The organism is Anaerolineae bacterium (genome assembly GCA_011176535.1).
Lineage (GTDB): Bacteria > Chloroflexota > Anaerolineae > Anaerolineales > DRMV01 > DUEP01.
On sequence record DUEP01000001.1, the window covers coordinates 1 to 57671 of the forward strand.

Below are 57671 nucleotides of genomic sequence, written 5' to 3' on the forward strand. Positions count from 1 at the left end.
CGCGCGCTTTACGCCCAGTAAATCCGGGTAACGCTCGCCTCCTACGTGTTACCGCGGCTGCTGGCACGTAGTTAGCCGAGACTTATTCCGGGGGTACTGTCCTTCCTCATCCCCCCGAAAAGCGGTTTACGACCCGAAGGCCTTCATCCCGCACGCGGTGTCGCTGGGTCAGGCTTTCGCCCATTGCCCAAGATTCCCCACTGCTGCCACCCGTAGGTGTCTGGCCCGTGTCTCAGTGCCAGTGCGGGGGGCCACCCTCTCAGGCCCCCTACCCGTCATCGGCTTGGTAGGCCGTTACCCTACCAACCACCTGATGGGACGCGGACCCCTCCCGAAGCGGCGCCGACCCCTTTCGGGAACCGGAACCCTTTACTCAGGAGGCCTCTAACCCTCCTGAGCACATGGGGTATTAGCAGGCCTTTCGGCCTGTTATCCCCCTCTTCGGGGCAGGTCATCCACGCGTTACTCGCCCGTTCGCCGCTAGGAGCCCAGCAAGTATTGCTACTCGCTGTCCTCCTCGCTCGACTTGCATGTGTTAGGCGCACCGCTAGCGTTCACCCTGAGCCAGGATCAAACTCTCCGCAAGAGGCTTAGGCGCCTTTCGGCGTTTAGGCTCTCTGAGAGTCTTCCTGGTTAAACTCTTTCCGGAACTGGCTTTCGCACTTCCTACCACTCTTCAGTTGTCAAGGTGCTCGACTCACTTGGCAAGACCTATTCTACTCGCCGAGCCTCACCCTGTCAAGGGTTTAGAGGACACAAATCCACCGATGCCTCTTTTTCCGACATCGGCCGCCAGACCGAGCAGGCCCGCAGACCCTGGTCTCTGGCGCTCAGCGCCTCTTCAGTTGTTAGGGAACTTCCCGCTCTCGCGGGCGAGTTCGTCCGTCATAGTGACGCGCCGAATTATACGCCCTTTTGCCTGGATGTCAAGGATTTTCGCCGAAATTGGCCTGCTTCGCCTTCACGCCATCTCCTGCCGACCGGCCAGCGCGCCTCGCAAGGTGTTCTGGTCCGCGTATTCCACATCTCCGCCGCTGGGCAGCCCCCGCGCCAGGCGCGTCACCCGCACCCCATAAGGCTTCAGCCGGTCCCGAATGTACAGCGCCGTGGCATCCCCCTCCAGGCTGGGATTGGTGGCCAGGATGACCTCCTGCACCCCTCCACGGGCCACCCGCTCCACCAACTCGGCGATGCGCAATTCCTCCGGGCCCACGCCCTCGATGGGGGAAAGCACGCCGTGCAGCACATGGTAGCGCCCCTGGTACACCCCGGCCCGTTCGATGGCCAGCACATCCAGCGGCTCTTCGACCACACAAATCAACCCCGCATCGCGGCTCTCATCCCGGCAAATCGGGCATCGGGTTTCCCCCGGCTCGGTGATGTTGAAGCACTCCTGGCAGTACGCCACCCCCTGCTGCAAACCTTCCAGCGCTTCAAGCAGCGCCTGCCGCACCTCGGCCGAGGATTCGCGCAACAGGAAAAAGGTCAGCCGCGAAGCCGTCTTGGGGCCAATGCCCGGCAGGCGGGCAAAGGCATCCATCAAGCGTTGAATGGGCTCGGGTAACAACATGGGCACCTCAGCAGCGTATCGGGTTCAAGCCTTCCCCTCTCAAGGGGCACGGTGGGGCCATCTTCCTACCTGCCACCACCGACGACCGGGTGGTGGACAAAGCGGGCGTTTACCCTGCGCCGCCCGCCGCCTCAAAAGGGCAACAAGCCGCTCAGCCCCTGGGTCAGCCCACCCAACCGTTCTTCGCTCAACTTGTTGGCCGCTTCCAGGGCGTTGTTGAAGGCGCTGACCAGCATATCCTGCAGCATCTCAGCGTCGCCTTCGCTCAATAATTCAGGGTCGATTTCCACGGCCACGCAACGATGGTCGCCTTTGAGCGTCACCCGCACCGCGCCGCCGCCCGCCGTGCCGGTCACCTCCTCCTCGGCCAGTTTGGCCTGCGCCTCTTCCAACTGCTGTTGCAACTGCTGCAGCATGGCCAGGGGGTTCTGCCTTCCCCCCCGCGGGGGACGATATTTCGCCATCATTTCCTCCTTTTCAGGGATTGGTGTTGCACCACCTTGCCGCCTAATTCTACCGCGAAGCGGGCCAGGCTCCCTTCGAGCAAGGCGTCGTAATCATGGCCCGCGCCCCCCAGAACCTTGAACCGCACCTGCAAGGCGCGGCCCACCACCGCCGCCAGGCCTTGCTCCACCATCGTCTTGCGCTGCGGCTCGCTCAATTTCTGCTTACGAAACCCACCCTGCACGCCGATGGTCACCAGACCGCCCTGAACGGCCAACACCCGCGCCTCGGCCAGCAGGCCGGCCACCTCGGGGGACTGCTGCCGAATCCGTTGCAGGACCTGCGGCCAGACCTGCCGCACCTGAGGGGCTTCCTCTTTCGAAGGGGACATGGCCGCCGACGCCGGGAGTGGGGCCTCATCTCCCGGGACGGCACGCCCTCCCCGGGGTTCAGATCCCCCCTGAGAGGTCCCGCCCGCCCCCTCAGCGGCGGGCGGGGGAGCGCCTTTTGGGGAGGCGACCTCCTCCGGGGGGAGTACCGCCTCGGCGGTGACCACTTCCAAAGGCAAGGCCGGGTCCCAGGACGCGCGCATCTCGCTGACCGCGCGGTTGTACAGGCGAATCAGGCACAACAAAGCGTGGCCGGGCAGGGCCCGGGCGTGCTCGGCCATTTTGGCCCTCGTTTCGGCCGGCGCGTCCACCTGATCGGCATTGCCCACCTGCACCTGCAGCACCTGGCGCAGGTACCCCACCACCTGGCGGGCAAACTGCCGGGGGTCGGCGCCGCCGTCCAGCACCTGGCGCAACTGGGCCATGGCCTGGGCCGCGTCTCGCGCCACCACCGCATCCACCAACCGCAACACGGCTTCGTGGGTGCTCACCCCCAACACCTCCTGCGCACGAGCCAGGGTCACCAACCCCTCGCCGGAGGCCAACTGGTCGAGCAGCGAGATGGCATCGCGCAGGCTGCCCGTAGCCTGACGGGCGATCAGGGTCAGCGCGCCATTCTCGACTTCGATTTCCTCAGCTTCCACAATGCGTTGCAAATAAGCCACAATGTCAGCCACCGGCAGGCGACGAAACTCGTACCTCTGACAACGCGAGAGCACCGTGGCCGGGATTTTGTGCACTTCGGTGGTGGCCAGAACGAAGATGGCATGTTCAGGCGGCTCTTCCAGGGTCTTCAGCAGGGCGTTGAAGGCCGCGGTGGAGAGCATGTGTACCTCGTCGATGATGTACACCTTGTAGCGACCCTGCGAAGGGGCGAAGTGGATTTTGTCGCGTAGGTCGCGAACATCGTCCACGCTGGTGTTGGAGGCGGCGTCGATTTCGACCAAGTCCATGAAGCGACCTTCGTTGACCGCCTGACAGTGGTCGCAGGCATCGCAGGGGCGGCCTGCCGGGTCGGGGTGCAGGCAATTGACCGCCTTGGCCAGCAGGCGGGCGGTGGTCGTCTTGCCCGTGCCCCGCGGCCCGGCAAAAAGGTAGGCATGGGCCACCTTGCTATGGGCCACAGCATTGCGCAGTGTGCGAATCACATGCTCCTGGCCCACCACCTGATCCCAGGTGCGCGGGCGCCACTTGCGGTAGAGGGCTTGGGTCATGGGAACCTCGGTCGGGGAGTGGTCAGGTGTCAGATGGGTCGGGATGCCCGGATGCCCTGTGCCGGGATGCCCTGAGGCCCATGCGAGGGCTTGAGGTCAGGGCCAGCGCAGGGGCAACAGTTGCCAGACGGGATGAGGCGCTTCCAAATTATAGTCGCGGATGCGGCGGTTGAGGGCCTCCATCTCGCGGCGCAGGCGGGGCAGGTCCTGCCCGGTCGCGCGGTTTAGCGCCTCACGCCAGGCCGCGACATCCGCCTGCAAGGCCCGGCGCTTGGCGAGCCAGGAGGGCACCAGGTCGTTGTTGCGCAGCACTTTCCACGCCAGGCGCCACTCGTCGGGTAGGCCGGGAGGAAAATCGTCCTCGGGCAAAGGCACGCCCACGGGCAGGTCGTCAAAAGCCCCTTCGGCCTGCGCCTGCCGGATGCGCTCTTCGGCCAACCGTTGCCACCACGACATCGGACCACCTGCCTTCGCGCTTCGTTGGGGACGCCCTTGAACGGTTCACAGCGCGTTTATAGTTTACCGCACTTCGCCTGGGCATGGGGCTGGCGGGGAGAAAGGGCGCCAGGCGCACGACACCGTATAGGTCAGACCACCCGGCCCGTGGCGTCGCGCAAAGTGAGTTACGTCCCCGGAGGCCACACCGCCTGAGAGAGCCCCAAAACAACTCCACGGCCGTGTCCGGCCCGCCCGATTTGGTCCACACCCACACCGTGCCGCCAGACTGCAACCGCAACGCAGGGAAGACGAACACATGCCCCCGGCCATCGCCCATCCGCCAGCCGTCGAGTGCCAACACGTCCGGGCCACGACAACGCAGAAGCACCCGTTCCTCCTCCAGGTAACCGGCGCCCTGCACATCGGCCACTTTCAGCGCCTGGGGATTGCCCGCCGCAATGTTTTGGGGAGGCGGCGCGATCGGCGGGCCAACCACTGCGCCTTCGGTCTCCGATGGCACGGGCGACAAGACCCCCAGGCCGTTCGTCGCCTTCGGCGCGTAGGGACTGGGATGCGTGCGCGCCCACAGGCTCAACGCCGCCCAGGTTGCCCCGGCCGACACCAGGCATTGAACAGGAGGTAAAACCCCACCCGTCTCCAGTGGCGCATGTTCCCTCCCCTGCTCTCAAACACGCCGCACGAGCCAAAGGAATCCATACGGGGGCAAGGTCACGCTTTGCCCCACGGGCTGCGAAGGCCTCGCAAGTTCAGGCGCAATCGGGTGATACACCCCTTTGGGCAACGACACCCTCTGTGGGGCGCGGCTCAGATTGTTGAGCACCAGTATTGGCGCCTCCTGAGGATGGTGCGGGTCCTCACGAAAATACGCCGCCACCTGAGGGGCGTCCAGGTCCACCCAGCGCAGCCGACCATAGCCCAAAACCGGGTGGGCTTTGCGCATCTGGATCATCCGACGCACGCTCTGCAGCAACGAACCCGGATCCCGCCGCTGGGCCCGCACATTCACCTTTCGATACCCGTACTGCGGGTCGTCGATCACCGGGAGGTAGGGCCGCACATCCGGGGCGGTGAACCCCGCGTTGGGCGATTCGTCGGTCCATTGCATGGGCGTGCGCACGCCGTTGCGGTCGGGCAGCCAGATATTGTCCCCCATGCCAATCTCGTCGCCATAGTAGAGGAACGGCGTCCCCGGCAGGGTGAAGAGCAAAGAGTAAGCCAGCCGAATTTTGCGTTCGTCGCCGTCCAGCAGAGGCGCCAGCCGCCGGCGGATGCCCAGATTGAGCCGCATCCGGGGATGAGGCGCATACTGCTCCCACATCCACGCCCGCTCCGCTTCGGTGACCATCTCCAACGACAACTCGTCGTGATTGCGGAGGAAGGTGCACCACTGGCAATCCTCTGGGATGGGCGGTGTGGCTTCCAGGATGCGCACCAGGGCATCGCGCCGCTCCTGCTTCAGCGCCATGAAGATGCGCGGCATCACCGGGAAGTGAAAGGCCATGTGGAACTCATCGCCGGGCACCGAGGGATCGTGCGGATCACCGCCGAAATACGCCCGCACATCCTGGGGCCACTGGTTCGCCTCGCACAGCAACACCCGCCCGGGAAAATGCTCATCCACATAACGCCGCAAGCGCTTGAGGAAAGCGTGCGTTTCGGGGAGATTCTCGCAATTGGTCCCCTCGCGCTCAAACAGATAAGGTACGGCGTCCACGCGAAAGCCGTCCACCCCCATGGCCAGCCAGTAATGCACCACGCGCAGCATTTCCTCCTGCACCGCCGGATTGTCGTAGTTCAAGTCGGGCTGCCAGCGATAAAACCGGTGCCAGTAGTACTTCTTCGCCACCGGGTCCCAGGTCCAGTTGGAGGTCTCCGAATCCAGAAAGATGATCCGCGCCTGTGAGTATTTCTGGCCCGTGTCGCTCCACACGTAATAATCATGGTAAGGGGAATGGGGATTGCGCCGCGCCTCCTGGAACCAGGGGTGCTGATCCGAGGTGTGATTCAACACCAAATCCACGATGATGCGCAGATTCCGGGCGTGGGCCTCGGCCAGCAGTTCACGGAAGTCCTCCAAGGTCCCGTAATCGGGGTGAATCCCATAGTAGTCCGCCACATCATACCCATCGTCCCGAAGCGGCGAAGGGTAAATGGGCAACAACCAGATACAATCCACCCCCAACCACTGCAAATAATCCAGTTTAGCGGTCAGGCCGCGCAAATCCCCATGACCATCCCGATTGCTGTCGAAAAACGCCCGCACATAGAGTTCGTAGCACACGGCGTTCTTGTACCAGGGGTGTTCTCGAGGGGGCGTTGAGCTCATGCTTTTCTCCCTGCAAGGTCTGCGTGCGTGAAATCAGCCTTTGACCGACCCCGCAAGGATACCACGCACAAAATAGCGCTGCAAGGAGAGGAAAACCACCAGGGGCAGGGCCATGGTGACAAAGGCCGCCGCGGTCAACAGGTGCCAGTTCTGCCCCAGCGAGTTAATGAGGCTGCTCAACTTCAGCGTCAACGGGGCGACCTCCTCGGTACCTCCCAGATAGATGAGGGCCACCAGCAGGTCGTTCCACACCCACAGAAATTGAAAGATGGCCAGCGAGGCCAGGGCGGGCACCGAGAGGGGCAAAACCAGGCGCACGAAAGCCGTGAACTCCGAAGCCCCGTCCAGATAAGCCGATTCCAACAAGTCCCTGGGGAGCGCTCCGAAAAAATTGCGCAAAAGATAGATGGCGAAAGGCAGGCCATAGCCGGTGTGGGCCAGCCAGATGCCCAGATAGGTCCCGGACAGGCCCAACCGGTTGTACACCCGCAGCAGAGGGATTAGGGTCATCTGGAGAGGCACCACCATCAACCCCACCACGATGGCAAACAGGGCCTGCCGACCACGGAACTCCATCCAGGCGAAGGCGTAAGCCGCAAAGGCGGCAACCGCAATGGGCAGCAGCGTAGAAGGCACCGTGATGATCAGGCTGTTGAGAAACGCCCGGCCCATGCCCTGGGCGGTGAGAATCTCCCGATAGTTTTGCAGGGTGTATTGGGTGAACTCCAACGGATGCACGAAGACAGTCCACCAGCCAGTGCGCATGACCGCGTCGGCTGGGCGCAAGGAACTGATCAGCAGGCCTATCGTGGGCGTCATCCACACCAGGCCCGCCAGCACCAGCACAAGGTGCAACGGCACCCGGGAAAGTCGTGCCCTGACCTGGCTCATCGGATGGCCTCCTGTTCCTGGAACCGTCGGATGTTGACCAGCATCACCGGCACGATAGCCAGAAGAAGCACTACGGCGATGGCGCTGGCCCGTCCGAAGTGGCGGAAATGGAACATCTCCTTGTACATCCGGTTAGCGATCACCTCGGTGCCGTAGTTGCCGTTGGTCATCACATACACGATGTCGAACACTTTGAGCACATTGATGATCATCGTGGTGGCGACTACGGCCAGCGTGGGTTTCATCAGGGGAAGGATGATCTTCCAGAAGATGTGCCACTCCGTAGCCCCGTCTACCCGGGCGGCCTCCAGCAGCTCCTTAGGGATACTCTTGTAAGCCGCCGACAGGATGACCATGTTGAACCCCGTCCAAATCCACACCCCGACGGCGATGAGGGCAAAGTTGTTGATCGGCCGGGTGGTCAGCCAGCCGACGGGCGGCTGATGGAACCAGGCCACCCGAATGGCGTTCAACACACCGATTTGAGGCGCGTCGGCCGGGCGATAGGCATAGACGAACAGCCAGATGACCCCCGCCCCCACAAAGGAAATGGCCATGGGCAGGAAAATGGCCGATTTGACGACGGCCTCATAACGCACCCGATCCGCCATCACCGCCAGAATCAGCCCCAGAAAGACGGTCAGACTGGTGAAAACCACAATCCACAACAGGTTGTTGCGGAATGCGGTGTGCATGGCCTTGGAAGTGAAAATCCACTGGTAGTTCTTCAGCCCTACGAAATGTTCTACCCGCGCGTCGAAAAAACTGTAGTACAGCGTGGCCAAGGTGGGATAGACCAGATAGGCGGCCAGGATGAGCAAAGCCGGGCTGAGATACAACCAGGGCGTCCATGGGCGACTGGAGCGCATGGCTTTCCTCCCGCGAAAAAGAGGGCGGCCTTGAACAGGCCGCCCTCCTCACCCGTCGGCGCGACTATTTGCCGTAGGCGTCCTGAGCCGAGGCTTCGATGTCTGCCAGCACGGTGTCCAGGTCCGTGCCGCTCACATAGTCCAGCACCCCGGTCCAGAAGGAACCGGCCCCCACCGCCGCCGGCATCAGGTCCGAACCGTCGAAACGGGCCACCTGCGCGCTGACGATGGCCTGCGCCATCTTGCGCGTCAGATCGTCCGGATAGACATCCAGGTTGACCTGTTTGTTGGCCGAGATGAAGCCGCCACTGGCCGCCCAGATTTCCTGCGGCTTGGCGCTGGCCAGGTGCTGCACGAACTGGCGCACTTCCGGCGTATCGTTGAACATCACGATGACATCCCCCGCGATAAGCGCCGGGGTGCCCCACTGCTCATCGATGGGCGGGAAGGTGAAGAAATCGTAGTCCTCACCCGCTTTGAGGCCCTTGGGGAAGAAGCCGGTGATGAACGAAGCCTGGCGGTGCATGTAGCAGCCCGGGGGATCGTCGAACAAGGGTTGCGGCGAATCGCCAAAGTTGGTGTTGAGCACGCCCTGCACGCCGCCCCACACATACTTGTCGTTGCGGGCAATCTGGCCAAAGAATTCCCAGGCCTGCTTCACCGCCGGGTCGGTCCAGGGGATTTCATGACGCACCCACTGGTCGTAAACTTCAGGCCCGGCGGTGCGCAGCATGATGTCCTCGATCCAATCCGTGCCCGGCCAGCCGCTGGCCGGACCGCTCTCCAAACCGATGCACCAGGGCGTACCGCCATCGGCCACGATCTGATCCGTCAGGGCCATCATCTCGTCCCAGGTCTTGGGTACCTGATACCCTTTGGCCGCGAAGGCCTTGGGGTTGTACCAGACCAGGCTCTTGATGGCCACCTTGTAGAAAATACCGTACAAATGGCCGTCGTAACTGGCCAGGTCCACCCAGGACTGGCCGTAATCGGCCTTGATCTTCTCCACATCCATGAAGGAATCCAGCGGAACCAGATGGCCGGCCTTGGCCAATTCGTACAACTGACCGGGGTTGGGCAGAATGGCAATGTCGGGTGGGTTGCCGGCCTCGACCCGGGTGGTCAGCACGGCGGCCAGGTCGCGGGTGCCCTCAAAGGCCACGCCAATCCCCGTCTCCTTGGTGAAGGGCGCGACAGCATCCTGAAAGGCCACCCGCTCGTCACCGCCCCACACCCCCATGACAGTGATGGCGCCCTTGGGGGCCGGCACTTCTACGGTGACCTCCACGGTCTCCTTGACAGGCACGGTGACTTTCACCTCCACCGTCTTTTCCACCGGCACCATGACGGTCTTCGGCGCACAGGCCGTGAGAAGCAGGCTCAAGGTCAACAACACAACAAACACGCCGAACAACAGGCGATTGCGGGACATGGTACACCTCCTGACACATGCGAACTACGGCTCAAACAGGGTTCTCATCGGACAAAGCCTCTCCGAGAGACATCGTGCCTTTTCTTTAGCGGCTCTCACCTCCTTCCCTAATCAGACTAAGCCCCACAAGAGGCCCGGACCACCAGCGTGGTCTGCAACAGCGTCTGCGGTTGACTCGTGAAGCCAAATTCGATGACATCCAGCAAAACGCGCCCCACCTCCTCGCCCAGGCGCAACGCAGGGACATGCACCGTGGTCAATGGAGGCGTGGTAAAACGCGATGTGGTGATGTCGTCAAAACCCACCAGGGCGATGTCGTGGGGCACGCGCAACCCCCGGTCCCAGATCGCCTTTAGAGCGCCCAGGGCCACCATGTCGCTGGCCACGAAAACCGCGGTAGGAGGTTCTTCCAGTGCCAACAACGACCGCATCGCCTCTTCACCGCTTTGTTCGTCGAAGTTGCCATAGCGCACCAGTGTCTCGTCATAAGCCACGCCCGCCGCGGCCAGCGCCTGGCGGTAGCCCTCCAGGCGCTGCTGGCTGGCCACATACGCCAGGGGCGCGTTGGTGATCAGAGCAATCCGGCGATGGCCCAAACCAAGCAGATGCTCGACCGCCAGACGCGCCCCCTGAATGTTGTCCACATCCACCCAGGGGATCTCCGTGCCGGGGATCTGCCCGTGAAGGACCAGGGGGTATCCCTGCTGGTGCAACTCTTCTAGGTAGGGCATCTCCGCCCGTGGTCCAGAGAGAATCAAGCCGTCGGCGTAGCGGCCGCGCGCCAGTTCGAGGAACACCTCATCCGGTTCGTCCGGCTCCAGCGGGCGGAAAATCAGGTGGTAGTCGTGCTGCTTGAGCACCCGGGTCAGCCCTTGCAGCAACGCCGGCAGAAAGGCGTCTCGATAGTTCACATCCGGGCCGCGATGCCAGACCAGCGCCACGGTCGCCGTGCGCCCTTGAGCCAACCGTCTGGCCGAGGCGTGGGGGAAATAGTGAAGTTTGCGCGCCGCCTCCAGGACCTTGCGGCGCGTCTCGGGACTGATGTGCACCGTCTGGACATTGTTCAACACCAGCGAGACGGTGGTGCGCGAAACGCCTGCCAGGCGGGCAACATCGTAAGAAGTGGGGCGCTTGGTCGAAGGGGTCATCTCTCACCTGGGCACGAGGCCGGGTACTAACGCGCGTTAGTGACAATTTCAGTATACAGATTTCTCTCCCCTATGTCAACATGAATTCCCAAGGCACAGCGGTTCGTCCCACCCCCTCCTTGCCGCAGTTCCGGGCTCCTCAACACGACAGAGGCAAAGGCAAGCGCAAAGCCCCCTATCAAGCGCGCTGCGCCACCTGCCCCAAAGGCACCAGGGTCACCTGGTCGCCCAAGGCGCGTCGCAGGTCGGCGCTGCGCAGGATGACCGCCACTCCCGGCTCCCCCGAGCCTACCGACATCTCCTCGGGGGCGAAGGCTCGGGGATCGGCCAGAATGGGCACCGCTTGCCGCAACCCCAGCGGCCCCACGGCCCCCACCGGGTAACCCGTGACCGCCAACACCTCCTCCGGCGTGGCCGTGGTCACCCGCGAGACGCCCAGGTGACGCCGCAACACTGGCCAATCCACGCGCAGACCGCCGGGCATCAACACCAGCACGAAATGGCCATCGCCCACCCGAAAAAGCAGCGAACGCACCACCTGTTCCAAACGCTGGCCGCGCTCCCTGGCCGCCTGCTCCAACGAGCGGATGGGGTGTGCATGATGATACACCCGGAACGGGATATCCTGCGCCTGCAACACGCGGGCCACCGGCGGCAAAGAAGTCTGCTCGGTCACGGTCACCTCCTTCGACCTCCGACAGAGTGGAGGGCGCCGGTTCGTTCTTGACATATCTCGCTAAAGACTTGCACATTCCCCCGGCGCGTGCTATAATGCGGCATCGCTGGGGGCCTCTGGCAACCGGCACCTTTAGGATTGTACTCCACTCCCATCCCCCATCATACGGAAGCGAACCAAATATGCGCATAGCCGAGTTAGAAAAGGCTTCATTGGCGGAACTACGCCAAATCGCGCGGGACTTCAAAATTCCCCGCGCCAACCGGCTGAAGAAAGAAGACCTCATCATCAAAATCCGTGAGGCCGAAGCAGCCGCCGAAGGGTTGGAGGTCCGGGGTGGCATTCTGGAAATCATGAACGAAGGCGTAGGCTTTCTCCGCGCCGAGAACTACCGCCCTGGTCCCAACGATGTCTACGTCTCCCCCACGCAAATCCGGCGTTTTGGCCTGCGACCGGGGGATCTGGTCATCGGGGTCGTTCGTCCACCCAGGGACACCGAGCGTCACTATGGGCTGCTGAAAGTCGAGAGCATCAACGGCCTGCCCCCGGAAGAGGCTCTGAAACGCCCACGCTTTGAAGACCTGGTGCCCATCTTTCCCGAAGAGCGCTTTGACCTGGAAACGGACCGCTGGACATTAGCCACCCGATTGATCAACCTGGTGGCCCCCATCGGGCGGGGTCAACGCGGGCTCATCGTCTCGCCCCCCAAAGCGGGCAAGACCACCATTTTGAAGCAAATCGCCAACGCCATCTCCACCAAGTATCCCGATGTGCATCTGATGATCGCCCTGATCGGCGAACGGCCCGAAGAAGTGACCGACATGGACCGCTCCGTGGACGCCGAGGTGATTTCTTCTACTTTCGACGAGCCGGTCACTTCGCATGTGCAGGTGGCCGAAATCGTGTTGGAGCGGGCCAAACGCCTGGTGGAAGTGGGCCGGGATGTGGTCATCATGCTGGATTCCATCACTCGCCTCTCCCGGGCCTACAACCTGGTAGTCACCCCCTCAGGGCGCACCCTCTCCGGCGGTATTGATCCCGCAGCGCTTTACCCGCCCAAACGCTTCTTCGGCGCGGCCCGCAACATCGAGGATGGCGGCTCGCTGACCATCATCGCCACCTGCCTGATCGATACCGGTTCCCGGATGGACGATGTGGTGTACGAAGAGTTCAAAGGCACGGGGAACATGGAGTTGCACCTCTCGCGCAAGTTGCAGGAACGCCGCATCTTCCCCGCCATTGACATCGAGCGCTCCGGCACCCGCCGCGAGGAACTCCTTCTGGGACCGGACATCACCCAGCGCGTGTGGCTGATGCGCCGGATGTATCAGCAAATGATCACCCCACCCCCCAACGGCGCGGGGATGGATATGGCCACGGCCACCGAGGCCATTCTCAATCGCCTGATAAAGACCCGCAACAACATGGAATTTCTGGAGACGCTCACGGAGGACCTATGAAACGCCACACCCTTTTTGGTTGGTTGATGGCCTGGGTGCTGCTGAGCGCGGCTTTCCTTCCCGTGATGGGGCCGAAACCTGTGGCTGCCTCAGGCCAATCGAGCTCCAATCAGGAACCCACGGTGGTCCTTCCGCCCCTGCCTTACCTGACCGACCTCCCGATCACCGGCATCCATCGCACCCTCACCTGGTACACCATCATTCCCCCACGCCCGCGCCTGGAAGTGGTGGAATATACCGTGCAGGAAGGCGATGCCCTGTTTGGCATCGCCAAGCGCTTCGGCATCAAGCCGGAGACCATCCTTTGGGCTAATCCCAAACTGGAAAACAACCCCGATATCCTCCGACCGGGGATGGTGCTGAAAATCCCCCCGGTGGACGGGGTGCTCTACAAATGGAAAGAGGGCGACACCTTCGAAAAGGTGGCCCAGGAGTTCGACGCCAAGCCTGAGGACATCATCAACTTCCTGGGCAATCGCATCGACCTCACCGACCCCCAGGTCAAGCCAGGGCAATGGGTCATGGTGCCCGGCGGGCACAAAGCCTTCCGCCAGTGGGTGATCCCGGTCATTCCGGACGGGAACGCCGGCGTGGCCCTGAGCCACCTGGGCCCGGCTTACTGTCCCGAGTGGTACAGCAAACAGGGCGGCACGGGCACCTTCATCTGGCCGGTTTCCATCCATCGCGTGGTGGGCAACCCCTACGCGCCCTGGCACCTGGCGCTGGATTTGGCCACCTGGGTGGGCGAACCCATCCGCGCGGCGGATTCGGGCGTGGTCGCCTACGCCGGCTGGTCCACGGTGGGCTATGGGTACATGGTGCTCATCGACCACCGCAACGGGTACCAGACCCTGTACGCTCACATGAGCCGCGTGTTCGCCCGCTGCGGTCAAGGGGTAGTGCAAGGGCAAACCATCGGCCTGGGCGGCAGCACGGGCAACTCCTCCGGCCCCCACCTGCACTTCGAGGTGCGCTACATGGGCGGCTTCATCAATCCGTGGAGCGTGTTGCCCCCACCCTGAGATGGTGGAGCGCTCTCAACGAAACAAAACGCGGCAAGGCTTCGAGGCCTTGCCGCGTTGTTCTTTCCGCCCCCGCTTCAGATCAGGGCGCGACCTTTTCGACATAGTTCACCACGCTTTCACACCCCTGTGGGAAGCGCTGGCTCACATGCGCCCAGTCCAGAGGCTCCTTAGCGCCCCAGGTGCGGAGCAGGGCCTCGTAGGTGCAATCAGGGCCGTTGTAGTTGGCCAGGGTGAAACGCCACAAGTCGGTGTACCCGCTGACATAGGACGGCGTCCGGCGGGTAATGTTACGCACCGTTTGGCCGATCTGGCGGCAATAGGCGCGCACCAGGTGGGCGAACAACAACACCGCCTCTTCACTGCGCTCCAGGTCAATGCCGTAGGGGCAATCGTAACAGGACAAATTCGCCTGCGCCCACACGGATTCGTACAGCAGACGCCGTTGATAGGGATTGAGATGGGCGTAACCGTAAACACAACGCCACTCGCCCAGCACTTCATCGCACAACGGTTGAGCGATGTCCGTCTCCCAAAGCAACAAAGTGTCCATCCCGTGGGGGGAAAGTTGCCCAAACCCCGCCTCCACCCGCTGGGGGAACTCGGCGGGCCAAAACTGGCTTTCCTGGGCGAACATGCGCTTGAGCAGCGTGGCCGGCACCCCCACCTCACGGGACGCCTGCCAGATGCTCTCATCGAAGCGATTCTGCCAGGCCAGCACCTCTTCCTGGGCCAGCGCAATACCGCAGGGGCTGGCCGTGCCATTGGGCAACAGGCCCCCGTCGGGGCACGACGAAGCATCGACGATGCCATGGGCGATCAGCCGCCCGCCCAGGTACAGGTAAGGCACATCGGTCGCCAGATCGGCGGGGTCAGGCGGCGTATCCAGCCATTCGGGCAAAGGCTCCGTTGGGGGCAGAAGGGCCCAGGCCTGGGCACACCAATCCACACCAGCGTCGCGCCAGCGGTCGCTCAGGATATCCACCAGCACCTCCCCATTCTCCTGGGGGATCAGGCGCACGGTGGCCACATTCTGCGAGGAGTCATCGCCCAACGACGAAACGGCCGAAAAGCGCACCGTGTAGCGGGTTTCACCGGCGGCCTGCTTTGGGGAAAGCAAAACGAAACACTCCGCTCCCTGACAATGGGTGGTGGATTGCCCGGAAACGGCCACAATGACTTCGGTGATCTCGGCATCGGGGAACGGCTCTACCCCCTCGAAGCGCAGCACCACCGGGTCCAGACAGCGAAAATGGGGGAAGTCCGAGGTGCAGTTCTCCAGATAAAGGTCCACCCAAGGGGGTGGGTAAGTGCGCGTGACCTGATGGGTGACCTCAGACTGCCCAACAAAGAATAGGTAATACCCCTCGCAAGTGGTCACATCACCCCCGCTGAGAGCCGCCTCACAAGGCAGCGTGTCCACCCAGGTGTCGTAGGCCTCCTGCCCGCAGAAACGCAACACATCCAACCCGGTAGGCCGGTCGGGGTGATTGATATAAAGCCGACAAAGGATTTTGTCGGGCTCGGACCAGGCTAGCAACCACCATTCGTACAGCGTCTCGGTGACGGTTTCGGTGCGCTGACGCGGACCAGGTTCTTTGGCCAGCGCCACCTGCCGGCCCCACCCCAACACGCTTATCAGGATCAGCAAGATAATCAGCCCTCCCTGAGCAGGCGTCAGGCAGAGGGAACGCTTGCGGCAGCACCGCCATCCCTGAAGGTTACTTGGTCGCCCCTCGCGACAAAGAAGCATCGCGACGCCCTCTTTCCTCGGCAAAGGATTTCAGGCTCCAGGCGATGAACACCAATCCCAGGGCCACCAAGGTTAACACCCGAAAGGCACTCTGATAACCCGAGACGCCGCCACCCAAACTGGCGGCCAACGCGCCCACCAGCGCGCCGGTCACCAGTTGCCCGATTTTGGTCATCAAGGAGATCACTCCCTGGGCAGCGGAACGCTCCGTAGCCGGGACCTCGTTCAGCATGATATACCGCAACGGCGCGCCAAGCAAAGCCGAAAGACCCAGGCCAAAGAGCACGCTGGCGGTCAAGAAGGTGGGCCACGAGAGCGAGGGCCCGCTGAGCACGGCCAACCCCACCGTGGTGAGCGAGGTACCCACGATCACCACCAGGCGCGAGCCTCGAGCATCAAGCAAACGCCCAAACAGCGGAGCGCCCACGGCCATCGCCGCCACGGCGGGCAACAGCGCGAAACTGGACTGGGAAGGCGTCAGCCCCAACGCGGCCACCAGCAATGAGGGGACGAAGACCATGGCCCCTTCAATCACCCCGGCGCCGAAGGCCAACCCATTGACCCGGCGCAACTGCCCGGTGCCGAAAAGGGCCGGGCGCACCAGCGGGTCGGCCGCGCGGGTCTCCACCCAGATCAGCAAACCCAGCAGAATCAGAGCCGCCACCAGCCAGCCGCCCGTGGCTGCCTGATACAGGCTTGCTGCCAGGTGCTCCACCTCCAGGTGATTGAGGCCGAGGGTGAGCGCCGCCAGAAAGCCGCTCAGCGCCAACAGCCCACCCCAATCCAAACCGTGAATCTCGGCCGCGCGGGTGGTGGGCAGTTCCCGCCACGCCCAGGGGATGAGCACCAAAGCGAAAGGCAACGGCCCCCAGAAGAGCATCTGCCAGCCAAAACGCAGCAACACGCCACCGAAAATCGGGCCGATGATGAAGGCAATGCCGAACACCGAGCCGATGAGTCCCAGCGCCCGCCCTCGCCGCTCGGGGGGGAAGGTGTCGCCGATGACCGCCGAAGCCACGGGGAAAATGCCCCCCGCGCCAAAGCCCTGCAATGCCCGCCCGACCACCACCACGGCCAGCGAAGGCGCCAGGGCCACCACCACCGACCCCACGGCAAACAACACCACATCGGCCACATACACCGAGCGCCGCCCCAAACGGTCGGCCAACTTGGCCATCAGGGGCGTGCCGATCAGGTTAAAGAGCAGATAGGCCGTAAAGACCCAGGAAACCTCCCGGTCACTGACGCCAAAGGCGTCCCGAATGGCCGGCAGGGCCGGGCCGACGATGGCGATATCCATGGCGGCCATGAGCACGCCGAAGAACAACAAAGCCAGTAAACGGTTGCGTTGACGCCCGTTCATAAGGGCACAAGACCTCCGTCAAGAATGCCGTGCAGTGAAGAAGCCGTCAAAGCCCCTTCGCCGCGCCTCCTTACTCCGGGAAAATGGCCGGACGGGCGGCAGGGGCAAAGGTGTCCACCATCTCCGCGTCCAGGGCGTTCTCACGGCAAAGGGCCGCGTACAAATCGGCGCTGGGGCGTTTGGTGCGCACCTGGGTTTCCGGGTCCAGGGCCCAGAGGCCAAAGCGCCGCGTCCAACCGTGATGCCATTCAAAGTTGTCCACCAGGGTCCAGTGAAAATAGCCCTTGATGGGCACATTGTTGTTGATGACCCGCCACATCTGGTGCACATGCTCGGCCAGATAACGGGGGCGCAGGGTATCGTGACTGTCCTCCACCCCGTTCTCGGTGACGATGATGGGCAGGCCGTAGCGGGCCACCCGGCGCAGCGTGTGCGCAAAGGCCAGCGGCTCGTGGGCGATGTCCCCGTGCTCGCTCAACGGGGCCTCCGGGCGGTAAAAGCGGCGGCTGAACAACGCCTGCGGCGCCCAGGTGAAGGCCACTTGCTCGGCCGTGTAGTAATTCACCCCGAGGAAGTCCTGCTTTCCCCGGAGTTCCGGGGCTTTGCGTCGTCCCCAGGGGGTCAACAACACCCCCTCGCCCAAGGCCCGCAAGAAGAAGGCGTTGAACAGCCGATCCTGCCAGCGGGCCAGCACCCCGTCAGGGGGGAACCAGGGGCGGGCGGCCTGCATGGGCCGCAAATGATGCACCAGGCCCACCCTCGCCTCCGGGTGCACGCGATGGATGACCTCGTAAGCTGCAGCGTGGGCGCGGGCCATGTGTTCCATCACCTGCAGCGCCTTCGGCACATCATCCTGACGCCCCGGCGGGAACTCGCCGGTCACATAGCCCAGCACGGCATACACATTGGGCTCGTTGATGGTACACCACAGGGGCACATACTCCTTGAGCGCCTCGACCACCTTTTCCACATAGCGGGCAAAGGCCGCCACCACTTCGGGCCGTTCCCAGCCCCCTTGCTCACTCAGCCACAAAGGGTCGGTGAAGTGATGCAGGGTGACCACGGGGGTCAGGTTGCGCTCCACCAGCCCCCGCACCATCTGGCGGTAATGGTCGAGGGCCTCCTCATCCCAGCGGTCAGGGGCCGGCTGGATGCGGCTCCACTCCACCGACAGGCGATGGGCGTTCTGCCCGGCCTCGGCGGCGCGGTCGAAATCCTCCCGCCAGCGACCGCCCCACCAGTTGCAGGCCAGGGCCGCGCTGTGCCCCTGGGCGATGTGCCCCTCCTGCTCCCAGGCCCACCAGTTGTTGTTCGTGTTCTGCCCCTCGACCTGGTGTGACGAAGTGGCCGTACCCCAGAGAAAACCGCGGGGGAACACAAACCGAGCCTTGATGGTCATTGCGGAACCTCCACCGAGGGCAGGCGTCTTCTTGGGGGCGTCACCCCACCCTCAATATTCGATAACGCTGATTTGGCGCAACTTGGGTAGGCGATGAAAGGCAAAAATTTCGCGCACCGTGCCCGTCAACCCCCGCACCACCAGACTGTGGGTGCGAGCGCCTTCAGCTTCGTACTTCACGCCCTGCAACAACGAGCCTCTGGTAATGCCCGTGGCGGCGAAGAACACATCGTCGGAGGCCACGAGGTCGTCCATGGTGAGCACCTTGTCGAAATCGTAGCCCATCTCCTCGCCGCGACGGCGCTCCTCCTCGTTGCGGGCGTAGAGTTTGCCCTGAATCTCCCCGCCCATGGCGCGCAACGCGCAGGCGGCCAGCACGCCTTCGGGCGTCCCGCCGATGCCCAGGAGCACATCCACGCCCACCTCGGGCATGGCAGTCATCAACGCGCCAGCCACATCGCCATCGGGGATCAGGCTGATGCGCGCGCCCAGGCGGCGCACCTCGGCGATGAGTTCGGTGTGGCGCGGGCGGTCGAGAATGACCACCATCAGGTCGCGCGCCTCTTTGCCTTTGGCCCTGGCGATATTGCGCAGGTTGACCTCCACCGGGGCCTCAATATCCACCACGCCCCTGGCCTCCGGGCCGACGGCGATTTTGTTCATGTACACGAAGGGGCCAGGGTCGAACATGGTGCCCCGCGGAGCCACGGCTACCGTAGCGATGGCATTGGGCAACCCCATAGCCGTGGGGCGGGTACCGTCGATGGGGTCCACGGCGATGTCCACCTCAGGCGGCTCGCCGGTGCCTACCCGTTCGCCGTTGTAGAGCATGGGGGCTTCATCCTTTTCGCCCTCGCCGATGACGATGACGGCGTCCATCTCAATGGTATTAAGCATCAGGCGCATGGCATCGACCGCCGCCTGATCGGCAGAAATCTTGTCGCCGCGGCCCACCCAGCGCCCGGCCGCCAGAGCGGCCGCCTCGGTCACCCGCGCCAGTTCCATGGCCAGGTTGCGGGTGGGCGAACGGCCTTGCAGGGTCTTGCTCATAGGGTACCTCCCAGGGAAGAACTCGCGCTACCCCTTCGGTAGAGACGCCCCCAGGGCACCCCTACCGAAGGGGCAGGCTTAAACCAACTGCCACAACACCAACAGGCCGTAGGCCAGCGGCGCGGCCCACAGCCAGGAATCGATCCGATCAAAAGCGCCTCCGTGGCCAGGAAACAGCCGTCCCGAATCCTTCTGCCCGGCCTGCCGCTTGAACATGCTTTCGGCCAGGTCGCCCAAGGGGGCCAAAACAGCGATGACCAGCCCCATCAGGGCGGCATGGGCGGCGCTCATCCCGGGGATGGGCCCGGCCAGGGCGTTCCAGGCCGCCGCCAGCACCACCGCACCCAGCACGCCGGTGACCACGCCGGCCAGATACCCTTCCCAGGTCTTCTTGGGGCTCAGGCGCGGCGCCAAAGGGTGGCGTCCCATCGTCCGGCCCACGAAATACGCCCCGGAATCGGCGATCCAAATTGTGGGCAGGGCCAGCAACAGCCACCACATACCCTGGGGCGCCTGGCGCAAGGTGACGAAATAGGCACCCAGGTAGCCGATGTAGACCCCTCCGCTCAGGGTAAGGGCAAAGTCTGTACCACTCTCCGTCGCGCCGCGCTCGTAATCCACCAGATGCCAGGCCACGGCGAGCAGGGTGAAAAAAGTCAGCAGGGCCGAGTCCAGGGTGGTGCCCCATTCCAGGCGTGCCAGGGGAAAGCCCACCGCAGCCAACACCAGCAAGGGCCGCGCCGGCCCGCGACCCAGGGCCGCGCTCAGGTTCGCATATTCCCACGCTGCCACACCCAGCAAAAAGGCGACCAGGGCCACAAAGGCCAGGCCGCCCAGATAAATCAATCCCAACCCCAGGGGGAGAAGAACCACCACCACCAATACGCGCTCACGGAGCATGCTCATCCTTTCCTGTCGCGGTGGGCTCCGTGCTCACCTCGACCGCTCACGAAGATGGGCCGTCGGAGGCCGTTCCGCCGTCGTCCAAGGGGGCTGTCTCATCCTCCGAGACGCGGCCAAAGCGGCGCTCGCGGCGGCTGTAGTCTTCCAAGGCCTTGCGCAACTCCTCTTTGTCAAAATCGGGCCAGTACACCGGCGTGAAGTACCACTCGGCGTAGGCCGACTGCCAGAGCAGAAAATTGCTGATGCGCACCTCGCCCGAGGTGCGGATGACCAGATCCGGGTCCGGACAGTCTGCCGTGTAGAGATAACGGCTGACCAGCGCCTCGTCCACTTCGTCCGGGCGCACGCCGTCGCAGATCATCTTGCGGATGGCCTGCACAATCTCATCCCGTCCGCCGTAGTTGAAGGCCACATTGAGCACCAGACGCCGGTTGTGCTTCGTGCGCTCCACCGCAGCGCGAATCTTCGCCTGCAGGTCGGGCCGCACGCCTTCCATTTTGCCCACATGGCGGATCTGCACGCCCTCGGCATCCAGTTCGTCCAACTGCTGATCGATGACCTCCTCCATGATGTTCATCAACCCGTCCACCTCTTCCTTGGGACGGGCCCAGTTTTCGGTGGAAAAGGCGAAAATGGTGAGATACTGGATGCCGAACTCCACGCAGGCACGAATGATGCGCCGGAGGTTGTCCACCCCAGCGCGATGACCAGCCAGTCGAGGCAACCCCCGCGCCCGCGCCCAGCGACCGTTGCCATCCATGATGATCGCCACATGGGTGGGGATTTTCAGTTCGGCGTCCGGCAGGCGTCCCTCAGGGTCGCTCATTCCTCTAAAATCTCCCGTTCCTTGATTTCACTCAACTGATTGGCCTCTTCGATGTACTTGTCCGTCAAATCCTGCACCTTCTGTTCCGCCCGTTTGCGCTCGTCCTCGGAAATCATCTTCTCGCCTTCCAATTCCCGCAGGTCCTTGATGGCGTCCCGGCGCACATTGCGGATGGCCACCCGCGCCTCCTCCACCCGGCGATGGACCACCTTGACCAACTCCCGCCGGCGCTCCTCGGTGAGCGGGGGCAGAATCAGCCGAATGCTGTGGCCGTCGTTGTTGGGGGTCAACCCCAAATCCGAGTTGCGGATGGCTTTCTCAATGGCCTTCAGGCTGGAAGGGTCAAACGGTTTGATGAGCAACTGGCGGGGCTCCGGCACGGTGATGGTGGCAATCTGCATCAAAGGTGTCGGTACGCCATAGTACTCCACCTCCAGGCGTTCCACCAGAGCCGGGTTTGCCCGTCCGGTGCGAATGCCGCGCAACTCATCTTCCAAAACCCGCACCGCGCCCTGCATGCGATGTTCCGCATCCTGCAACACTTCCTTGATCATCGCGCTCCTCCTTGCACATGGGACGAGGCAAGATGAAATGACGCTCCAATTTTATCACAGCCACGACGAGTGAAGGTGATGGTAGAATTATCCTGCCTGCACCAGAGCAGTGCACATTCCTGCGAGGGAGGACAGCCCGATGAACCCCAAAAAACTGACGGTGGTGGTGCCCATGGCCGGCTTGGGCACCCGTTTGCGCCCCCACACCTGGAGCAAACCCAAACCGCTGGTGCGGGTGGCGGGCAACACCGTGCTGGGGCATGTGCTGGATATGTTCCAGGCGCTCCCCGCGGAGCAACTGGAACTGGTGTTCATCGTGGGTTACCTGGGCGAGCAAGTGCCCGCCTATCTGCAAAAGCACTATCCTCATCTCAAGGCCCACTTCGTGGAGCAAACGGAGCGGTGGGGACAATCCCACGCCCTGTACCTGGCCCGCGACTTTTTAGAGGGCCCAGTGTTGATGATTTTCGTGGACACCATTATGGAAGCCGACTTCGCCTTTCTGGCGAACCCACCCGACGAAGGCATCGCCTGGGTGAAGCCGGTAGAAGACCCCCGGCGGTTCGGTGTGGCCGTGCCCGACGAGCAGGGCTATGTGCAACGTATCATCGAAAAACCCGATACTACCGAGCACCACCTGGCCGTGGTCGGGTGTTACTACTTCCCCGAGGGCCGCGACCTGGCCGCCGCCGTGGAAGAGCAAATCAGCCAAGACATCAAGACCAAAGGCGAGTACTACCTGGCCGACGCCATCAACCTAATGCTGCAACGCGGGCTGCGGATGCGTACCCAATCCGTGAACATCTGGCTGGACGCCGGGACGCCTGAGGCCCTGTTGGAGACCAACCGCTATCTGCTGGCCAACGGGCGGGACAACACCTGGGAAACGCCGCGCCCCGGGGTGACCATCATCCCCCCGGTGTACATCCACCCCACGGCCCAGGTGGAGGAGGCCGTCATCGGCCCCCATGTATCCATCGGCGCCCAGGCCAGGGTGTTCCGGGCCGTGCTCCGCGACACCATTCTGGACGACCACGCCGAGGTCAGCCAATGCGTGCTCGATGGCAGCCTGGTGGGCCAATACGCCCGCATCCAGGGCCATCCCCAAAGGCTGAACATCGGCGATCATTCCCACATCGAGTTTTAGCCATGCGTCGCCCCAACCCATGGGATCGGCTCACCCAGCCCTGGCAGCCCATCGAGGTGCGCTGTCGCTCCGAGTACCGTTACGCTCAGGAGCCTCAAGCGCTGCGCTGGGAAAGTCAATGGGTGACCGTGCAGCGCATCGTGGCCCGCTGGCAGACTCCCGAAGGGCCGGCCTTTCGCCTGCTGACGGCGGATGGCCGGCTTTATGACATCCGCCATCGGGAAGATGCCGCCCAATGGGAGGGGCGACAACTTTAGGAAGCGCCCCCGCTTCCCTGTTCCCGGCATACCCCTAGGGCGTCCTGTCCCCACTTCCGGGAGCAGGATGTCGCCTGGGGTTCCTCAACCTTTCCTCATTCCAGGAGGCCATTCATGATCATCGGTGTCCCCAAGGAAATCAAAGACAACGAATACCGGGTCGCGGTGACGCCCGGCGGTGTGGAAATGTTGCGCCAGCACGGGCATCGGGTGCTGGTGCAGGCCAGTGCGGGCGAAGGGAGCGGCTTCTCCGACGAGGAATACGCCCGCTCCGGCGCCGAAATCCTACCCACGGCGGCCGAGGTGTGGAACAACGCAGAAATGATCATGAAGGTCAAGGAGCCTCGGCCCGAGGAGTACGGCTTTTTACGGGAGGGCCTGCTCCTGTTCACCTACCTCCATCTGGCCGCGGAGGAGGAGTTGACCCACGAACTGCTGCGGCGCAAGGTGGCCGCCGTGGCCTACGAAACGGTGGAGTTGACCGACGGGCGGCTGCCGCTGCTGACCCCGATGAGCGAAGTGGCCGGACGGATGGCCGTCCAGGTGGGAGCCCATTACCTCGAAAAGGCCCACGGCGGGCGCGGCAAGTTGTTGGGCGGCGTCCCCGGTGTGCGACCGGCCCAGGTCACCATCATCGGCGGCGGCGTGGTGGGCACCAACGCGGCCAAGATCGCCCTGGGCATGGGCGCCCATGTGGTCATCATTGACAAAAACATCGACCGCCTGCGCTACCTGGAAGACGTACTGCACGGCAACCTGACCACCTTAGCCTCGAACCCGCTCAACATTGCCAACGCGGTCCAGCGCGCCGACCTGCTCATCGGGGCTGTGCTCATCCACGGCGCCCGGGCGCCCAAACTGGTCACCCGCGAGATGGTGAGCACCATGAAGCCCGGTAGCGTGATCGTGGATGTGGCCATCGATCAGGGCGGCTGCGTGGAAACCAGCAAACCCACCACCCACAGCCACCCCACCTACGAAGTTGACGGCGTCACCCACTACGGCGTGACCAACATGCCCGGGGCGGTGCCGCGCACTTCCACCTACGCCCTCTCCAACGCCACCCTGCCTTATGCGCTGCTCCTGGCCAACCACGGGTTAGAAGAAGCCGTGAAGAACAACCGGGCGCTGGCCAAAGGGGTGAACACCTATCAGGGCGCCGTGACCTATCCCGCCGTGGCCGAAGCCTTTGGCCTGGAATACACCCCCCTGGAGAAGTTACTGGCATGAGTGTGGCCTTTTCTCCCAAAATTGCCCGGAGGGTGCATGCCATCAAACCCTCCGGGTTGCGCAAGTTTTTCGACATCATAGCGTCCCGGCCGGAGATCATCTCCTTAGGCATCGGGCAGCCCGACTTCGCCACCCCCGAGGTCATCCGTCAGGCCGGCATCGAGGCCATCGCCACCGGGGACATCGGCTACACAGCCAACCCCGGGCTGCTGGAACTGCGCGAGGCCATCGCCATCCACCTGGCGCGCCGTTATGGGGTGCACTACGACCCGCAACAGGAAATCGTGCTCACCGTGGGGGTGTCTGAGGGGCTTTTCCTGGCCCTGGCCGCTTTGCTGGACCCCGGCGACGAGGTCCTGCTGCCCACCCCCTGCTTCGTGGCCTACCCCGCCATGATCACCCTGGCCGGGGGCGTGCCGGTGGAGGTGCCCCTGCGGGCCGAGGATGACTTCCAGCCCAACATCGAGGCGCTGGCCCAACACCTCAGCCCGCGCACCAAGGCCATCCTCATCAATTACCCCCACAACCCCACCGGGGCCGCGGCGCGGCGCGAGGCCATGGAAGCCCTGACGCGCTTTGCAGAAGAACACGACCTGGTGGTCATCTCCGACGAGATCTACGACCAACTGGTCTACGATACAGAGCATATCTGCTTCCCGGCGCTGGGAGGGGCCTGGCCGCGCACGGTGCTGTTGGGTGGGTTTTCCAAAGACTATGCCATGACCGGCTGGCGGTTGGGCTACGCTGCCGCCCCGGCTCCCATCCTCCAGGCCCTGCTGCGCATTCACCAGCACCTCATCATGGCCGCGCCCGCCATAGCCCAGTACGCGGCCTTAGAAGCCCTGCAAAACCCCCGGGCCGCCGATGCCGTGGCGGCCATGCGCGCCGAGTACGACCGCCGACGGCGGCTTATCGTGGACGGGCTGAACGCCATGGGGTTGACCACCCGCGAGCCGCAAGGGGCCTTTTACGCTTTCGCCGAGGTGCGCGGCACTGGCCTGGACGACGAGGCCTTTGCCTGGCGCCTGCTGGAGGAGGAAGAGGTGGCCGTGGTGCCCGGCTCGGCCTTCGGCCCGGGCGGGGAAGGCTTCATCCGCTGCTCCTACGCCACGGCCTACGAGAAAATCGAGGCGGCGTTAGAGCGGATGGCCCGCTTCGTGCAGCGGCTGCGGGTTCATTAAAAAAAGCGTCTTCCTTTTCCAAGACCTGGCAGCCTCTGCCGTCTGTCAGGTCTTGAAATTTTAAGGTACACTTAGGGGCACACGGTCCTTTGTTTCTTCCGTAGGTGCAAGAGTGATCTTATGCGCAACGTGGTCATCGGTTGCGGCACGATTGCGGTGCTTGTAGTCTGCTTAGGGGCTTTGGTCCTGGGCGGATTGCTGGTGCTGGGAAGCACGCTGGAAGCCACCCCTCAACCCTCACTCATCCCCGCCCTGCCCACCGCAACCACCGTGTCGACTCCCACCTCCGTCTCCCTGCCGCAGGCCACCGCCACCCCGACCGCCCAGGTCCTTCAAAGGCAGCAACTCTACCGCGCCGTGGTGGAAATCATCACCTGGGCAGACCTGGGCAACGGCCTGGAGCCGGTGTGGAGCGGTTCGGGCACCATCATCGGCCCCCGCGGATACATCCTGACCAACGCCCATGTGGTGCTGCCCACCAAGCCCGGCGAGCGGGTGGATCAACTTCAGGTGCTCATCACCGAGGCCGAGGATCGGCCTCCCACCCCCCGCTATCTGGCCGAAGTGGTGCAGGCCGATGAGCGTCTGGACCTGGCCGTCATCCGCATCACCGCCGACATCCACGGCAACCCGGTGGACCCGAAAACCCTGCATCTCCCGGTGGGGGACTCGGACACCCTGCATCTGGGCGACAGCCTGATCATCCTGGGTTACCCGGGCATCGGCGGCTCCACCATCACCCTGACCAAGGGGGAGGTCAGCGGTTTCACCGCCGAAGCGGGCTACGGCGAGCGCGCCTGGATCAAGACCAGCGCCACCATCGCCAGCGGGAACAGCGGCGGGTTGGCCGCCAACGCGCAAGGGGAACTGGTGGGCGTGCCCACCCAGTTGGGCGTCGGAGACAACGGCAACGAAATCGTGGACTGCCGTCAGTTGGCCGACACCAACAACGACGGCGTCATCGACGAGAACGACACTTGTATCCCGCTGGGCGGGTTCATCAACGCCCTGCGCCCCATCAACCTGGCCAGGCCCCTCATCCAGGCCGCGCTGGAAGGCAAGCCTTTGGTGCAAACGCCCGCGCCCAGCGCCTCCTTGCCCCAGGGCCGCATCATCTACGAGGACGACTTCTCCGACCCCACTACCGGTTGGCCCGTGGGGCAGGACGCCGACGGCGAGACCGCCTATCGGGACGGGGCGTACCTGATGCAGGTAAACACCGCCCAACTGCTCTTATGGGTCAAGGCCGGCTACCAACTGCGCAATGTCATTATCGGCGTCACCGCCCGGGTGGAGACTTCGGTGGGCGACGGCGACTTCGGGCTGATCTGTCGCTATCAGGATGCCGACAACTTTTATAGGTTGGAAATCTCTGAAGACGGCTTCGCCAGCATCTGGAAACGTAGCCATGGGGAACATGTTCCCCTGGTACAATGGAAAAGACTTCCGCCCGCGCTCCGCGGGCTGGATGCTTACACCATCGAAGCCGCTTGCTTAGGCAGCAGCCTGAAACTGGTGGTCAACGGCAAAGTGGTCGCCGAAGCCCACGACCAGGAGTTCAGCACCGGCGATGTGGGCATGATCGTGGGCACCTGGGATACGCCCGGCTTCGGCGTGCTGTTCGATGACTTCGTCCTGCGCCAACCTTAGCTTTACCCTGCACCAAGGAGCGTTGTACACCCCATGAGCATCCAAGAATACCAACCGGTCATCGGCCTGGAAGTCCACGCCGAACTACAAACCCGCTCCAAAATGTTCTGCGCCTGCCCGGTGGTGGACGCCACCACAGCGGAGCCCAACACCGCCGTATGCCCGGTGTGCGCCGGGATGCCCGGCACGCTGCCGGTGGTCAACGAAAAAGCCGTGGAATACGCCCTGCGGGTAGCGCTGGCCCTGGAATGCACCATCAACCAGACCAGCATCTTCGCCCGGAAGAACTACTTTTACCCCGACCTGCCCAAAGGCTACCAGATTTCGCAGTACGAACTTCCCCTGGCGCGCAATGGACGCCTGGTGATGATCACCTCTCAAGGAGAACGCACCATCCGCGTGCGCCGCGTCCATCTGGAAGAAGACACCGGGAAACTCACCCACCTCCAGACGCCCGATGGCCGCACTTACTCTTTGGTTGACCTCAACCGCGCCGGGGTGCCGTTGCTGGAAATCGTCTCCGAGCCGGACATGCACTCCGTAGAAGAGGCGGTGGCCTACGCCACCACCCTGCGCCAGATCCTGCGCTACTTAGGCGTGAACTCGGGCGACATGGAGAAGGGTGTCATCCGCTTCGAGGCCAATGTCTCGGTGCGCCCCAAAGGTAACCAGCGGCTGGGCACCCGCACCGAAATCAAGAACCTGAACAGTTTCCGCGCCCTGGAGCGCGCTGTGGCCCAGGAAATCGAGCGCCAGATCGCCCTGCTGGAACGGGGCGAAACGGTGCAGCAGCAGACCCTGGGCTGGAACGAAGCCGAGCAGCGCCTCTTCGCCCAGCGCAGCAAGGAGGAAGCGCACGACTATCGCTACTTCCCGGAGCCGGACCTGCCGCCGTTGGTCGTGGAGGAGGCGTGGCTGGAGACCGTGCGGGCCTCCCTACCCGAACTGCCACGGGCCAAACGCCAGCGCTTCATGGCGCAATACGGCCTCCCGGCCTACGACGCCCAGGTGCTCACACAAGAGCGCAGCGTGGCCGACTTCTTCGAGCAGACGGTCGCCGCAGCGGGGGAGGCTGTGCCGCCTAAGATGGTGGCCAACTGGATCACCGGCGAGATGTTCGCCCTGTGGAACGCCAGTGGGCGCTCGGCCGAGGATTCGCCGGTCGCCCCGGAGGCCCTGGCCGAACTACTGGGCTTTGTGGGCCGCGGCCAGATCAACCAAAACACGGCCAAGCAGGTGCTGGCCGAGATGGCGCAGAGCGGTCGGTCGGCCCAGGCCATCATCGAGGCCCGCGGGCTGCGGCAGGTGTCCGACGAAGCGCAAATCGCCCGCTGGGTGGACGAAGTGCTGGCTGAGTTCCCCAAAGAAGTGGAAACCTACCTCAACGGCAAGGAGGGGGTGGCCAACTTCCTCTTTGGTCAGGTGATGCGCAAAGCGCGGGGCAAAGCTAACCCCCAGGTGGTGCGGCAAGTGTTGCTGGCCCGGCTGGCGCAACGCAAGAGACTTGACGAGGCCCCGAAATTAGGGTAAAAAGAAATTGGACGGTGTAGGGATGTCGCTCCAAGCAGGATCAAGAGCATGAGTACGCTTTGGTGCCGGCTAAACCCAAGGAGGTCGTGGACAAGCGGGTGACCCACCCAGAGGGCCCCGCTTTATCTTTTTGTTGGCGAGGACAATAATGAGGAAACGCACTGTCAACACCTTTGAAATGGCGCAGCAACAGTTCGACTATGTGGCGGAGTTGTTGGGCCTGGACGAAACGGTTCGCCAGATGCTGCGCTGGCCTTTACGGGAGTATCGCTTTCAGGTTCCCGTGCGGATGGACGATGGGTCCGTCCGGGTATTTTTCGGCTATCGGGTGCAACACAACGACGCCCGCGGCCCGGCCAAGGGCGGCATTCGCTTCCACCCCGCCGAGACCATCGACACCATCCGCGCGCTGGCGATGTGGATGACCTGGAAGACCGCCGTGGCCAACATCCCGCTGGGCGGCGGCAAAGGCGGCGTGGCGGTGGACCCCGCCTCGCTCTCAAAGACCGAACTGGAACGGCTCTGCCGGGGTTGGATCGACCACATCTGGCGGAATATCGGCCCCCGCATTGATGTCCCCGCGCCCGATGTGGGCACCACCCCCCAGATGATGGGTTGGATGATGGACGAGTACTCCAAACTGGTGGGAGAGTACACCCCCGGAGTGATCACTGGCAAACCCGTGAATGGCGGTGGCTCGTTAGGGCGCACCGAAGCCACCGGGTACGGGGTGATCTACCAAATCCGGGAAGCCATGAAACTTCTCAAGATAGACCCCTCTCAGAGCGTGGCGGCCATCCAGGGGTTCGGCAATGTAGCCCAACATACGGCCATCGGTTTCACCGAGATCCTGGGCGGCAAAGTGGCCTGCGTCTCCTATTGGGACCGGACGGATCGCACCGCCTACACCGTAAGCCATCCCGACGGCATCGACCCCCACTTCCTCATCTCCATCACCGACACTTACGGCACCATCGACAAGGACAAGGCCCGCGAAGCCGGTTACCTCATCGAAGAGGGCATGGCCTGGCTGAAGAAAGATGTGGATGTGCTCATCCCGGCCGCCCTGGAAGGGCAGATCACCGGCGAGACGGTGCACTGGATCAGCGATCGGGTCAAGATTTTGGCCGAAGGCGCCAACGGCCCCACCACCCCCGAAGCCGACGAGGTGCTGCGGAAAGACCGCAAGGACATCTTCGTCATCCCGGATTTCCTGTGCAACGCCGGTGGAGTCACGGTGTCCTACTTCGAGAGCGTCCAGAACGACATGAACTACTACTGGCCCCGCGAGGAAGTGCTGGAACGGCTGGACGCCAAGATGACCGAAGCCTTCCACGGAGTGTATCGCCTCTCCGCCGAAGAAAGGGTCTACATGCGCGACGCGGCCTACATGGTGGCCATCGACAGGGTGGTCAAGGCCATGGAGGTGCGCGGCTGGATTTAGTCGGCCCAAAACACGCTGCCGTCAGGCAGCGTGTTTTTGTTGGGTTGCCGTTCTTCACTACCAAGTTATCAAGTTATAAGGAGGAACCCATGAGTTACCGCAATCCCTTCGAAATCGCGCAGCAGCAGTTGGACCAAGCCGCGGAGAAGTTGGGCCTCGATGAGGCCACCCATCAACTGCTCCGTTGGCCCAAGCGAGAGATTCATGTTACCTTCCCCGTGCGCATGGACGATGGCAGCGTGAAGGTCTTCCACGGCTTTCGCGTCCAGTACAACGACGCCCGTGGGCCGACGAAGGGCGGCATTCGCTTCCACCCCGATGAGACCATCGACACGGTGCGCGCCCTGGCCGCCTGGATGACCTGGAAGACCGCCGTGGTGGACATCCCCCTGGGCGGGGCCAAAGGCGGCGTGATCTGCGACCCCCGTCAAATGTCCCAGGGCGAACTGGAGCGGCTCTCCCGCGCATACATCCGTGCCATCGGCACGGCCATGCTGGGGCTGGAAAAGGACGTCCCCGCGCCCGATGTGTACACCAACCCGCAAATCATGGCCTGGATGATGGACGAGTTCTCGGTGATGCAGGGCTACAACGAGTTCGGCATGATCACCGGGAAGCCGCTACCCCTGGGCGGGTCCGTTGGCCGCATAGACGCCACCGCCCGCGGCGGGATGTACACCCTGCGCGAGGCAGCCAAGGCGCTTGGGATCAACCTGAACAGCGCCACCACGGCCATCCAGGGCTACGGCAACGCCGGCACCTTTGCCCACAAACTGGGCGTGGAGATGTTCAACCTCAAAGTGGTGGCCGTGTCGGACTCCAAAGGCGGTATCTACAACCCTCAGGGGTTGGAATACGCCGCGGTGCTCGAGCACAAGAAAAAGACCGGCTCGGTGATCAACTTCCCCGGTGCCGAAAACATCACCAACGAAGAACTGCTGGAGTTGGATGTGGCTGTGCTCATCCCGGCGGCTCTGGAAGAAGTGATCACCGAGGCCAATGCTGCTCGGGTCAAGGGGAAGATCATCGTTGAACTGGCCAACGGCCCCACCACCCCCGAGGCCGACCTCATCCTGCACGACAAGGGGCAGTATGTCATCCCCGACTTCCTGTGCAACGCCGGCGGGGTGACCGTCTCCTACTTCGAGATGGTGCAAAACGCCTACGACTTCTACTGGGACGAGGAGACGGTGTACCAGCGGCTGGATGCCAAGATCACGAAAGCCTTTCATGCCGTGCACACCATGGCCCAAGAGGCCAAGGTGCACAACCGGCTGGCCGCCTACATGGTAGCCGTGGAGCGCGTGGCCGAGACCATGAAGTTGCGCGGTTGGGTCTGATGGCCCTCGAAGTCCTGCCGCCCCCGGAAGCCCATGGCCTCCGGGGGCTGTTTTTCTCTTCCCCCCTTCTGGCACATTTCCTGCTCTGCTGGTGGCGCTGCCGGGAAACTCCGTGCCACTGAAGTCAGGATAGGAGTTGGGACACCCTTAGGAAGGTGCGGCAACCCACAAAGAGCCACACATCTTATGTCGTGTCAAGGGCCTCGTAGAGGTGCAGCGGTGCTGCGCCGTGAGGCCCGAGGCCATGCCAGGACGGCCGGCTCTTGTATCTTGTCCGAACCTCAACACGCTACCCTTGCGTGTTCGCCCGCCTTCATGTAAGATGGAGGCATCCGCGCCGGTCTTCCTTTCAGGAGCCCTGCCATGACCTCTTCACCTCCGCGCCCTTCAACAGCGCCCGACCCGCCGCCGCGGCCCCAGGCGAACCCCTCCCCTGCCGCCGCGGGCCAGGAGCAGGAAAGTGTGCTCAGCCTGTTCCTGCGCGGGGTGTTCTGGTCGTTGCTGGCCGGTCTGCTCCTGATCACCTTTTCGCCCTACCAGGCGGCCCAACTGCGCGTCCGCCTACCTTGGGAGGCTTCGCCTTATGGAACCTCGGGAGGGCTGGTGTACCTTCCCACCCCTACCGGCACCAACGCCGCCCATGTGGGCATCGTGGCCGGCCATTGGGGGCTGGACAGCGGAGCCACCTGCCCCAATGGCGTCACCGAGCAACAGGTGAACTACGAAATCGCCCGCCGGGTTCAGCAGAAGCTGGAAAAAGCCGGGGTGAAGGTGGACCTGCTCCAGGAGAAGGACCCCCGCCTGCAAAATTACCGGGCGGATGTGCTTCTGTCCATCCATGCCGATGTCTGCGTGTGGCCGCCGGAATACGGCGAGAAGGTGAGCGGCTTCAAGCTGGCCTTTGCTTCGGCCGTGCCGCAAAAGGTCGCCATCCAGGCCGCCCAATTCAAGCGCTGCCTGGAATACCGCTACAGCGCCATCACCGGGCTGACCTTTCACCCCTCCACCATCACCAGGGACATGACCGAATACCACGCCTTCGACGAAATCGACCCCAATACCCCGGCGGTGATCATCGAGACTGGCTTTCTGGCGCACGAAAAGGACTACAACCTGCTGGTCAACCATCCTGACCAGGTGGCCCAAGGCATCGCCGCGAGCATCCTTTGCTATTTGCGCAACGAACCGCTGGTGCTGCCCACCGGCACCGCACCGGCCGCGTCGAGCACGGGGGAACCGTGAACCCGTCCAGGCCGTCTGCCCAACAAGCCTTCAGCCGGGCCTGGCGCGCGTTTCGCCAGGGCGACCAACGCGCCGCCCGTCGCTGGGCCGCCCTGGCTGCCCGGCTGGACCCCACCTGGGCCGAGCCGTGGCTGCTCCTGACCGCCGTGGCTACGCCGCGGGCGGCGGTGGCTTACGCCACCCGCGCCGTGGAACTGGCTCCCCAGGACCCGCGCGCCCGTCAGGCGTTGCGTTGGGCTTTACAACGCTGGCGCCGTCAGAAGAAACGCCCCCCTGTGCTGCCGCCCTCCCCCGAGCAGTTGGTGCGCCCCACCTCCCCCCTCTTCCGCTGGTTGGGGTTCGCCCTGGCGGCTTTGCTCCTGGCCGTGCTCTGGGTCGGCATGCGGCAGGTACCCGGGATCGCGGCCATGTTGCCCGCCCAGGAAGCCCCGCCACGCCTCGTGGTGCGTGGTCTCGCCAAGGCGACCTTCACCCCTACGCCAACCCCCACCTTTACCCCCACGCCCACAGCCACGCCCACGCCCACCTTCACCCCTACGCCCACCGCGACGAACACGCCCACCATCACCCCCACGCCCACGAAGACCTCCACGCCGCCCCCGCCCCCGACCCCACGGCCCATCGTAGCCAGCGGCGTGCCCCTGCCCTGGGGCGTCGGCCCCAACGAACGCTGGATCGACATTGACCTCTCCCAACAACGCCTCTACGCCTATCAGGGCACCCGCCTGGTGCGCTCCTTCGTGGTTTCCACAGGGGTTCCGGCCTACCCCACGGTCACGGGGACCTACCGCATCTATGTCAAATACCGCTACACCGACATGTCCGGGCCGGGCTACTACCTGCCCAATGTCCCCTACACCATGTATTTTTACCTAGGCTACGGCATCCACGGCACCTACTGGCACAACAACTTCGGCACCCCGATGAGCCATGGGTGCATCAACATGCGCACGCCGGATGCCGAATGGCTTTTCTACTGGGCCTCGGTAGGCACCGTGGTCAACATCCACCCGTGAAACGAGGCTTATGAAGCGGGACCTTTCCCGACGCGACTTTCTCCGACTCACGGCGTTGAGCCTGTTGGGCTTTGCCCTGCCCACACGATGGGAAGGCCGGAGTCTCAAAGCCGCCTTTCCCCAGGATTTGCAGGGCCGCGTGGCCTGGGACGAGGTGGGCGTTTATGATCGCCCCTCTCGCAAAGGGGTGTGGCGCAAAATGTTCTGGCGGGATGATGTGTTCCCCATCGCCGCCGCCGTCCTGGGCGAGGGCGAACCGATCTACAACCGCATCTGGTACTACATCCCCGGTCAGGGATATGTGCACTCCGGGCCGGTACAGCCCGTGCGTACGGTCATTCAACAGCCCCAACCCGTGCCCGAAGGAGGGAGGCTGGCCGAGGTGACCGTGCCCTACACCGACGCCTACTGGCAGCCCCTGGCCGACCACCGACCCGTGTACCGCCTCTACTACGCTACGGTGCATTGGGTCACCGCCCTGGTCAGCGGCGAAGACGGTCAGGCCTGGTACGAAATCCAGGACGACAAATGGGACTTCAAGTACTACGCCCTGGCCCGCCACCTGCGCCTGCTCACCTCCCAGGATGTCACCCCCCTTTCCCCTGAGGTTCCCCCGGAGGCCAAGAAAATCGTGGTCCACCTGGGCAAGCAACTGGTGATGGCCTTTGAGCACGGGCGCCTGGTCTTCGCCGCACGCACCACCACGGGCATGGGCTACTACCGGACGCCTTTGGGCCGTTTCGAGACCTTCCACAAGCGCCCCTTCCGCCACATGGCGCGGGGCAACCGCGCTGCCCCGGAATACGACTTGCCGGGGGTGCCCTGGGTGTGCTATATTACCAGGGAAGGCATTTCCTTCCACGGCACCTACTGGCACAACGATTTCGGCAAACCCCGCAGCCACGGATGCATCAACCTAGCCCCCCAGGCCGCCCATTGGCTCTATCGCTGGACCAACCCGGTGGTTCCCTTCGAGCGGGATGATGTGTACCGTGAAGGGGCCGGTACTCTTGTGGAGATCATCTGAACATGGCGAGTGAACCCCTCTTTGCCGGATTGGTGGTGGACGAGTATGACCGCCCCGTGGGAGTCGGCCAAGTGGGCGGGGAGCCCTGCTACATCGTGGACGACAACGGCTTTCGCCTCCACATCGCCTCCGAGCAGGTGGATCGCCAGGTGCTCCAGCACATGCGTCGCCTCATCGAGGGGCACGAAGACATCCTGGCCCAACAGGCCGCCCAGATGCTGGGCGCGGACGACCCCTTCAGTCTGGCCGCCATCCAACAACAATTCCAGAACCTCGATCAGCAATTCGAACAGTTGCTCCAAATCGGCCTGCCGGAGGAAGTGCGCGCCTATCTGGGCATGGTGGGCTTTCGCGTGCGGATCAACATCCACGGCGAGGTGCTGGAGATCAACCTGCCCGGATACCCCGGCGAGGAGGAGTGAACCCGGGCCACTGCCTCCGGTGTCAAAGAACTTGTCCAGCTTTTTTACCCTCCCAGGAGGAGGCAAATCGGACGGAGTTTCCTCCCCTTCCGGAAGGGGAGAAGAGAGAGGATGTGGCCTTTTGAGACCCCTTCCACCCCGCGGCCCTGAGGGCCGCTCCGCTCAGGGGGCTCGAAGGGCCGCAGGGTGGGAAGCAAGGATCCGTTCCACAACCTGGGCTATACGCTTCGCGTCCAATCTGACCGTCTCCCTCCTGACGAAGGAGGGAGACACGCGAGAGGTGCCATGCGTTTTGATGTCTTCACCCTGTTCCCTGAGGTCTTCTCCCCCTACCTGGATGTGAGCATCATGGCCCGCGCCCGGCAGATGGGCGTGTTGGAAGTGCACGTGCACAACATCCGCGACTGGACCACGGACAAACATCATGTGGTGGACGACGAACCCTACGGCGGCGGCGGGGGGATGATCATGAAGCCCGAACCCATCTTCGCCGCCGTGGAGGATGTGTTGGGCCGACCACCCCGCTGCCCGGTCATCCTGCTCACCCCCCAGGGGCGGCCTTTCACCCAGGCCGTGGCCCGCGAACTGGCGCAGCATGAACATCTGGCCCTGCTTTGTGGGCGCTACGAGGGGATCGATGAGCGGGTGCGGGAGCATCTGGTCACCGACGAAATCTCCATCGGCGACTATGTGCTCACCGGCGGCGAACTGCCCGCCCTGGTGGTCATGGACGCGGTGACCCGGTTGCTTCCCGGCGTGTTAGGGGACCCCGACGCCCCGCACAAGGATTCTTTCGCCGACGGCTTACTGGAGCATCCCCACTACACCCGCCCGGCCGAGTTCCGCGGCTGGCGGGTGCCCGAAGTGCTGCTCTCCGGCGACCACGGTCGCATCGCCCGCTGGCGGCGGGAGCAATCTCTGCGCCGCACCTGGGAACGCCGCCCCGACCTGCTGACCCAGGCCCACCTCACCGAAGAGGAACGCCGCCTCATCGCCCAGTGGGAAGCCGAGCGCCGCTCGGCCGCAACCGTCCCCGAGGGGGAACCCTGACCCTTTCTCAAGGAGCCTGCCGTGAACACGCAACGCTTTCCCTACGCCCGTACTTTTCTTTTGGCTTTTGGCTTTTTCGGCATCAGTCTCATCTGGCCCATCTTCAACAACTTCGTGCCCATCTTCCTCAAAGAGATGGGGCTTTCGGCCACCATGGTGGGCTTCGTGATGACCTGGGACAACTACCTCAACATGTTCGTCCAGCCCACGGTAGGCGCCGCCTCAGACCGCACCTGGACGCGCATCGGGCGGCGCAAGCCCTGGCTCCTGTTGGGCGCGCCCCTGGCCGCGCTGGCCTTTGTCTTCGTCCCCCTGCAACACGCCGTGGTAGGGGTGATGTTCGCCATCCTGTTCACCAACATCGGCATGGCGCTCTTCCGCGCGCCCACGGTGGCCCTGTTGGGCGACATCTTTCCGCCCCACCAGCGCAGCACGGCCAACGGTGTGATCAACTTCATGGGCGGCGTGGGGGCCATCGTGGCCTTCGTGGGCGGTGGCTACCTGTATGAACACCTGGGCCGTCCGGCGCCTTTCTTCTTCGGCAGCCTGCTCATGCTGATCTCGGTGGTGCTGGTGGTGCTCTTCATCCACGAGCCTCGCCGACCGGCTGCCGACGCCGCAGCGGGCGCGTCCCAAGGCGCCCTGAGCACGCTCAAAGCCTTATGGCAACACCCCGACCCCTCGGGCGTTTTCGTGCTCCTGGCCATCCTCTCCTGGTTCATGGGCTACAACGCCCTCGAGACCTGGATTTCCTCCTTCGGCAAATATGTCCTGGGGGTGACCGAGGGGCGCATGGCCATCTACACCGCCCTGCTGGCCCTGACCTTCGTGATCACGGCCATCCCCGCCGGGGTGTTGGGTGAGCGCCTGGGTCGGCGGCGCATCATCCTGTGGGGGGTGGGCGGCCTGGCCCTGATGATGCTTTACGGCACCCAGATTCGCAGCGTGGCCATGCTGTTGCCTTTCCTGGTGCTGGCCGGCTTCTTTTGGGCACTCATCAATGTCAACTCCCTGCCCCTGGTGTACGATGTCAGCGGCGCCGAGGCCATCGGCGCGTTCACCGGACTGTACTACCTGGCCTCGAACATCGCCGCCGTGGCCGGCCCCCAGGTGGTGGGCTTCCTCATCGACTGGACCGGGAGCAACTACCGCATCATGTTCCCTTTCTCGGTGGTGTTCATGGTGCTGGCCGGTGTGTTCATGGGGAAAGTCCGTCCCCGGAGCGCAGCACCCACCCCCTGAGCCAGCACACGCCGCCTATGGACAGCGACTTCCCCCAGGGTCCTCTCCCCAGAGGATTTTTTCGGGGAAGGGGCACATCCCGTGAGGCGTCCGTGGTAAAATTTTAGAGCACAGTCCCAAAAATTTTTCATCCCCAAGAGGATGGTGGAGGCAGCCATGGGCGAGTATATAACCGGTTCCTTCAAGGTCAAGGTGGGCCTGGCTCAGATGCTCAAAGGCGGTGTGATCATGGATGTGGTCACCCCTGAACAGGCCAAAATCGCTGAAGACGCCGGCGCGGTGGCCGTGATGGCCCTGGAACGGGTGCCCGCCGATATCCGCAACCAGGGTGGCGTGGCCCGCATGAGCGACCCCGAACTCATCCTGAAGATCATGGACGCGGTGTCCATCCCGGTGATGGCCAAGGTGCGCATCGGCCACTTTGTGGAAGCCCAGATTCTGGAGGCCATCGGGGTGGACTACGTCGACGAATCCGAGGTGTTGACGCCGGCCGACGAAGAGCATCACATCGACAAGCACCAGTTCAAGGTGCCCTTTGTGTGTGGGGCGCGCAACCTGGGTGAGGCATTGCGCCGCATCGCCGAAGGGGCGGCCATGATCCGCACCAAAGGCGAGGCCGGTACGGGCGATGTGGTGGAGGCCGTGCGCCACGCCCGCGCGGTGATGGGCGAGATCCGCCGCCTGCAGACCATGGCCGACGAGGAACTGTACACCTACGCCAAAGAAATCGGCGCGCCCATCGAGTTGGTGCGCGAGGTGAAACGCCTGGGCCGCCTGCCGGTGGTCAACTTTGCCGCCGGCGGCATCGCCACCCCGGCCGACGCGGCCCTGATGATGCAACTGGGCCTGGACGGCATCTTCGTGGGTTCGGGGATCTTCAAATCCGAGAACCCGGCCAAGCGGGCGGCGGCCATCGTCAAGGCGGTGACCCACTACAACGACCCGGCCATCCTGGCCGAAGTGAGCAAAGGGCTGGGTGAGCCCATGCGCGGCCGCCAGGCTGCCGACTTGCCCAAAGAAGAACGCCTGGCCGTGCGCGGCTGGTAAAGCGCGTTGCCCAAAAGCGGCAGAGAGGCGCCATGCCAGAAATCGTCCCCAATCCCCTGGTGCTACACGAAGCAGCCCGCCAGGTGCACAGCGACCTCACCATCGGCATCCTGGCCTTGCAGGGTTCCTTCTGGGAGCACGAGGCCATGTTGCTGCGCCTGGGCGTGGCCGTGCGCGAGGTGCGCCTGCCCGAACACCTGGAAGGGCTGGACGGGCTGATCATCCCCGGCGGGGAATCCACCACCATCGGGAAACTGGCCGTGGAGTTCGGGATGATGGAACCGTTGCGGGCCTTTGGCCGCGAAAAGGCCATCTGGGGCACCTGCGCCGGGGCCATCTTCCTCTCCAAAGACGCCCGCCGCGAGCAGCCCCTGCTGGGGCTGATGAACATCACCGTGGAGCGCAACGCCTTTGGCCGCCAGGTGGCCAGTTTCGAGGTGGACATCCCCGTGCCCGCCCTCAAGGCGGTGGCCCCTGAGGATGAACGTCCTTTCCACGCGGTGTTCATCCGGGCCCCACTGATCGAAACGGTGGACCCACCGGCCGAGGTGCTGGCCACGCTGGACGACGGGCGCATCGTGGCCGCCCGACAGGGCAAGTTGCTGGCCACTTCGTTCCATCCCGAACTGACCGACGACCTGCGCTTTCACGCGTACTTTTTGCACCTGGCCCGCGGCGGGTGAGGGAATCGCCGCCGCAACCTGGACGCCCTTCCACTGCGGGCTCCGCCCTCCGCTCAGGGCGTCTCCGGCGAAGGCCTGAGCAGAAGCCGCACAAGCGGCTGAAGTCGAGGGCCTGAGCGGAGACCGCACAAGCGGTCGCAGTCAAAGGCCACCCTTACCTGCCCTGCCCCCAAAGACACCACCCCGCCAGTGCGGCGAAAGGATGCTTCCATGTCGCCCCGCAATCTGGGCTGGCAGGACGGTTGGCTGATCTGGCGCTACCGGGGGCGAATGGTGTGTTTGAGCGCGCGGCGCTGGGCCACCGGGCGGTGCGGCTGGCCCGGCGGCTGGTGGGGCGTGTTTCGCCCGCCCGGCGAGAGCTTGGCCTCGGTGTCCTTTGCCGATGGGCTGCCCCTGCTGGCCCGGGCCGAAGTCACCCGCGGGGGGCAGCCGCTGGGCTGGCTGACCCATCTGGCCCCGGCCGAGGCGCTGGAAGAGGCCGTGGGCGCGCTGGTCGCCCTCATCGAGCACATGGCCCGCCAGGCCGGACGGCGCGGTGCCCGCTACCTGGCCGCCGAAACGCCCGCCGAAGGGACCGGCCTGGCCGTGCTGCAAAAGGCCGGGCTGTTGCCTCTGACCCATCTGACGCTATGGCGTTGGACGGCTTCCCGCCCCCCGGCCTCCCCGACGGACGCCTGGCGCCCTTTGCAGCCGATGTGGTTGGGCGCAGCCCAAAGCCTCTGGCTCGAGCGGGTGCCCCCGGCCGTACGCCCGGTGATCGCCCAACCGCGGGCCCAGGCGGGCTGGTGGGTCCTCCCGGCAGACCGGACGATAGGAGGCGTGGCCTGGGTGGACGCCGGCCCCGGCGGGGTGTGGGTGCAGGTGTTCCTGCACCCGTCGGCCCTGCCCCAGGGGGAACACGGTCTTGCTTCCCTGCTCCATCAGGTAGAGCAACGCTTCCCGCATCGCCCGGTGTGGCTCTGCACCGTGGCCGGCGACGGAGTGGAGGACCAAACGCTCACCGCCCTGGGCCTGCGCCGCCAAGGGCACTGGCTGCTACTCGCCCGTCCGGTGGGGCTTCCGGTGAGCGCCACGGCCCCGGCCCGCGCGGAGAAAGCCACCATCACCCAACCTTTGCGCCCCATCGCCCTCCATTCGTGAAGCGTTCGGGGGTTGTCGAGCCCAACCTCACCCCGCGCCCGCTGCCGGCGCCCGACAAAAGCCGACCAGTTTGACAGACCTGTAATCTCCCCCAAACCAAAAGCCCGTGCCTTCCTGCGACCGCCCAGGCTCGCTCCCCGGGGAAGCCTGCCTCCACATATCCCTGTACCTGTCGGCCTGATGGGTCATGAAATAGACCTGGAGGGCTGTGACATATGGGTTCAAAATGTCGAGCCGCTCTCTACGAAGCCCGAGGAAGCACTTCATGTCGATTTTGAGTTCTTCCTGTTTTGAGCCGTCGGGTGGAGGGTGAACTCCCCCAAGGTGGAAGTTCTCCATGTAGTACATCCAGGCGCGGGCGCGCTCAATGCGCTGGAGGGCGTCGCCCCTGTCGAGTCCGAGGTCGGCAAGGCTGGCCAGCACCTCTGAAGGCACCTGGTCTGCCGGGACGAGATCCGCCGTGACGCCGTTGGAGACCAGGACATATTTGCTTGTGCTTGCGCCGTTGGCCACGACGCCGTGGACGGCGAACAGCCTGTTCGCCGGGGGCAAGAGCCGGACGTTTTCGCCCCAGACCGCCTTGTCCGAGACAAAGGGGGCGACTGGCTGGCCGAAGTAGCCGTTCAGGTAGTTGAATGTATTTTACCGCCACGGGCGCGTGAAACGCCAGCTATCATCCGCGCCCATCCGCCGCATCCGCGTCATCCGTGGCCCATCGGCCCGGGCTGCAAAGCACTTTGACGCCCCCTCGTGGATGTGGTATAACCCATTACGCGCCACCCCATCTCGTTGTGGAAAAAGCCCCTGAGAACCGGTGGAAAACCCGGGACAGACTTGTGGAAAACAAGGGAGAACCTGTAGAAAAAACATGATGACGAAACGAAAGATTACGGACGACCTGCACGCTTTGTTGGACGTGCTGCCGCCGGAGATCGCGCAGGCGGTGGATCGCGTCAACGATAGCGACAATTTGCTGGAAGTGATCCTCGACCTGGGGCGGGTGCCGACGGCCCGCTTTACCCACGGCGAAATCGTGCTCCGCGACCGCGAGGTCACGCGAGAGGAAATCGATTATGTGGTGGCCCGCGTGGGCGAGTTCGACGAGGACAACCGCGCGGGCATCGAGCGCACCCTGCACCGCATCTCGGCCATCCGGAACCGCCGGGGGGCGGTGGTCGGCCTCACCTGCCGCGTGGGCCGCGCGGTGTACGGAACCATTGACATCATCCAGGACCTGGTGGAAAGCGGCAAGAGCCTGCTGCTCCTGGGCCGCCCCGGCGTGGGCAAAACCACCCTGCTGCGCGAAGCGGCCCGCATCCTGGCCGAGACCAAGCGGGTGGTCATCGTGGATACCTCCAACGAGATCGGCGGCGACGGCGATGTGCCCCATCCGGCTGTGGGGCGCGCGCGCCGGATGCAAGTGGCCACCCCCTCGTTGCAACACGAGGTGATGATCGAGGCGGTGGAGAACCACAACCCCGAAGTCATCGTCATCGACGAGATCGGCCGCGAGCTGGAGGCCCTGGCGGCGCGCACCATCGCCGAGCGCGGCGTGCAACTCATCGCCACGGCCCACGGCAACACCCTGGAAAATCTGCTGCTCAACCCCACCCTCTCGGACCTCATCGGCGGCATCGAATCGGTGACCCTTTCGGACGAAGAGGCTCGCCGTCGCGGCACGCAGAAGACCGTGCTGGAGCGCCGCGCGCCGCCCACCTTCGACATCCTAGTCGAAATCCAGGACCGCGATCGCCTGCTGGTGCACAAAGATGTGGCCGAGGCCGTGGACGCGCTGCTGCGCGGCGAGCCGTTGCAGGCCGAACTGCGCTGGCGGGACGAGCAGGGTGAAATCCACATCGAAAAGGTGCGCCCGGCGCCAGCCCAGGCCCGCGATCGCCGTGGCCCGCGCCGGGTGCAGGACGCCTGGCGGCAGCGCACCCAGGCGATGGCCTACGAACCAGTCGGCGAGGCCGCACTGGAAGAAGAGCGTTTAGGGACACGCCGCTTGGCGCCGGTGCGCATCTTCGCCTACGGCGTAGCCCGCAACCGCCTGGAAAAGGCGGCCAATCGCCTGGAGGTGCCCGCCATCGTGGTCAAGGACCTGCGCGACGCCCAGGCGCTGGTCACGCTACGCTCGTACTACCGCAAGCGCCAGCGCGTGATCACCGACGCCGAAGCGCGCGGCGTGCCGATTTATGTGTTGCGCTCCAACACCGTGGTGCAGATGGAAAACTTCCTCCGCGACCTGTTTCACCTGGACGCGGGGGACTACAGCGACTCTTCGCTGGACGCCGTTGTCCGCGAAACCCAGGCGGCCATCGAGGCTGTGCTCCACGGCGAGCGTTGGGTGGACCTGCCCCCGGCTTCGGCGTACATCCGGCGATTGCAGCACCAGTTGGCCCGCCAGGCCAACTTAGGCTCCCAATCCCATGGCCGGGAGCCGCACCGCCGGGTGCGGATTTACCGGACGCGGTAGTTTTTCACCCGTTTTTTGCCCACCTCACCCCGCCCCCCCTCAATCCCCCCCTCCCCTCTCCTTGCGAAGGAGAGGGGAGGGGGACGGCGGAGGCCAGGGGGGTATCTCCAGCCTGGTCGGCCTCCATCCGGGAATGTAAGAACACGAAAAAGCCCCGAGAAATCCTACTGGTGAAAGGCAAAACCCACGAAGCAGAAACAGATGGATGTCCAAGAGGCGCAAAAACGGTTTCGTGAACTTGTGGCCGGGGCCCGGGCCGGAGAGGAGTGGGTGTTGGTTGATGAGGGAGACACGCCCATCGCCCGCCTGGTCCCGTTAGGGGTCCGTGTTACTGGCTTGCATCCCGGCGCTTTTCAGACCAAAGCCAATTTTGACGCCCCCTTGCCAGAGGCTTTTTGGACGGACCAGCAATGAAGTTGCTTTTGGATACGCATATCTTTATCTGGTGGGACAGCCAGCCCGAGCGTCTTTCCGAACGTGTCCTCTCCCTCTGCCGCGACCCGCAGCATGAGGTGCTCCTCAGTCGTGACGCACGGCTGACCCAGTATCCGGTGGAAGTGATCTGGTGACCTCTCTTCCTGGCTCCCGGCAGAAAGTCTACCCCGGCCTGTTTATCACCTTCGAAGGCCCTGAAGGCGGCGGCAAGAGCACTCAACTGGCCGCCCTGGCCGATTTTCTCGAGGCGCAGGGCGTGCCGGTGGTACGCACGCGCGAGCCCGGCGGCACGCCCATCGGTGAGCAGGTGCGCCGCATCCTGCTTGATCACGCCAACCAGGCCATGCACCCCCGCACCGAGGTGTTACTCTTTCAGGCTTCCCGCGCCGAACATGTGGCGAAACTCATCGCCCCGGCCCTGGAGCAGGGCAAGGTGGTCCTCTGCGACCGCTACGCCGACTCGACCCTGGCCTATCAAGGCTACGGCCGGCAGACCGATTTGGAGGCCCTGGCGCAGGTGGTCGCCTATGCCACAGGCGGATTGATGCCCGACCTCACGCTGTTGCTGGACCTGCCTGTGGAGGATGGGCTGCGCCGACGACAGCCTCTGCTCCAGGAGTGGAACCGGCTGGATGCGGAAACGCTGGCCTTCCATCAGCGGGTGCGCCGGGGCTACTTGCGGCTGGCCGAGCAGGAGCCAGGGCGCTGGGTGAAAATCGACGCCCGGCGGCCGGCCGAAGAGGTGCAGGCCGAGGTACGCCGGGTGGTGGTGGCGCGCCTGCGCCAAAAGGGGCTGTGGCCGGAAGGGAGGTAGGGCAGGGCGGCCCTTCGACTACGCGGCCCTGTGGGCCGCTCTGCTCAGGGCTGTGTGGTGGTGGTAGGCCCTGGCCTGAGGTATCGCGCCCCGGTCGAGGGGAACAGATGAAAAAAAGGGACGGCCCCTTTTCCTGGGGAGCGGGCCGTCCTTTGAGGTCCGGGTTGGGCAGGATGGGCAGGCGGTGTCATTCTTCCGGGGGAGGAGGGCTGTCCTCCCCAAATTCCTCGGCCAGTTCGGGCATGGCCTGCTCGATTTCCTCAGGCGTCTGGCCCTTTTCCAACCGATCCACCACTTCCTCGAACTCGGGGCCCAGGTCCTCGCCCAGTTCACGGCTCATCTCGCGCATCATACGGCCCAGGGCCCGTGGGTCCTCGTCCAGGGCATCGAGCATAGCCGGGTCGGCTAAGGATTCCTCCAGGCGGCTCTCTTCGGAGCGCAGCATACGCACTGGGCGGATAATGCGCTGCAGATGGTCGCTCTGGCAAGCCGGGCAGTGCACCGCCCGTTGCCCGTATTCCGCATAGGACATGCGCACGGTAAACCGTTTCCCACAGTCCAGACACTGGTAGGAATAGGCCGGCATAGCCACCTCCACACCTCAGAGTTGGACCTACCCTTTCTGGAAAACTATTATACTCAGGTGAGGCCATGAGCAACGCTTCTTTCCAACTTCCCCAACCCGAACCCCTGCTGGTGGTCATCTCGGGCCCCTCAGGGGTAGGCAAAGATTCGGTCATCCAGCGGATGAAAGAGCGCAACCTGCCCTTCCATTTCGTGGTCACGGCGACCACCCGCCCGCCCCGTCCCGGCGAGCGCCACGGGGTGGATTACTTTTTCGTCTCCCGGGAAGAGTTCGCCGAGATGATCGACCACGGCGAATTGCTGGAATATGCTTTGGTGTACAATGACTACAAGGGCATCCCCAAGGAGCAGGTGCGGCGGGCCCTGGCCAGCGGCAAGGATGTGGTAATGCGGGTGGATGTGCAGGGCGCGGCCACGGTGCGCCGGCTGGCTCCCGAAGCCGTGCTCATCTTCCTCACCACGGAGAGCGAAGAGGAGTTGGTGCGCCGCCTGAAAAAGCGCCAGACGGAGAGCCCCGAAGACCTCAAACTGCGCATCGCCACAGCGCGCAAGGAACTGGAACGTCTGCATGAATTCGACTATGTAGTGGTCAATCGGGAAGGAAAACTGGATAAGGCCGTGGACACCATCATCGCCATCATGACGGCCGAGCACCACCGCATCCCGCACCGCAAGGTGACCCTGTGACCCCAAGGAGGCTGCGTTGACCACGCCAACCCCTGTGTTTTCGGCTCCCCCTTCCCAACCCGAGCCCGCCTGGCGCCGCAAGTGGCGCCAGGCACAGCGGGGGCCCTGGGTGACCTGGGCGTTGCTCATCCTCACCGTGGCCGTGTACAGCTTGCAACTGCTCAGCCAGGCCTGGCTGGGCAACGACTACCCCGCGCTGCTGGGCCTCAAGTGGGGGCCGGCCATCGTCCACGGCGAGTGGTGGCGGCTCATCACGCCCCTTTTCCTCCACGGCAACCTGCTGCACATCGGCTTCAACATGTACGCCCTGTATGTGCTGGGGCCGGGGCTGGAACGCATGATGGGCCATGGGCCTTTTGCGCTGCTTTATTTCCTCAGCGGCTACACCGGGATGGCCGTATCCTTCGCCATGGACCCCTCCCCTTCGCTGGGCGCGTCCACGGCCATCTTCGGCCTCATCGGGGCCTACATCGTGATCTACGCTCAGAACCGCGAGGCCTTCGGCCCGGTGGCCGGGATGTACCTGCGCAACGCCGTGATGCTGGCCCTGGTCAACCTCGCTTTTGGCGCGGTGGTGCCTCAAATCGACAACTGGGGGCATGTGGGCGGTTTGCTGGGGGGCATGGCGCTGACGGCCTTCGGCGGCCCACGCTACGAGGCCGGCTTTTCGTTGCTCACTGCCCAGCGCGTGCTGCGCAACACCCAAACCTGGCCGCGTACCTTAGCGGCGGCGGCAGGGGTGGCGCTGGTCTTCGCCCTCTTCCTAGTGGCCGGCTGGCCCAAGTATCTCTGAGCATCCCTGCGCAACTTTACAGCGGCCCGAGTGTTTCAACCAGCGACCAAGGAGGTAACCATGGACACGGTAGCCCAAATCCTCAAACGCAAAGGGCATCACATCTGGTCGGTTTCACCGGATACCAGCGTGTTGGACGCCACACGCCTGATAGCCGAAAAGAACATCGGCGCAGTGCTCGTCATCGACGGCGGCCACGTGAAGGGGATCTTCTCGGAACGCGACCTGGCCCGGCGGGTAGTGGTTGAGGGCCTGGATCCGGCGACCACGCCCGTCTCCAAAGTGATGACCCCCCAGGTGTTGTGCATCGACCCCAAAGCCACTGCCGAAGAGGTCCTTGCCGTGATGACCGAAAAGCGTCTGCGCCACCTCCCGGTGCGCGAAGGAGACAAACTCCTGGGGGTGGTCTCCATCGGCGACGCGGTGAAGTCCATCATCGAACACCACCAGTTCACCATCCAGCAACTGGTGAACTACATCACCGGCGCCGAAACCCTGTAGCCTACCCCTGCCACCCGGAAATCAAAAACCGCACCCTTTTGGGGTGCGGTTTCTTTCTGGATACCGTCGTTTCCGGGGGCTCATCCCTCCTCAGCGGGTTCCCAGAACCTGGGCGGACGCTTCTCGCGGAAAGCCGTCACGCCCTCCTTGTGTTCGGGGCTGCGGAAGGCGATATCCTGGATGTGGCTTTCGTAATCCAACACCGCCTCCAGATGGGGCAACATGGCGCGGTTGAAGGCGCGTTTGGTCAACCCCATGGCCCGCACCGGACCCCGGGCCAGCCGCTGCGCCAGGGCCAGCGCCTCTTCGTGCAGCCGCTCGACGGGCGTCACCCGGTTGACCAATCCCCAGGCCAGGGCCTGCTCGACGGTGATGGGCTCGTTAGTGAAGGCATACTCGCTGGCCCGTCCCAGGCCGATCAGGGCCGGCAGAAGCAGCGAGACCGCCGAATCCGGGGCCAAGCCAATGCCCAGAAAGCCCACCAAAAACCGCGTCCCCTCGGCGGCGATGCGGATATCGCAGGCCAGGGCCACCCCCAGGGCCGCCCCCGCCACCGCGCCATGCAGCGCAGCGATCACCGGCTTCTCCAACCAGCGAATCTGCAAAATGAGGGGGTTGTAGGTGCTGAGCAGGTGCGGACGCAAAGACTGCCCTTCGAGGATCTCAAAGGCAGTCAGGTCCTGCCCGGCGCTGAACACCGGCCCCCTGGCCTGCAACACCACGGCCCGCACGCTGGCCTCCCTGGCCGCCTGGCGAAAGGCCCGTTGCAACGCCGCGATGAGGGCATGATCAAAGGCGTTGACCTTGGGGCGGTTCAGGGTCAAAAGCAACACCGGCCCCTGCTGTTCGACCAGCAGCACATCTTCTGGCATACCCACCTCCCCGGTAAGATGGAAAAATCCCCCCACACAACAGGTGGGGGGAGGGTTTACCAATCCCGGCTTACCCCTCGTCGAAGGTCAACCAATCCCCGTCCGAGGCGTCTTCGTCCTCGTCGTCTTCCTCTTCATCGTAGTAACTGTACTCCACGATAATGTCGGGCTCGTCGGTGTACACCCACAACTGGAGCACATCCCCCTCATCGGTGGCCAGGTGACGGGCCGCCACAATGGGCACCCGCCGGATGAGGCCGCTGGGATCGCGAAACTCCAGGTGAATGGGCTCGCGTGCATGCCAGGCCCGGTAACAGCGGTTGATCAATTCAGGCCCGTTGAGCGCGCGCACCTGGGTAAAAGCCAGGCGAGAGAGGCTCGGCCCCTCCACCTGACCCAAGAGCCAGTCCTCGTTGGCCGGCTCGAAAGTTGGCGTTGGCCCCTCAATGATCGTGATTTTTCGTTCTTCCGTATTTTCCATAGGACACCTTCATCCACATGAGGGTTCCCGGCAATCATACCACAAAACTGGGGCAGCACAACGGCGGCCCCCGAAGTGCGGGGGCCGCCGTGAAAATCCAACCTGCCGGGGGATTAGAACTCGTCAGGCATACCCGGCGTCTTGTCCTCCTTCTCCGGGATCTCGGTGATCAGCGCCTCGGTGGTGAGGATCATGGCGGCGATGGAAGCGGCGTTCTCCAAAGCGCCCTTGGTCACCTTGGCCGGGTCGATCACACCGGCCTTGATCATGTCCTCATATTCCCCGGTGAGGACATTGTAGCCGATGTAGTTGCTCTTCTTCTCCTTCTGGAAGCGGCGCACATTCTCCACCACCACCGAGCCGTCCACGCCGGCGTTCTCGGCGATCAAGCGCATGGGCATCTCCAGGGCCTTGCGCACGATGTTCACGCCCATCTGCGCATCCTCGTTGTCCATCTTCAGGTCATCGAGGGCGCTCATGGCGTTGAGCAAGGCCACGCCACCGCCGGGCACGATGCCCTCTTCCACGGCCGCGCGGGTCGCGGAGACGGCATCCTCCACGCGGTGCTTCTTCTCCTTCAACTCGGTCTCGGTGGCCGCGCCCACGCGGATGATGGCCACGCCACCGGCCAACTTGGCCAGGCGCTCCTGCAACTTCTCACGGTCGTAGTCGCTGGTGGCGCGGTCGATCTCCACGCGGATCTGCTCGATGCGCGCCTCGATCATCTTGGGATCGCCCTTACCGCCCACGATGGTGGTTTCCTCCTTGGTGGAGACCACCTTCTCGGCGCGGCCCAGGTCCTCGATGGTCACGCTCTCCAACTTGCGTCCCGTCTCTTCGGAGATCAGATTGGCGCCGGTGAGGATGGCGATGTCCTGCAGCATGGCCTTGCGGCGGTCACCGAAGCCGGGCGCCTTCACGGCCAGCACATTGAGCAGGCCGCGCAGTTTGTTCAACACCAGGGTCGCCAGCGCCTCGCCGTCCACATCCTCGGCGATGATCACCAGATCGCGCTTGCCGATTTGCACCAACTTCTCCAGCAAGGGCACGATGTCCTGGGCCGCGGAGATCTTCTTGTCGTAAACCAGGATGTAGGGGGCCTCAATGGCGGCTTCCATGTGCTCGGGGTCGGTGATGAAGTAAGGCGAGATGTAGCCCCGATCAAACTGCATCCCCTCGACATACTCGGTCTCGAACTCCAGGCCCTTGGACTCTTCGACAGTGATCACGCCGTCGTTGCCCACTTTATCAAAGACCTCGGCGATGAGTTCGCCGATTTCCTTGTCCTGCGCCGAGATGGAAGCCACATGGGCCATCTCCTCTTTGGTCTTGATCTCGATGGCCATATTGGCGATCTTCTGAGAGACCGCCTTGGCCGCCGCCTCGATGCCCCGCTTGAGCAGCATGGCGTTGGTCCCGGCGGCCAGGGCCTTCATGCCCTCGGTCACGATGGCGTGAGCCAGCACCGTGGAGGTGGTAGTACCGTCACCGGCAATGTCATTCGTCTTGGTCGCGGCCTCTTTCAGCAGCTGGGCCCCCATGTTCTCAAAGGGGTCCGGCAATTCGATTTCCTTGGCCACGGAAACGCCGTCATGGGTGATGGACGGCGAACCGAACTTGCGGTCCAGCGCCACATTGCGGCCCTTGGGGCCCAAAGTGGTGGCTACCGCCTTGGCCAGCACATCCACACCGCGCAGAAGTTTTTGCCGCGCTTCATCGCCAAATACAACCTGCTTCGCAGCCATCGTGTCTCTCTCCTTCGTTGGGGATTATTTTTCGTCAACTACAGCCAGGATGTCGCTTTCGCGCAGGATAAGCAACTTTTTGCCCTCCAACTTGACTTCGGTGCCCGCGTACTTGGCAAACAATACGCGGTCGCCCACCTTGACATCCAACGGAATACGCTGCCCCTTCTCGTCCCGCTCACCGGGACCCACGGCCAGCACCTTGCCTTGCTGCGGTTTCTCCTTGGCTGTTTCGGGCAGCACAATTCCTCCGGGCGTCACCTCGTCTTCCTCGATGGGTTCCACGACCACTCGATTGCCCAAAGGGCGCCACTCCATGGTCAACCTCCCTCAAGGAACGAACTACAAATTAGCACTCAAAAGCGTCGAGTGCTAATTTGGCGCCCTAATCTTACCCAGTTCCCCGGGGAAAGTCAAGGCTCATCCCGCCTTTTCTAACAAAACTCTTACACTGTCCCCACAAACCCGCGGTTCAGGGCCAACACCCCTCTTGCTCTTTCCCCTTCTCCCCTCTCTTAAACAGGACTTACGCAGTTTCGTAGCAACCCACATTTTCCTTCATGGCGAGCCGCCATCCAGAGCACAGCGCCCGACAGGGCGCAAAGTCGAAGGAGGCGGCGAAGCCATCCCCCGGACGGTGGGGAGACCGTTTCGCCAATGCTCAGCACAAGCGCTCCGGCGGGCTTCGCCTTTGCTCAGGCTTCGGTTACGCTTAGGCCGTCTCGCGGTGATACTCTCGGAGGAACCGCGGTAAATCCTGTATGTCCTGAACGGGATAGCCGCTCAAGACACGCATTGCGCCCCTGAAAGGCTCAAGGGGTGGGCGTGGGCGCTGAGGTCGAGGTGGGCGTTGGGGTGGCGGTTACCGCTGTGGGTTGCGGCGTCCGGGCTGCCTTTTGCTCGGCCAAAGTGCGGCAAATCGCCCGGTTTTCCCGCGAAATCCCCTGCAAAACCGGGTCGTTGGGATACGCCGCGTCCACCCGGTCCATGACCGGCAGCGCCTGATCACAGCGATCCAGAGCCGCCAACACCGAAGCGTAGGAGGCGTAGTAAAAGGCCACGGTGGTGTTGGTCAACGGCAGCGGATCGACCGCCACGGGCTGCACATCGTCAAAGCCCTCGAAGCGCGAGCGCAAGTCGTCCAGAATGGCCTGCACTTTGGCCGGGTTGCACCCTTCCACCGCGCACTTGAGCACCGGCACGGCGCCCTCGTAGTTTCGGGCCTTGATGTAAATGATGCCCAACTCGGCGTAGGTGTTGGGGTTGGTGGGGTCCAACAGGAGGGCTTTTTCTGCGTTGCGCGAGGCGATGAAAAACTCGCCCTGCTGGGCATAGGTTTTGGCAATGGCCACATAGGGAGTGGGATCTTTGATGCCCAGGCGGGCGTTGATGTTGGCCGCCGTGGCGAAGTAGTCCAGGGCCATCTGGTAATACTGGTCGCGCAGGTCGGGCAAGGTGGCCCGTGAGGCCAGGGTGCGATATTCGATGCCCAGGCGGATGTACAGGAAGGTCAGGTTGGGGGCCAACTTCACCGCCTCTTGATAGGCGCGGATGGCGGTGTTGTAACGGCCCAACGCCTCCTGCACGAAAGCATACACCCGATGGGTGTCCATCAAATGCGGCCCCAATTGGACGGCCCGCTCGGCGTATTGCTCTGCCTGATTCCATTTGTTCTGGTCCAGCAACACCTCGGCGAAGAAGGCCAGGGCCAGAGGATCGTTAGGGGCCAACAACAAGGCGCGACTGGCGGCGTTTTGGGCTTCGGTGAGCAAGGCAGCCCGTTGATCGGCCGGGGTGAGCGCCGCGGTAGCCGTCCAGTCCAGCACAAAGGCGCGGATGGCGTGCACGAAAGGATCGTCGGGAGCCAGGTCGGCTGCCTTGTTGGCCGAGGCCAGCGCCTCTTGCAGGCGGGCATAGGTTTCGGTGTCCGTGGGGAGCAGGGCCGAAGAGTAGGTTTGAATGCGCGCCAGTTCGGCCCACACATGGGCGTTGTTGGGATCCAGGGTCAGCGCCTGACGATACGCCTCGATGGCTGCTTCCAGGTTGCCCGCCACGAACTGCGCCGCCCCCTCCTCGGCCCAGGACCTGGCCGTGCGGGTCGGCGTGGGGGTGGGTGCGAAAAGGTCCATCGGCTGAATCACGCCCTGGTTGACCAGATGCAACACCCACAACGCCGCCGCGATCAGCGCCAGGTACAGGGCCACCCGACCGGGGCGTGAATGCTGGCGCTCCTCGCGGAAGCGCAAACCGTCATCACCGCGCAGTTCCATGATCGCTATCCGTTCACGGCTGCGGGGTCGGCGTGGGGGTGGGTGTGGTTTCCCCGGGGGCCGGGGTGCCTTCCGGAGTCCCGGTCAGGTTCGGCTGCGGGGTGAGCGCCAACTCCCGGCAGGTCTTCAAACCGGCCTGCGCGTTCTCCACGGAAATCTGGTCCGCCGGGATGGTGTTCAGAATGGCCTGGAAGATGGGCACGGCCTCATCACAGCGTCGCAATCGCAGCAGGGCCCAACCGTAGGTGAAATAGTACTCGGCCACCCGACCGTAGTCCAGCGGCAACCCTTCCACCGTGACGCCATCGGCGGTCAATCCCCCATGCACCACCAGGGCCAGTTCGCGCACCGCCTCGGCGTACTTGCCGTTCTTGTACAGCATGACGCCGTAATTGCCGTGCATGTAGGGGTCGGTTGGCGCTTCCTGCACCGCGTCGGCGGCGTACTGCAACGCCTTGCCGAACTCCCCCAAGGCGGCGTAGGTGCGGGCAATGTAGGTGTCCGGCAAAGGATTGGGCGGGTCCAGGGTGTTGGCCGTCAAAAACTCCTCGATGGCCTGGTCCAGCAAGGCCGGATCGCCCTGGCGCTGCCCCAACAAGCGGTAAATCAGGCCCAACTGCAGGTGCCATTCCGGGATGTACTTGTTCCCCGCAATCGCCTGCTGGTACTCCTTCGCCGCGCGCTCCAGATAGCTTTCCACATACAACACATAGCCGTAAACGGCGTGCACCTCCATGCTGTTGGGGGCCAAATCCAGGGCCGTGCGAATCTCCTCGTCGGCGCGGGTGTAATTGCCCTGGTCGGCGAGGATTTCGGCATAGACGGCATGCGCCAGCCCCAGGTTCGGGTCCGCCTCCAGGGCCTGACGCACCGCTACTAAGGCCTCTTCGGTACGGCCCAGGCGGTGCAGCGCCCAGGCCTGCCAGGTCAAGGCCTGGGGGTTGTTCGGGTTGAGCAACAAAGCGTTTTGGGCGCTGGTCAGGGAAGCCTCAACCGCGCCGCTCAACATCTGCACGCGGGCCAGTTCGATGAACAGGGCTGGATTGCGCGGATCGGCCAGGATGGCCCCCTGGTAGGTCTCGATGGCGCGGGCCAGTTTGCCCTGGGCGAAGAGGCGCCGCGCCTCGTTCATCACCGCCTCGGGGTTGGGCGTGGGCGTAGGCGTGGGCACAAACGGCGAGGGCAATGTGGGCACCACGACCTGGTTCAAATAAACCCCAAAGGCAATCAACAGCAACAACACCATCACCCGCCAGGGGTTCAGCGGGCGACGGGGCTTGCGCCGCATACTCCATTTCATGCCACGAAGTTCCATGGCTGCATCTTACCACCCCCTCAGGCAAAGCGTCAAGCCAGTCACCCCAAAGCAAGAGAGCCGCGGCCTCCCCCACTCCCGGAGAGGCCCGTCCTTCGCGTCTTTCCCCCAAAAGCGCCACCAGGTACGAGGCCTTCAGGCGGCGGAGGCCTCTTCCTGGGACGTGTCTTCATCCCCCAGCGGGAGTTCGCCGGGGAACTCGACCACCGTGAACTTGATGGCCGTGCGCACTTTCTCGTTAATGGTCACATCGGTGAACCCGGCGACGAAGGCCACATTGAGGCCGTCCTCGGCCAGGTAACTGCGGGCCAACACCAGGGCTTTCACCGCCTGGTTGACCGCGCCGGCACCGATGGCCTGGACCTCGGCTCGCCGATGCTCACGAAACACACCGGCGATCGCCCCGGCTACGGCTGAAGTGCGCGAATTGCCCGAGACTTTGATGATGTCCATGGCGCTTCTCCTTCTCGTCGGCAAAGGATTGCAGATGAAAGGTCTCAGGAGCAGTACCGCTCGGGGCGGTTTGCTTGTCAGCATTGTACAAGAGAACGCGAGGGAATGCAAGAGGGCTTTTGCACGCTCAGCGTTCCGCGGCCACCCACAGCCGCCGCCCATCGGTGATCAGATGCATCGTGCCCTCCAGATCGGTGCGCAGCAGCGGCCAGCCCTGCAACGCCTGCAACAAAGCCAGGTTCGGCAACCCCTGCTGCGCCGCGGGGTCCACGGCCAACAACAACACCCTGGGGCGCTGCCTCTGCAACCAGGCCGGGTCGTTCCAGCCCGCGCGACCGTGCCCCGCCAACAGGAAAACCGCAGGCGCCGGGGGCAGCCGGCGGGCGGCCGCCCCACCCCAGGGCACAAAAGGAAACACCCCGCGAAAATCGCCGTACCCCAGGGTCAACACCACCCCCTGGGGTTGCACTTCCTGGATCCGAAGGGTGATCCCCGCATCCAACCGCACCTGCCCGCCCACGGGCAGGGTCTGCACCCTCACCCCCGCCTCACGCCAACGCGCGACCTGCCCGGCCACCCTCGCCGGGCCGGGCGTCCAGGGGACAACCACCACCGCCGGGCGGTAGCGTTGCGTCGCCTCGTCCAGGCCGCGCAAGTTGTCGGGGTCGGCCGAGGCCACCAGGAGCACATCCAGGGTGGTGCGCAGCAAAGGCAGGCGCTGCCCCAACGCTTGCTGAAGCGCCAGGGCGTCGCCCCCGCCGTTGATGAGCACCACCTTTCCCGAGGGAGTGCGCAACAGCAGCGTCTCCCCGCCGCGGGTGTCCAGCAGCCAGAGGTGCAGCCGTCGGTCGGGGGCGGCCAGGGCCTCATGGGCCAGCAGGGTAGCCAACAAGGTCGCGCCCAGCAGGAGGGGCATCCGCTTCAGGGTGGGCACCCACACCCCGGGCGTGGCACGCTTCCGTTGGGTCCAGAGGTGGGGGAGGCCCCAAAGGAGCAGGTAGTACCCCAGGACATGGGGCCACCCAAAGGGGGCCAGGGTGACAGTCCGCCAGGGGAGGTTCCCAAACACCTGCACAGCGCGGATGGTGTAGGCCACCCAGGGCCATGCCAGCCAGGCGGCCAGGCGGCCTGCCGGCTCCCAGAGCAGGGCCAGCAACAGGGCGATGCCGCCGCTGAGCATCAGGGGCGCCTGGGCCAGCAAGATGAGAGGGTTGCTCACCAAAGCCACCAGCGAGAGCCGATGGAAGTGCCAGGCGGTGATAGGCAGGGTGGTCAGTTGGGCGGCCAGGGTGAGCAACAGGGCGTCGCTCAAGGTGGGCAGAATACGGCGGGTGAGGTTCGGCCCCAGCAGGGGACGCAACAGGACGGACGCACCCCGGGTGATGGGTTCGGCGTAGCGCATCAGCCCCCAAGTGGCGCCGAACGAGAGTTGGAAGCCCACATCCCAAAGCACGGTGGGCCGCAGCAGGGCCATCAGCGCGGCGGCGAAGAGCAAGGCGGTGTAAGGGTGGTTGGGCCGGGCGGTGCGGCGGGCCAGCACGGCCAGGCTGCCCATGAGGGCGGCCCGCACCACAGCGGCGTCGGCGCCCACGAACACGGTGTACACCCCAATGCCCGACACGGCCGCCAGGCTCCCCCACAACGGGCCCCACCAGCGGCCCAGCCAGGTCATGAGTACCCCCGCGATGAGGGTGATGTTGAAGCCGCTGATGGCGATGATGTGGGCCGTGCCCGTGTCACGAAAGGCCTGGTAGAGACCCTCAGGGATGCGGCTATCGTCTCCCAAAAGGATGCCTGCCAGCAGCCCGGCTTCGGGCTGGGGCCAGAGGCGCGCCACCTCGAGCAAAGCCCGGCGACGCAGGGCAAAGAGGGCCGCCAGGAAGGGGTTGCCCTGGCCACGGGCCAGCATCCCCACCCGCCGCGCTTTCAGGACGGCGTAAATACCCTGCCGGGCGAGGTAATCGCGGTAGGAGAAGGCGCGGCCCTGAGGCGGACTGCGCAGGTCGCCGCGCAGCACCACCCGGTCGCCGTAACGCAAGCCGCGGGCCTCAGCCCAGGGAGCCCGGGCCAGCACGAGGCCATGGACGGGAAAATGGCCCGTTTCGTCGGCAAAGCGCAGGCGCTCGGCCCGCACCCGCAGCACGGCGCGGTCGCCCCGGCGCTCAGGAGGGGCGCTCAGCACCCCGACCAGGACCACCTCACGGCCCGTGTCGCGATAGGCGGCCACAGCATCCGGGGCGCTCCAATCAGGCAGCGCCGCGCGGTAGCGGGCCACGCCCAGGAGCGAGACGGCTGCCAGGCTCAGCCAGGCGAGGGCAGGCCGACGGGCCAGGGCCGCGCGCAGGGCCAGCAAGGTCAACCCGGCGCCCAAAGCATAGGGCCATGACACAGCCCAGCGTGCGCCCAGGGCCACACCCAGCAGCCAGGCCAGGCTATGCGCCAAAAGCGGCAACCGCTGCCACCACGGGCGCACCCTGCCGGATAAGCGCGCTGTGGGCGGAAGAGGCGCCATGGCACAGCCCCCGTGCTTCAACCCCACCACACCCCGGGCGACAGGGTTGTGGGGTCAATCCCCATTCCTCCCCGAAGCACAGTGCCTCGTAGGGGGAAGGGCAGCGAAAGCCTTGAAAGCCTTACATCTGCCCTAACATCCAGGTCATGGCGACGCCCATCAGCGTAAGCCAGGGCGTCCAGGTGGGCACGCGGCGACGATAGTCCCGATACACCGCCCCCCATTCGCGCACCAAACGTCTCTCTTCGAGGCGCTCCCCAACGACAAGATACAGGCTCAACGCCGCGTAAAGCAACGCCTGATTGCGCGTCATCAGCGGAGAGGCCCAAAGGAAGAGCAGGCTTCCGACATAGATGGGGTGTCGCATCCAGCGATACGGCCCGGCGGCGGTGAAGGGACGGTCGCCTTCCGGATCGCGCAACCCTAAGAAGGCCCACACCCCTGTGCGGCGCACGGCGTCCAGCACCAGCAGCATGCCCAGGATTTGCACGGTCACGGCCAGGGCCGCCCAGGGCCAGGGCAAACGGTACAGCAGGCAGTCGGGGTAACGCACCGGCAGGGCCAGCACCGGCAACAGCAAAACCGTGGCAAGGCCGTTGAACGCCAGGCGATAGGCTCCACCGCGCAGCCCCAGGCGCCGCGCAGCCCACGCTTTCGCCGACTGCGAGGCCAGGGCGGAGTGCAAAGCCCCGTACAGGGCCACCGCACCGAAGAGGATGCCGGCCATCTGCCAGATCGCCATAAGAAAGCCCAAGGAGGCCTCGACGGCCCCCGGAACGCTAATCCCCGGTAAAGAGCGGCAGGTGCTCCAGCGCGATGATGTTCATCCACTTCGCGCGGTCGCCCTCGGTGCAGATGGCCGCCTCGGCGACCACCTCGGCGCCCGCCTTTTCCATCACCAGTCGCATCCCCTGCAAAGTGGACCCCGTGCTGATGACATCGTCCACCAGGGCTACCTTTTTGCCCCGGATGAGTTCGCGGTCCTTTTCGTCGAGATAGAGCGTTTGCGGCTTGCCGGTGGTAATGGAAAGGGTTTCGGCCTGAATGGCCTCCCCCATGTAAGGCTTGTAGGCCTTGCGCAGCACCACATAGGGCTTCGCCATCTCGGCCGCCAGGGCATAGGCCAGCGGGATGGCCTTGGCCTCCGCGGTGACCAGCACATCAAAATCCACGGCGCGCAACTTTTCGGCCAGGGCCCTGGCTGCGGCCTGCGTCAGTTCCACATCGCCCAAAATGTTGAGCACGGCGATCTTCAACCCCGGCGCGACTTCAAACAAAGGCAAATCTCGCTGCACGCCGGCGATGGTGATGGGGTAAGTTTCCCGTTTGGGGGTCA

Annotated in this window: 54 protein-coding genes, 1 rRNA gene and 2 pseudogenes (1 of these 57 running past the window's edge); 26 read left to right on the plus strand and 31 right to left on the minus strand. The window is 64.1% G+C overall.

Features of this window, described 5'->3' with window-relative positions:
* The 11 genes from G4O04_00005 to G4O04_00055 form a co-directional block, all read right to left on the minus strand.
* A 16S ribosomal RNA gene (locus tag G4O04_00005) occupies positions 1-581 on the minus strand; the annotation flags it as partial.
* 380 nt (positions 582-961) lie between these two features.
* Positions 962-1570 (minus strand): recombination protein RecR, encoded by a 609-nt coding sequence (gene recR / locus G4O04_00010; GenBank protein HEY56936.1) that lies wholly within the window; start codon positions 1568-1570, stop codon positions 962-964.
* A 131-nt stretch (positions 1571-1701) separates the two neighbouring features.
* Entirely contained in the window at positions 1702-2034 is a 333-nt protein-coding gene (locus G4O04_00015; protein ID HEY56937.1) for a YbaB/EbfC family nucleoid-associated protein, read from the minus strand.
* On the minus strand, positions 2034-3617 hold the full coding sequence (gene dnaX / locus G4O04_00020; GenBank protein HEY56938.1) for a DNA polymerase III subunit gamma/tau: 1584 nt from the start codon (positions 3615-3617) through the stop codon (positions 2034-2036). Before dnaX ends, G4O04_00015 begins: the two co-directional genes overlap by 1 nt.
* 96 nt (positions 3618-3713) lie before the next feature.
* On the minus strand, positions 3714-4073 hold the full coding sequence (locus G4O04_00025; protein ID HEY56939.1) for a DUF1992 domain-containing protein: 360 nt from the start codon (positions 4071-4073) through the stop codon (positions 3714-3716).
* A 667-nt stretch (positions 4074-4740) separates the two neighbouring features.
* The gene (treS, locus tag G4O04_00030) at positions 4741-6402 is read right to left on the minus strand and encodes a maltose alpha-D-glucosyltransferase (GenBank protein HEY56940.1); all 1662 of its coding nucleotides are present in this window, start codon (positions 6400-6402) and stop codon (positions 4741-4743) included.
* 33 nt (positions 6403-6435) lie between these two features.
* Entirely contained in the window at positions 6436-7293 is an 858-nt protein-coding gene (locus tag G4O04_00035; protein HEY56941.1) for a carbohydrate ABC transporter permease, read from the minus strand.
* Positions 7290-8162, minus strand: coding sequence for a sugar ABC transporter permease (locus G4O04_00040; protein ID HEY56942.1), 873 nt, complete (start codon positions 8160-8162; stop codon positions 7290-7292). Before G4O04_00040 ends, G4O04_00035 begins: the two co-directional genes overlap by 4 nt.
* A 64-nt stretch (positions 8163-8226) precedes the next feature.
* The gene (locus G4O04_00045) at positions 8227-9507 is read right to left on the minus strand and encodes a carbohydrate ABC transporter substrate-binding protein (GenBank protein HEY56943.1); all 1281 of its coding nucleotides are present in this window, start codon (positions 9505-9507) and stop codon (positions 8227-8229) included.
* 203 nt (positions 9508-9710) lie between these two features.
* Positions 9711-10742 (minus strand): LacI family transcriptional regulator, encoded by a 1032-nt coding sequence (locus G4O04_00050; protein ID HEY56944.1) that lies wholly within the window; start codon positions 10740-10742, stop codon positions 9711-9713.
* 178 nt (positions 10743-10920) lie between these two features.
* Positions 10921-11418: a YbaK/EbsC family protein gene (locus G4O04_00055; protein HEY56945.1), complete on the minus strand. Its 498-nt coding sequence runs from the start codon at positions 11416-11418 to the stop codon at positions 10921-10923.
* A gap of 182 nt (positions 11419-11600) precedes the next feature.
* Between G4O04_00055 and G4O04_00060 the strand changes: the two genes are divergently transcribed.
* Complete coding sequence (locus tag G4O04_00060; protein HEY56946.1) at positions 11601-12878, plus strand: transcription termination factor Rho; 1278 nt, start codon at positions 11601-11603, stop codon at positions 12876-12878.
* Complete coding sequence (locus tag G4O04_00065) at positions 12875-13900, plus strand: M23 family metallopeptidase (protein ID HEY56947.1); 1026 nt, start codon at positions 12875-12877, stop codon at positions 13898-13900. Before G4O04_00060 ends, G4O04_00065 begins: the two co-directional genes overlap by 4 nt.
* Before the next feature lie 82 nt (positions 13901-13982).
* Here G4O04_00065 and G4O04_00070 read toward each other — a convergent pair whose 3' ends face one another.
* The 7 genes from G4O04_00070 to frr all read right to left on the minus strand — a co-directional run bounded on the left by G4O04_00070 (position 13983) and on the right by frr (position 21748).
* Positions 13983-15551 carry a hypothetical protein gene (locus G4O04_00070; GenBank protein HEY56948.1) on the minus strand — a complete coding sequence of 523 codons (1569 nt, stop codon included), beginning with the start codon at positions 15549-15551 and terminating at the stop codon, positions 13983-13985.
* 70 nt (positions 15552-15621) lie between these two features.
* Positions 15622-17016, minus strand: coding sequence for an MFS transporter (locus tag G4O04_00075; protein HEY56949.1), 1395 nt, complete (start codon positions 17014-17016; stop codon positions 15622-15624).
* Between the two features lie 70 nt (positions 17017-17086).
* Complete coding sequence (locus G4O04_00080; protein ID HEY56950.1) at positions 17087-18415, minus strand: glycoside hydrolase family 1 protein; 1329 nt, start codon at positions 18413-18415, stop codon at positions 17087-17089.
* Between the two features lie 51 nt (positions 18416-18466).
* On the minus strand, positions 18467-19465 hold the full coding sequence (gene glpX / locus G4O04_00085) for a class II fructose-bisphosphatase (protein HEY56951.1): 999 nt from the start codon (positions 19463-19465) through the stop codon (positions 18467-18469).
* A gap of 78 nt (positions 19466-19543) precedes the next feature.
* Entirely contained in the window at positions 19544-20365 is an 822-nt protein-coding gene (locus G4O04_00090; protein ID HEY56952.1) for a phosphatidate cytidylyltransferase, read from the minus strand.
* 46 nt (positions 20366-20411) lie between these two features.
* Positions 20412-21194, minus strand: coding sequence for an isoprenyl transferase (locus tag G4O04_00095; GenBank protein ID HEY56953.1), 783 nt, complete (start codon positions 21192-21194; stop codon positions 20412-20414).
* Entirely contained in the window at positions 21191-21748 is a 558-nt protein-coding gene (gene frr / locus G4O04_00100; GenBank protein ID HEY56954.1) for a ribosome recycling factor, read from the minus strand. The genes G4O04_00095 and frr overlap by 4 nt, the downstream gene beginning before the upstream one ends.
* Before the next feature lie 154 nt (positions 21749-21902).
* Here frr and G4O04_00105 point away from each other — a divergent pair, with 154 nt between their 5' ends.
* From G4O04_00105 to G4O04_00145, 9 genes are all read left to right on the plus strand, one after another.
* Positions 21903-22895 carry an NTP transferase domain-containing protein gene (locus G4O04_00105; GenBank protein ID HEY56955.1) on the plus strand — a complete coding sequence of 331 codons (993 nt, stop codon included), beginning with the start codon at positions 21903-21905 and terminating at the stop codon, positions 22893-22895.
* A gap of 2 nt (positions 22896-22897) precedes the next feature.
* On the plus strand, positions 22898-23152 hold the full coding sequence (locus G4O04_00110; GenBank protein ID HEY56956.1) for a hypothetical protein: 255 nt from the start codon (positions 22898-22900) through the stop codon (positions 23150-23152).
* A gap of 114 nt (positions 23153-23266) precedes the next feature.
* Entirely contained in the window at positions 23267-24382 is a 1116-nt protein-coding gene (gene ald, locus G4O04_00115) for an alanine dehydrogenase (GenBank protein HEY56957.1), read from the plus strand.
* Positions 24379-25563, plus strand: coding sequence for an aminotransferase class I/II-fold pyridoxal phosphate-dependent enzyme (locus G4O04_00120; protein HEY56958.1), 1185 nt, complete (start codon positions 24379-24381; stop codon positions 25561-25563). The genes ald and G4O04_00120 overlap by 4 nt, the downstream gene beginning before the upstream one ends.
* A gap of 120 nt (positions 25564-25683) precedes the next feature.
* Positions 25684-27213, plus strand: coding sequence for a trypsin-like peptidase domain-containing protein (locus G4O04_00125; protein HEY56959.1), 1530 nt, complete (start codon positions 25684-25686; stop codon positions 27211-27213).
* A gap of 33 nt (positions 27214-27246) precedes the next feature.
* Entirely contained in the window at positions 27247-28743 is a 1497-nt protein-coding gene (gene gatB, locus G4O04_00130; protein ID HEY56960.1) for an Asp-tRNA(Asn)/Glu-tRNA(Gln) amidotransferase subunit GatB, read from the plus strand.
* 148 nt (positions 28744-28891) lie between these two features.
* Positions 28892-30187 (plus strand): Glu/Leu/Phe/Val dehydrogenase, encoded by a 1296-nt coding sequence (locus G4O04_00135; GenBank protein HEY56961.1) that lies wholly within the window; start codon positions 28892-28894, stop codon positions 30185-30187.
* Between the two features lie 89 nt (positions 30188-30276).
* Positions 30277-31527 carry a Glu/Leu/Phe/Val dehydrogenase gene (locus tag G4O04_00140; protein ID HEY56962.1) on the plus strand — a complete coding sequence of 417 codons (1251 nt, stop codon included), beginning with the start codon at positions 30277-30279 and terminating at the stop codon, positions 31525-31527.
* A gap of 363 nt (positions 31528-31890) precedes the next feature.
* On the plus strand, positions 31891-32769 hold the full coding sequence (locus G4O04_00145; protein HEY56963.1) for an N-acetylmuramoyl-L-alanine amidase: 879 nt from the start codon (positions 31891-31893) through the stop codon (positions 32767-32769).
* A 469-nt stretch (positions 32770-33238) separates the two neighbouring features.
* Here the strand turns inward: G4O04_00145 and G4O04_00150 are convergent.
* A pseudogene (locus tag G4O04_00150) lies at positions 33239-33391 on the minus strand (phytochelatin synthase).
* On the opposite strand from G4O04_00150, the gene G4O04_00155 reads away from it, so the two are divergent.
* The 8 genes from G4O04_00155 to G4O04_00190 all read left to right on the plus strand — a co-directional run bounded on the left by G4O04_00155 (position 33333) and on the right by G4O04_00190 (position 40396).
* Positions 33333-33785, plus strand: a complete 453-nt coding sequence (locus tag G4O04_00155) for a L,D-transpeptidase (GenBank protein ID HEY56964.1) — start codon at positions 33333-33335, stop codon at positions 33783-33785. The pseudogene G4O04_00150 and the gene G4O04_00155 sit on opposite strands and share 59 nt — an antisense overlap.
* Positions 33786-33795: 10 nt before the next feature.
* Positions 33796-34812 (plus strand): L,D-transpeptidase, encoded by a 1017-nt coding sequence (locus G4O04_00160; protein HEY56965.1) that lies wholly within the window; start codon positions 33796-33798, stop codon positions 34810-34812.
* A gap of 2 nt (positions 34813-34814) precedes the next feature.
* On the plus strand, positions 34815-35234 hold the full coding sequence (locus tag G4O04_00165; protein HEY56966.1) for a hypothetical protein: 420 nt from the start codon (positions 34815-34817) through the stop codon (positions 35232-35234).
* A gap of 285 nt (positions 35235-35519) precedes the next feature.
* Positions 35520-36284 carry a tRNA (guanosine(37)-N1)-methyltransferase TrmD gene (gene trmD / locus G4O04_00170; protein HEY56967.1) on the plus strand — a complete coding sequence of 255 codons (765 nt, stop codon included), beginning with the start codon at positions 35520-35522 and terminating at the stop codon, positions 36282-36284.
* A gap of 21 nt (positions 36285-36305) precedes the next feature.
* The gene (locus G4O04_00175) at positions 36306-37526 is read left to right on the plus strand and encodes an SLC45 family MFS transporter (protein ID HEY56968.1); all 1221 of its coding nucleotides are present in this window, start codon (positions 36306-36308) and stop codon (positions 37524-37526) included.
* A gap of 156 nt (positions 37527-37682) precedes the next feature.
* Positions 37683-38573, plus strand: a complete 891-nt coding sequence (pdxS, locus tag G4O04_00180) for a pyridoxal 5'-phosphate synthase lyase subunit PdxS (protein ID HEY56969.1) — start codon at positions 37683-37685, stop codon at positions 38571-38573.
* 32 nt (positions 38574-38605) lie between these two features.
* A complete protein-coding gene (gene pdxT / locus G4O04_00185) occupies positions 38606-39256 on the plus strand; it encodes a pyridoxal 5'-phosphate synthase glutaminase subunit PdxT (GenBank protein ID HEY56970.1) in 651 nt (216 codons plus the stop codon).
* A gap of 210 nt (positions 39257-39466) precedes the next feature.
* On the plus strand, positions 39467-40396 hold the full coding sequence (locus tag G4O04_00190) for a hypothetical protein (GenBank protein ID HEY56971.1): 930 nt from the start codon (positions 39467-39469) through the stop codon (positions 40394-40396).
* A gap of 27 nt (positions 40397-40423) precedes the next feature.
* Here the strand turns inward: G4O04_00190 and G4O04_00195 are convergent, their stop codons facing one another.
* Positions 40424-40948 carry a hypothetical protein gene (locus tag G4O04_00195; protein HEY56972.1) on the minus strand — a complete coding sequence of 175 codons (525 nt, stop codon included), beginning with the start codon at positions 40946-40948 and terminating at the stop codon, positions 40424-40426.
* A gap of 319 nt (positions 40949-41267) precedes the next feature.
* Between G4O04_00195 and G4O04_00200 the strand changes: the two genes are divergently transcribed.
* From G4O04_00200 to G4O04_00215, 4 genes and pseudogenes are all read left to right on the plus strand, one after another.
* Positions 41268-42872 carry an AAA family ATPase gene (locus tag G4O04_00200; protein HEY56973.1) on the plus strand — a complete coding sequence of 535 codons (1605 nt, stop codon included), beginning with the start codon at positions 41268-41270 and terminating at the stop codon, positions 42870-42872.
* A gap of 201 nt (positions 42873-43073) precedes the next feature.
* Positions 43074-43286, plus strand: a complete 213-nt coding sequence (locus G4O04_00205; protein HEY56974.1) for a toxin-antitoxin (TA) system antitoxin — start codon at positions 43074-43076, stop codon at positions 43284-43286.
* Positions 43283-43396: pseudogene (locus G4O04_00210) on the plus strand (type II toxin-antitoxin system VapC family toxin). Before G4O04_00205 ends, G4O04_00210 begins: the two are co-directional and overlap by 4 nt.
* Before the next feature lie 83 nt (positions 43397-43479).
* Positions 43480-44121 (plus strand): dTMP kinase, encoded by a 642-nt coding sequence (locus tag G4O04_00215; GenBank protein ID HEY56975.1) that lies wholly within the window; start codon positions 43480-43482, stop codon positions 44119-44121.
* 187 nt (positions 44122-44308) lie between these two features.
* Here G4O04_00215 and G4O04_00220 read toward each other — a convergent pair whose 3' ends face one another.
* Positions 44309-44707, minus strand: a complete 399-nt coding sequence (locus tag G4O04_00220; protein HEY56976.1) for a zinc ribbon domain-containing protein — start codon at positions 44705-44707, stop codon at positions 44309-44311.
* 65 nt (positions 44708-44772) lie between these two features.
* Between G4O04_00220 and G4O04_00225 the strand changes: the two genes are divergently transcribed.
* Genes G4O04_00225 through G4O04_00235 form a run of 3 tightly spaced genes read left to right on the plus strand, consistent with a single transcriptional unit; the run spans position 44773 to position 46687 of the window.
* The gene (locus G4O04_00225; GenBank protein ID HEY56977.1) at positions 44773-45393 is read left to right on the plus strand and encodes a guanylate kinase; all 621 of its coding nucleotides are present in this window, start codon (positions 44773-44775) and stop codon (positions 45391-45393) included.
* A gap of 16 nt (positions 45394-45409) precedes the next feature.
* The gene (locus G4O04_00230; GenBank protein ID HEY56978.1) at positions 45410-46186 is read left to right on the plus strand and encodes a rhomboid family intramembrane serine protease; all 777 of its coding nucleotides are present in this window, start codon (positions 45410-45412) and stop codon (positions 46184-46186) included.
* Positions 46187-46246: 60 nt separating this feature from the next.
* Positions 46247-46687, plus strand: a complete 441-nt coding sequence (locus tag G4O04_00235) for a CBS domain-containing protein (protein ID HEY56979.1) — start codon at positions 46247-46249, stop codon at positions 46685-46687.
* Positions 46688-46767: 80 nt separating this feature from the next.
* Here G4O04_00235 and G4O04_00240 read toward each other — a convergent pair whose 3' ends face one another.
* The 10 genes from G4O04_00240 to G4O04_00285 all read right to left on the minus strand — a co-directional run.
* Positions 46768-47559, minus strand: a complete 792-nt coding sequence (locus G4O04_00240; GenBank protein ID HEY56980.1) for a 2-(1,2-epoxy-1,2-dihydrophenyl)acetyl-CoA isomerase — start codon at positions 47557-47559, stop codon at positions 46768-46770.
* 70 nt (positions 47560-47629) lie between these two features.
* A complete protein-coding gene (locus G4O04_00245; GenBank protein ID HEY56981.1) occupies positions 47630-48040 on the minus strand; it encodes a hypothetical protein in 411 nt (136 codons plus the stop codon).
* Positions 48041-48153: 113 nt separating this feature from the next.
* The gene (groL, locus tag G4O04_00250; GenBank protein ID HEY56982.1) at positions 48154-49785 is read right to left on the minus strand and encodes a chaperonin GroEL; all 1632 of its coding nucleotides are present in this window, start codon (positions 49783-49785) and stop codon (positions 48154-48156) included.
* Positions 49786-49809: 24 nt separating this feature from the next.
* Positions 49810-50103, minus strand: a complete 294-nt coding sequence (locus G4O04_00255; GenBank protein HEY56983.1) for a co-chaperone GroES — start codon at positions 50101-50103, stop codon at positions 49810-49812.
* A gap of 494 nt (positions 50104-50597) precedes the next feature.
* On the minus strand, positions 50598-52055 hold the full coding sequence (locus tag G4O04_00260) for a tetratricopeptide repeat protein (protein HEY56984.1): 1458 nt from the start codon (positions 52053-52055) through the stop codon (positions 50598-50600).
* Positions 52056-52068: 13 nt separating this feature from the next.
* On the minus strand, positions 52069-53370 hold the full coding sequence (locus tag G4O04_00265) for a tetratricopeptide repeat protein (protein ID HEY56985.1): 1302 nt from the start codon (positions 53368-53370) through the stop codon (positions 52069-52071).
* Positions 53371-53505: 135 nt separating this feature from the next.
* Complete coding sequence (locus G4O04_00270) at positions 53506-53823, minus strand: stage V sporulation protein S (protein HEY56986.1); 318 nt, start codon at positions 53821-53823, stop codon at positions 53506-53508.
* Between the two features lie 127 nt (positions 53824-53950).
* On the minus strand, positions 53951-56275 hold the full coding sequence (locus G4O04_00275; GenBank protein ID HEY56987.1) for a DUF4131 domain-containing protein: 2325 nt from the start codon (positions 56273-56275) through the stop codon (positions 53951-53953).
* 181 nt (positions 56276-56456) lie between these two features.
* Positions 56457-57089, minus strand: coding sequence for an isoprenylcysteine carboxylmethyltransferase family protein (locus G4O04_00280; GenBank protein HEY56988.1), 633 nt, complete (start codon positions 57087-57089; stop codon positions 56457-56459).
* 25 nt (positions 57090-57114) lie between these two features.
* On the minus strand, positions 57115-57671 hold the 3' portion of the coding sequence (locus G4O04_00285) for an adenine phosphoribosyltransferase (protein ID HEY56989.1). 1 nt of this gene lie beyond the right edge of the window; 557 of the gene's 558 nt are visible here — the last part of the coding sequence; the start codon is cut by the window's right edge — 2 of its three bases fall inside, at positions 57670-57671; its stop codon occupies positions 57115-57117.

What these genes read in the sequence shown, in the direction of transcription:
- recR (HEY56936.1), bottom strand. Translation starts at nt 1,570, where the DNA reads ATGTTGTTACCCGAGCCCATTCAACGCTTGATGGATGCCTTTGCCCGC.
- G4O04_00015 (HEY56937.1), bottom strand. Translation starts at nt 2,034, where the DNA reads ATGGCGAAATATCGTCCCCCGCGGGGGGGAAGGCAGAACCCCCTGGCC.
- dnaX (HEY56938.1), bottom strand. Translation starts at nt 3,617, where the DNA reads ATGACCCAAGCCCTCTACCGCAAGTGGCGCCCGCGCACCTGGGATCAG.
- G4O04_00025 (HEY56939.1), bottom strand. Translation starts at nt 4,073, where the DNA reads ATGTCGTGGTGGCAACGGTTGGCCGAAGAGCGCATCCGGCAGGCGCAG.
- treS (HEY56940.1), bottom strand. Translation starts at nt 6,402, where the DNA reads ATGAGCTCAACGCCCCCTCGAGAACACCCCTGGTACAAGAACGCCGTG.
- G4O04_00035 (HEY56941.1), bottom strand. Translation starts at nt 7,293, where the DNA reads ATGAGCCAGGTCAGGGCACGACTTTCCCGGGTGCCGTTGCACCTTGTG.
- G4O04_00040 (HEY56942.1), bottom strand. Translation starts at nt 8,162, where the DNA reads ATGCGCTCCAGTCGCCCATGGACGCCCTGGTTGTATCTCAGCCCGGCT.
- G4O04_00045 (HEY56943.1), bottom strand. Translation starts at nt 9,507, where the DNA reads ATGGTGCCGGTGGAAAAGACGGTGGAGGTGAAAGTCACCGTGCCTGTC.
- G4O04_00050 (HEY56944.1), bottom strand. Translation starts at nt 10,742, where the DNA reads ATGACCCCTTCGACCAAGCGCCCCACTTCTTACGATGTTGCCCGCCTG.
- G4O04_00060 (HEY56946.1), top strand. Translation starts at nt 11,601, where the DNA reads ATGCGCATAGCCGAGTTAGAAAAGGCTTCATTGGCGGAACTACGCCAA.
- G4O04_00065 (HEY56947.1), top strand. Translation starts at nt 12,875, where the DNA reads ATGAAACGCCACACCCTTTTTGGTTGGTTGATGGCCTGGGTGCTGCTG.
- G4O04_00075 (HEY56949.1), bottom strand. Translation starts at nt 17,016, where the DNA reads ATGAACGGGCGTCAACGCAACCGTTTACTGGCTTTGTTGTTCTTCGGC.
- G4O04_00080 (HEY56950.1), bottom strand. Translation starts at nt 18,415, where the DNA reads ATGACCATCAAGGCTCGGTTTGTGTTCCCCCGCGGTTTTCTCTGGGGT.
- glpX (HEY56951.1), bottom strand. Translation starts at nt 19,465, where the DNA reads ATGAGCAAGACCCTGCAAGGCCGTTCGCCCACCCGCAACCTGGCCATG.
- G4O04_00090 (HEY56952.1), bottom strand. Translation starts at nt 20,365, where the DNA reads ATGCTCCGTGAGCGCGTATTGGTGGTGGTGGTTCTTCTCCCCCTGGGG.
- G4O04_00095 (HEY56953.1), bottom strand. Translation starts at nt 21,194, where the DNA reads ATGAGCGACCCTGAGGGACGCCTGCCGGACGCCGAACTGAAAATCCCC.
- frr (HEY56954.1), bottom strand. Translation starts at nt 21,748, where the DNA reads ATGATCAAGGAAGTGTTGCAGGATGCGGAACATCGCATGCAGGGCGCG.
- G4O04_00110 (HEY56956.1), top strand. Translation starts at nt 22,898, where the DNA reads ATGCGTCGCCCCAACCCATGGGATCGGCTCACCCAGCCCTGGCAGCCC.
- ald (HEY56957.1), top strand. Translation starts at nt 23,267, where the DNA reads ATGATCATCGGTGTCCCCAAGGAAATCAAAGACAACGAATACCGGGTC.
- G4O04_00120 (HEY56958.1), top strand. Translation starts at nt 24,379, where the DNA reads ATGAGTGTGGCCTTTTCTCCCAAAATTGCCCGGAGGGTGCATGCCATC.
- G4O04_00125 (HEY56959.1), top strand. Translation starts at nt 25,684, where the DNA reads ATGCGCAACGTGGTCATCGGTTGCGGCACGATTGCGGTGCTTGTAGTC.
- gatB (HEY56960.1), top strand. Translation starts at nt 27,247, where the DNA reads ATGAGCATCCAAGAATACCAACCGGTCATCGGCCTGGAAGTCCACGCC.
- G4O04_00135 (HEY56961.1), top strand. Translation starts at nt 28,892, where the DNA reads ATGAGGAAACGCACTGTCAACACCTTTGAAATGGCGCAGCAACAGTTC.
- G4O04_00140 (HEY56962.1), top strand. Translation starts at nt 30,277, where the DNA reads ATGAGTTACCGCAATCCCTTCGAAATCGCGCAGCAGCAGTTGGACCAA.
- G4O04_00145 (HEY56963.1), top strand. Translation starts at nt 31,891, where the DNA reads ATGACCTCTTCACCTCCGCGCCCTTCAACAGCGCCCGACCCGCCGCCG.
- G4O04_00160 (HEY56965.1), top strand. Translation starts at nt 33,796, where the DNA reads ATGAAGCGGGACCTTTCCCGACGCGACTTTCTCCGACTCACGGCGTTG.
- G4O04_00165 (HEY56966.1), top strand. Translation starts at nt 34,815, where the DNA reads ATGGCGAGTGAACCCCTCTTTGCCGGATTGGTGGTGGACGAGTATGAC.
- trmD (HEY56967.1), top strand. Translation starts at nt 35,520, where the DNA reads ATGCGTTTTGATGTCTTCACCCTGTTCCCTGAGGTCTTCTCCCCCTAC.
- pdxS (HEY56969.1), top strand. Translation starts at nt 37,683, where the DNA reads ATGGGCGAGTATATAACCGGTTCCTTCAAGGTCAAGGTGGGCCTGGCT.
- pdxT (HEY56970.1), top strand. Translation starts at nt 38,606, where the DNA reads ATGCCAGAAATCGTCCCCAATCCCCTGGTGCTACACGAAGCAGCCCGC.
- G4O04_00190 (HEY56971.1), top strand. Translation starts at nt 39,467, where the DNA reads ATGTCGCCCCGCAATCTGGGCTGGCAGGACGGTTGGCTGATCTGGCGC.
- G4O04_00200 (HEY56973.1), top strand. Translation starts at nt 41,268, where the DNA reads ATGACGAAACGAAAGATTACGGACGACCTGCACGCTTTGTTGGACGTG.
- G4O04_00205 (HEY56974.1), top strand. Translation starts at nt 43,074, where the DNA reads ATGGATGTCCAAGAGGCGCAAAAACGGTTTCGTGAACTTGTGGCCGGG.
- G4O04_00220 (HEY56976.1), bottom strand. Translation starts at nt 44,707, where the DNA reads ATGCCGGCCTATTCCTACCAGTGTCTGGACTGTGGGAAACGGTTTACC.
- G4O04_00225 (HEY56977.1), top strand. Translation starts at nt 44,773, where the DNA reads ATGAGCAACGCTTCTTTCCAACTTCCCCAACCCGAACCCCTGCTGGTG.
- G4O04_00235 (HEY56979.1), top strand. Translation starts at nt 46,247, where the DNA reads ATGGACACGGTAGCCCAAATCCTCAAACGCAAAGGGCATCACATCTGG.
- G4O04_00240 (HEY56980.1), bottom strand. Translation starts at nt 47,559, where the DNA reads ATGCCAGAAGATGTGCTGCTGGTCGAACAGCAGGGGCCGGTGTTGCTT.
- G4O04_00245 (HEY56981.1), bottom strand. Translation starts at nt 48,040, where the DNA reads ATGGAAAATACGGAAGAACGAAAAATCACGATCATTGAGGGGCCAACG.
- groL (HEY56982.1), bottom strand. Translation starts at nt 49,785, where the DNA reads ATGGCTGCGAAGCAGGTTGTATTTGGCGATGAAGCGCGGCAAAAACTT.
- G4O04_00255 (HEY56983.1), bottom strand. Translation starts at nt 50,103, where the DNA reads ATGGAGTGGCGCCCTTTGGGCAATCGAGTGGTCGTGGAACCCATCGAG.
- G4O04_00260 (HEY56984.1), bottom strand. Translation starts at nt 52,055, where the DNA reads ATGGAACTGCGCGGTGATGACGGTTTGCGCTTCCGCGAGGAGCGCCAG.
- G4O04_00265 (HEY56985.1), bottom strand. Translation starts at nt 53,370, where the DNA reads ATGGAACTTCGTGGCATGAAATGGAGTATGCGGCGCAAGCCCCGTCGC.
- G4O04_00270 (HEY56986.1), bottom strand. Translation starts at nt 53,823, where the DNA reads ATGGACATCATCAAAGTCTCGGGCAATTCGCGCACTTCAGCCGTAGCC.